The organism is Paraburkholderia phenoliruptrix (genome assembly GCF_902859825.1).
GTDB classification, from domain to species: Bacteria; Pseudomonadota; Gammaproteobacteria; order Burkholderiales; family Burkholderiaceae; genus Paraburkholderia; species Paraburkholderia phenoliruptrix.
The window spans coordinates 1-51390 of sequence record NZ_CADIKB010000040.1 but is presented as its reverse complement, the minus strand read 5'-3'; the positions used below and the strand labels follow the sequence as shown (position 1 = coordinate 51390).

71 protein-coding genes are annotated in these 51390 nt (G+C 60.4%); 40 read left to right on the top strand and 31 right to left on the bottom strand.

What is annotated here, in order from left to right; genetic code table 11:
- Window positions 1–91: 91 nt before the first annotated feature.
- The 18 genes from HV711_RS27430 to HV711_RS27345 form a co-directional block, all read right to left on the bottom strand.
- On the bottom strand, window positions 92–670 hold the full coding sequence (locus HV711_RS27430; RefSeq protein WP_063826571.1) for a recombination protein NinG: 579 nt from the start codon (window positions 668–670) through the stop codon (window positions 92–94).
- Window positions 670–1125 carry an HNH endonuclease gene (locus tag HV711_RS34005; protein ID WP_082201548.1) on the bottom strand — a complete coding sequence of 152 codons (456 nt, stop codon included), beginning with the start codon at window positions 1123–1125 and terminating at the stop codon, window positions 670–672. The genes HV711_RS27430 and HV711_RS34005 overlap by 1 nt, the downstream gene beginning before the upstream one ends.
- Window positions 1125–1568 carry a hypothetical protein gene (locus tag HV711_RS27420; RefSeq protein ID WP_051224594.1) on the bottom strand — a complete coding sequence of 148 codons (444 nt, stop codon included), beginning with the start codon at window positions 1566–1568 and terminating at the stop codon, window positions 1125–1127. Before HV711_RS27420 ends, HV711_RS34005 begins: the two co-directional genes overlap by 1 nt.
- Window positions 1565–1747 (bottom strand): hypothetical protein, encoded by a 183-nt coding sequence (locus tag HV711_RS27415; protein ID WP_035483272.1) that lies wholly within the window; start codon window positions 1745–1747, stop codon window positions 1565–1567. The genes HV711_RS27420 and HV711_RS27415 overlap by 4 nt, the downstream gene beginning before the upstream one ends.
- A gap of 223 nt (window positions 1748–1970) precedes the next feature.
- Entirely contained in the window at window positions 1971–2306 is a 336-nt protein-coding gene (locus HV711_RS27410) for a hypothetical protein (protein WP_051224591.1), read from the bottom strand.
- Window positions 2303–2485 carry a hypothetical protein gene (locus tag HV711_RS27405; RefSeq protein WP_035483269.1) on the bottom strand — a complete coding sequence of 61 codons (183 nt, stop codon included), beginning with the start codon at window positions 2483–2485 and terminating at the stop codon, window positions 2303–2305. Before HV711_RS27405 ends, HV711_RS27410 begins: the two co-directional genes overlap by 4 nt.
- Window positions 2486–2672: 187 nt before the next feature.
- Window positions 2673–3263, bottom strand: coding sequence for a hypothetical protein (locus tag HV711_RS27400; RefSeq protein ID WP_175145363.1), 591 nt, complete (start codon window positions 3261–3263; stop codon window positions 2673–2675).
- Window positions 3260–3751 (bottom strand): hypothetical protein, encoded by a 492-nt coding sequence (locus HV711_RS27395; RefSeq protein ID WP_175145361.1) that lies wholly within the window; start codon window positions 3749–3751, stop codon window positions 3260–3262. The genes HV711_RS27400 and HV711_RS27395 overlap by 4 nt, the downstream gene beginning before the upstream one ends.
- Window positions 3744–4061 (bottom strand): hypothetical protein, encoded by a 318-nt coding sequence (locus HV711_RS27390; RefSeq protein WP_035483262.1) that lies wholly within the window; start codon window positions 4059–4061, stop codon window positions 3744–3746. Before HV711_RS27390 ends, HV711_RS27395 begins: the two co-directional genes overlap by 8 nt.
- Window positions 4058–4279: a hypothetical protein gene (locus HV711_RS27385; RefSeq protein ID WP_035483261.1), complete on the bottom strand. Its 222-nt coding sequence runs from the start codon at window positions 4277–4279 to the stop codon at window positions 4058–4060. The genes HV711_RS27390 and HV711_RS27385 overlap by 4 nt, the downstream gene beginning before the upstream one ends.
- Complete coding sequence (locus HV711_RS27380) at window positions 4266–4631, bottom strand: HNH endonuclease signature motif containing protein (RefSeq protein WP_082201547.1); 366 nt, start codon at window positions 4629–4631, stop codon at window positions 4266–4268. The genes HV711_RS27385 and HV711_RS27380 overlap by 14 nt, the downstream gene beginning before the upstream one ends.
- 289 nt (window positions 4632–4920) lie before the next feature.
- Complete coding sequence (locus HV711_RS27375) at window positions 4921–5079, bottom strand: hypothetical protein (protein WP_175145359.1); 159 nt, start codon at window positions 5077–5079, stop codon at window positions 4921–4923.
- Window positions 5076–6464 carry a replicative DNA helicase gene (dnaB, locus tag HV711_RS27370; protein WP_035483259.1) on the bottom strand — a complete coding sequence of 463 codons (1389 nt, stop codon included), beginning with the start codon at window positions 6462–6464 and terminating at the stop codon, window positions 5076–5078. The genes HV711_RS27375 and dnaB overlap by 4 nt, the downstream gene beginning before the upstream one ends.
- Entirely contained in the window at window positions 6461–7516 is a 1056-nt protein-coding gene (locus HV711_RS27365) for a replication protein (RefSeq protein ID WP_051224588.1), read from the bottom strand. The genes dnaB and HV711_RS27365 overlap by 4 nt, the downstream gene beginning before the upstream one ends.
- Window positions 7517–7525: 9 nt before the next feature.
- Entirely contained in the window at window positions 7526–7966 is a 441-nt protein-coding gene (locus HV711_RS27360) for a GIY-YIG nuclease family protein (protein WP_051224585.1), read from the bottom strand.
- Window positions 7967–8128: a hypothetical protein gene (locus HV711_RS27355; RefSeq protein WP_175145358.1), complete on the bottom strand. Its 162-nt coding sequence runs from the start codon at window positions 8126–8128 to the stop codon at window positions 7967–7969.
- 160 nt (window positions 8129–8288) lie between these two features.
- Window positions 8289–8762 carry a hypothetical protein gene (locus tag HV711_RS27350; protein ID WP_035483257.1) on the bottom strand — a complete coding sequence of 158 codons (474 nt, stop codon included), beginning with the start codon at window positions 8760–8762 and terminating at the stop codon, window positions 8289–8291.
- A 51-nt stretch (window positions 8763–8813) separates the two neighbouring features.
- On the bottom strand, window positions 8814–9101 hold the full coding sequence (locus HV711_RS27345) for a helix-turn-helix domain-containing protein (RefSeq protein WP_175145356.1): 288 nt from the start codon (window positions 9099–9101) through the stop codon (window positions 8814–8816).
- A gap of 92 nt (window positions 9102–9193) precedes the next feature.
- On the opposite strand from HV711_RS27345, the gene HV711_RS27340 reads away from it, so the two are divergent.
- From HV711_RS27340 to HV711_RS27250, 20 genes are all read left to right on the top strand, one after another.
- Complete coding sequence (locus HV711_RS27340; protein ID WP_035483255.1) at window positions 9194–9925, top strand: XRE family transcriptional regulator; 732 nt, start codon at window positions 9194–9196, stop codon at window positions 9923–9925.
- Between the two features lie 287 nt (window positions 9926–10212).
- Window positions 10213–10827, top strand: a complete 615-nt coding sequence (locus HV711_RS27335; RefSeq protein ID WP_035483253.1) for a hypothetical protein — start codon at window positions 10213–10215, stop codon at window positions 10825–10827.
- A gap of 1377 nt (window positions 10828–12204) precedes the next feature.
- Window positions 12205–12603, top strand: coding sequence for a hypothetical protein (locus HV711_RS27330; RefSeq protein WP_035483251.1), 399 nt, complete (start codon window positions 12205–12207; stop codon window positions 12601–12603).
- Window positions 12604–12628: 25 nt separating this feature from the next.
- On the top strand, window positions 12629–12850 hold the full coding sequence (locus tag HV711_RS27325; protein ID WP_035483250.1) for a hypothetical protein: 222 nt from the start codon (window positions 12629–12631) through the stop codon (window positions 12848–12850).
- Window positions 12847–13035, top strand: coding sequence for a hypothetical protein (locus HV711_RS27320; protein ID WP_035483248.1), 189 nt, complete (start codon window positions 12847–12849; stop codon window positions 13033–13035). The genes HV711_RS27325 and HV711_RS27320 overlap by 4 nt, the downstream gene beginning before the upstream one ends.
- 2 nt (window positions 13036–13037) lie before the next feature.
- Window positions 13038–13178 (top strand): hypothetical protein, encoded by a 141-nt coding sequence (locus tag HV711_RS27315; RefSeq protein ID WP_175145354.1) that lies wholly within the window; start codon window positions 13038–13040, stop codon window positions 13176–13178.
- A 132-nt stretch (window positions 13179–13310) separates the two neighbouring features.
- Complete coding sequence (locus HV711_RS33840) at window positions 13311–13439, top strand: hypothetical protein (protein ID WP_279612668.1); 129 nt, start codon at window positions 13311–13313, stop codon at window positions 13437–13439.
- A 229-nt stretch (window positions 13440–13668) separates the two neighbouring features.
- The gene (locus HV711_RS27310) at window positions 13669–14271 is read left to right on the top strand and encodes an NUMOD3 domain-containing DNA-binding protein (protein WP_082201546.1); all 603 of its coding nucleotides are present in this window, start codon (window positions 13669–13671) and stop codon (window positions 14269–14271) included.
- Window position 14272: 1 nt separating this feature from the next.
- Entirely contained in the window at window positions 14273–14542 is a 270-nt protein-coding gene (locus tag HV711_RS27305; RefSeq protein ID WP_035483246.1) for a hypothetical protein, read from the top strand.
- On the top strand, window positions 14539–14712 hold the full coding sequence (locus HV711_RS27300; RefSeq protein WP_175145352.1) for a hypothetical protein: 174 nt from the start codon (window positions 14539–14541) through the stop codon (window positions 14710–14712). Before HV711_RS27305 ends, HV711_RS27300 begins: the two co-directional genes overlap by 4 nt.
- Before the next feature lies 1 nt (window position 14713).
- On the top strand, window positions 14714–14893 hold the full coding sequence (locus tag HV711_RS27295; protein ID WP_035483244.1) for a hypothetical protein: 180 nt from the start codon (window positions 14714–14716) through the stop codon (window positions 14891–14893).
- Window positions 14890–15090 carry a hypothetical protein gene (locus HV711_RS27290; protein ID WP_035483243.1) on the top strand — a complete coding sequence of 67 codons (201 nt, stop codon included), beginning with the start codon at window positions 14890–14892 and terminating at the stop codon, window positions 15088–15090. Before HV711_RS27295 ends, HV711_RS27290 begins: the two co-directional genes overlap by 4 nt.
- The gene (locus tag HV711_RS27285; RefSeq protein WP_035483241.1) at window positions 15087–15452 is read left to right on the top strand and encodes a hypothetical protein; all 366 of its coding nucleotides are present in this window, start codon (window positions 15087–15089) and stop codon (window positions 15450–15452) included. Before HV711_RS27290 ends, HV711_RS27285 begins: the two co-directional genes overlap by 4 nt.
- Entirely contained in the window at window positions 15449–16615 is a 1167-nt protein-coding gene (locus HV711_RS27280) for a hypothetical protein (RefSeq protein ID WP_051224576.1), read from the top strand. Before HV711_RS27285 ends, HV711_RS27280 begins: the two co-directional genes overlap by 4 nt.
- A gap of 11 nt (window positions 16616–16626) precedes the next feature.
- On the top strand, window positions 16627–17421 hold the full coding sequence (locus HV711_RS27275; RefSeq protein ID WP_082201545.1) for an ERF family protein: 795 nt from the start codon (window positions 16627–16629) through the stop codon (window positions 17419–17421).
- Entirely contained in the window at window positions 17418–18065 is a 648-nt protein-coding gene (locus tag HV711_RS27270) for a lambda exonuclease family protein (protein WP_035483239.1), read from the top strand. Before HV711_RS27275 ends, HV711_RS27270 begins: the two co-directional genes overlap by 4 nt.
- Before the next feature lie 22 nt (window positions 18066–18087).
- Entirely contained in the window at window positions 18088–18519 is a 432-nt protein-coding gene (locus tag HV711_RS27265; protein WP_035483237.1) for a single-stranded DNA-binding protein, read from the top strand.
- A 259-nt stretch (window positions 18520–18778) separates the two neighbouring features.
- A complete protein-coding gene (locus HV711_RS27260; protein WP_035483234.1) occupies window positions 18779–19402 on the top strand; it encodes a hypothetical protein in 624 nt (207 codons plus the stop codon).
- A gap of 11 nt (window positions 19403–19413) precedes the next feature.
- A complete protein-coding gene (locus HV711_RS27255; protein ID WP_082201544.1) occupies window positions 19414–20472 on the top strand; it encodes a hypothetical protein in 1059 nt (352 codons plus the stop codon).
- A 62-nt stretch (window positions 20473–20534) separates the two neighbouring features.
- Complete coding sequence (locus tag HV711_RS27250) at window positions 20535–22148, top strand: hypothetical protein (RefSeq protein ID WP_175145350.1); 1614 nt, start codon at window positions 20535–20537, stop codon at window positions 22146–22148.
- Between the two features lie 59 nt (window positions 22149–22207).
- On the opposite strand, the gene tnpB is transcribed toward HV711_RS27250, so the two are convergent.
- Window positions 22208–23341: an IS200/IS605 family element RNA-guided endonuclease TnpB gene (gene tnpB, locus HV711_RS27245; protein WP_035483223.1), complete on the bottom strand. Its 1134-nt coding sequence runs from the start codon at window positions 23339–23341 to the stop codon at window positions 22208–22210.
- Between the two features lie 44 nt (window positions 23342–23385).
- Here tnpB and HV711_RS27240 point away from each other — a divergent pair, with 44 nt between their 5' ends.
- The 8 genes from HV711_RS27240 (at window position 23386) to HV711_RS27205 (ending at window position 26397) form a co-directional block, all read left to right on the top strand.
- Window positions 23386–23967: a hypothetical protein gene (locus HV711_RS27240; RefSeq protein WP_035483220.1), complete on the top strand. Its 582-nt coding sequence runs from the start codon at window positions 23386–23388 to the stop codon at window positions 23965–23967.
- The gene (locus tag HV711_RS27235; RefSeq protein ID WP_035483217.1) at window positions 23960–24259 is read left to right on the top strand and encodes a DUF551 domain-containing protein; all 300 of its coding nucleotides are present in this window, start codon (window positions 23960–23962) and stop codon (window positions 24257–24259) included. Before HV711_RS27240 ends, HV711_RS27235 begins: the two co-directional genes overlap by 8 nt.
- The gene (locus HV711_RS27230) at window positions 24256–24447 is read left to right on the top strand and encodes a hypothetical protein (RefSeq protein ID WP_035483215.1); all 192 of its coding nucleotides are present in this window, start codon (window positions 24256–24258) and stop codon (window positions 24445–24447) included. The genes HV711_RS27235 and HV711_RS27230 overlap by 4 nt, the downstream gene beginning before the upstream one ends.
- Window positions 24444–24581, top strand: a complete 138-nt coding sequence (locus tag HV711_RS27225; protein WP_175145348.1) for a hypothetical protein — start codon at window positions 24444–24446, stop codon at window positions 24579–24581. The genes HV711_RS27230 and HV711_RS27225 overlap by 4 nt, the downstream gene beginning before the upstream one ends.
- On the top strand, window positions 24578–24781 hold the full coding sequence (locus tag HV711_RS27220; protein WP_035483211.1) for a hypothetical protein: 204 nt from the start codon (window positions 24578–24580) through the stop codon (window positions 24779–24781). The genes HV711_RS27225 and HV711_RS27220 overlap by 4 nt, the downstream gene beginning before the upstream one ends.
- Window positions 24778–25050, top strand: a complete 273-nt coding sequence (locus HV711_RS27215) for a hypothetical protein (RefSeq protein ID WP_035483208.1) — start codon at window positions 24778–24780, stop codon at window positions 25048–25050. Before HV711_RS27220 ends, HV711_RS27215 begins: the two co-directional genes overlap by 4 nt.
- A 61-nt stretch (window positions 25051–25111) precedes the next feature.
- Window positions 25112–25336, top strand: a complete 225-nt coding sequence (locus tag HV711_RS27210; RefSeq protein WP_035483206.1) for a DUF4224 domain-containing protein — start codon at window positions 25112–25114, stop codon at window positions 25334–25336.
- Window positions 25337–25344: 8 nt separating this feature from the next.
- The gene (locus HV711_RS27205; RefSeq protein ID WP_082201542.1) at window positions 25345–26397 is read left to right on the top strand and encodes a tyrosine-type recombinase/integrase; all 1053 of its coding nucleotides are present in this window, start codon (window positions 25345–25347) and stop codon (window positions 26395–26397) included.
- A gap of 293 nt (window positions 26398–26690) precedes the next feature.
- Here HV711_RS27205 and HV711_RS27200 read toward each other — a convergent pair whose 3' ends face one another.
- The gene (locus HV711_RS27200) at window positions 26691–27683 is read right to left on the bottom strand and encodes a hypothetical protein (RefSeq protein ID WP_175145346.1); all 993 of its coding nucleotides are present in this window, start codon (window positions 27681–27683) and stop codon (window positions 26691–26693) included.
- An 87-nt stretch (window positions 27684–27770) separates the two neighbouring features.
- Between HV711_RS27200 and HV711_RS27195 the strand changes: the two genes are divergently transcribed.
- The 3 genes from HV711_RS27195 (at window position 27771) to HV711_RS34000 (ending at window position 29366) form a co-directional block, all read left to right on the top strand.
- Window positions 27771–28187, top strand: coding sequence for a hypothetical protein (locus tag HV711_RS27195; protein ID WP_035483199.1), 417 nt, complete (start codon window positions 27771–27773; stop codon window positions 28185–28187).
- Window positions 28188–28220: 33 nt separating this feature from the next.
- Window positions 28221–28865: a glutathione S-transferase family protein gene (locus HV711_RS27190; RefSeq protein WP_035483196.1), complete on the top strand. Its 645-nt coding sequence runs from the start codon at window positions 28221–28223 to the stop codon at window positions 28863–28865.
- A gap of 120 nt (window positions 28866–28985) precedes the next feature.
- Entirely contained in the window at window positions 28986–29366 is a 381-nt protein-coding gene (locus tag HV711_RS34000) for a GFA family protein (RefSeq protein WP_341809904.1), read from the top strand.
- A 459-nt stretch (window positions 29367–29825) separates the two neighbouring features.
- Here the strand turns inward: HV711_RS34000 and HV711_RS27180 are convergent, their stop codons facing one another.
- Both HV711_RS27180 and HV711_RS27175 read right to left on the bottom strand, forming a co-directional pair.
- Window positions 29826–30290, bottom strand: a complete 465-nt coding sequence (locus HV711_RS27180) for a MarR family winged helix-turn-helix transcriptional regulator (RefSeq protein WP_035483193.1) — start codon at window positions 30288–30290, stop codon at window positions 29826–29828.
- Between the two features lie 45 nt (window positions 30291–30335).
- Complete coding sequence (locus HV711_RS27175; protein WP_035483190.1) at window positions 30336–31217, bottom strand: NmrA family NAD(P)-binding protein; 882 nt, start codon at window positions 31215–31217, stop codon at window positions 30336–30338.
- Between the two features lie 315 nt (window positions 31218–31532).
- Between HV711_RS27175 and HV711_RS27170 the strand changes: the two genes are divergently transcribed.
- From HV711_RS27170 to HV711_RS27145, 6 genes are read left to right on the top strand one after another with little or no spacing between them, the layout of a single operon-like run.
- On the top strand, window positions 31533–32465 hold the full coding sequence (locus HV711_RS27170; RefSeq protein WP_035483188.1) for a TauD/TfdA dioxygenase family protein: 933 nt from the start codon (window positions 31533–31535) through the stop codon (window positions 32463–32465).
- A 48-nt stretch (window positions 32466–32513) separates the two neighbouring features.
- Complete coding sequence (locus HV711_RS27165; RefSeq protein ID WP_035483186.1) at window positions 32514–33581, top strand: ABC transporter substrate-binding protein; 1068 nt, start codon at window positions 32514–32516, stop codon at window positions 33579–33581.
- A 13-nt stretch (window positions 33582–33594) separates the two neighbouring features.
- The gene (locus HV711_RS27160; RefSeq protein WP_035483184.1) at window positions 33595–34425 is read left to right on the top strand and encodes an ABC transporter permease; all 831 of its coding nucleotides are present in this window, start codon (window positions 33595–33597) and stop codon (window positions 34423–34425) included.
- Between the two features lie 21 nt (window positions 34426–34446).
- Window positions 34447–35304, top strand: a complete 858-nt coding sequence (locus HV711_RS27155; protein WP_035483182.1) for an ABC transporter permease — start codon at window positions 34447–34449, stop codon at window positions 35302–35304.
- Window positions 35304–36068 carry an ABC transporter ATP-binding protein gene (locus HV711_RS27150; protein ID WP_013587869.1) on the top strand — a complete coding sequence of 255 codons (765 nt, stop codon included), beginning with the start codon at window positions 35304–35306 and terminating at the stop codon, window positions 36066–36068. The genes HV711_RS27155 and HV711_RS27150 overlap by 1 nt, the downstream gene beginning before the upstream one ends.
- A gap of 5 nt (window positions 36069–36073) precedes the next feature.
- Window positions 36074–37441 carry an LLM class flavin-dependent oxidoreductase gene (locus tag HV711_RS27145; protein WP_035483179.1) on the top strand — a complete coding sequence of 456 codons (1368 nt, stop codon included), beginning with the start codon at window positions 36074–36076 and terminating at the stop codon, window positions 37439–37441.
- Between the two features lie 60 nt (window positions 37442–37501).
- On the opposite strand, the gene HV711_RS27140 is transcribed toward HV711_RS27145, so the two are convergent.
- The 9 genes from HV711_RS27140 to HV711_RS27100 form a co-directional block, all read right to left on the bottom strand.
- Complete coding sequence (locus tag HV711_RS27140) at window positions 37502–38182, bottom strand: SDR family NAD(P)-dependent oxidoreductase (RefSeq protein ID WP_035483176.1); 681 nt, start codon at window positions 38180–38182, stop codon at window positions 37502–37504.
- Window positions 38183–38217: 35 nt separating this feature from the next.
- Window positions 38218–39000 carry a DeoR/GlpR family DNA-binding transcription regulator gene (locus HV711_RS27135; RefSeq protein WP_035483173.1) on the bottom strand — a complete coding sequence of 261 codons (783 nt, stop codon included), beginning with the start codon at window positions 38998–39000 and terminating at the stop codon, window positions 38218–38220.
- Between the two features lie 144 nt (window positions 39001–39144).
- A complete protein-coding gene (locus tag HV711_RS27130; RefSeq protein WP_051224600.1) occupies window positions 39145–40332 on the bottom strand; it encodes a sialidase family protein in 1188 nt (395 codons plus the stop codon).
- A gap of 65 nt (window positions 40333–40397) precedes the next feature.
- A complete protein-coding gene (locus HV711_RS27125; RefSeq protein ID WP_013587874.1) occupies window positions 40398–41819 on the bottom strand; it encodes a sodium:solute symporter family protein in 1422 nt (473 codons plus the stop codon).
- 55 nt (window positions 41820–41874) lie between these two features.
- Window positions 41875–44229, bottom strand: a complete 2355-nt coding sequence (pdxA, locus tag HV711_RS27120) for a 4-hydroxythreonine-4-phosphate dehydrogenase PdxA (protein WP_082201541.1) — start codon at window positions 44227–44229, stop codon at window positions 41875–41877.
- Window positions 44226–45395: an iron-containing alcohol dehydrogenase gene (locus HV711_RS27115; protein ID WP_035483170.1), complete on the bottom strand. Its 1170-nt coding sequence runs from the start codon at window positions 45393–45395 to the stop codon at window positions 44226–44228. Before HV711_RS27115 ends, pdxA begins: the two co-directional genes overlap by 4 nt.
- Window positions 45396–45462: 67 nt before the next feature.
- Window positions 45463–46350 (bottom strand): 4-hydroxy-tetrahydrodipicolinate synthase, encoded by an 888-nt coding sequence (gene dapA, locus HV711_RS27110; RefSeq protein WP_035483168.1) that lies wholly within the window; start codon window positions 46348–46350, stop codon window positions 45463–45465.
- A gap of 80 nt (window positions 46351–46430) precedes the next feature.
- On the bottom strand, window positions 46431–47579 hold the full coding sequence (locus HV711_RS27105; protein WP_035483165.1) for a porin: 1149 nt from the start codon (window positions 47577–47579) through the stop codon (window positions 46431–46433).
- Between the two features lie 258 nt (window positions 47580–47837).
- Complete coding sequence (locus HV711_RS27100) at window positions 47838–48767, bottom strand: LysR family transcriptional regulator (RefSeq protein WP_035483163.1); 930 nt, start codon at window positions 48765–48767, stop codon at window positions 47838–47840.
- A 134-nt stretch (window positions 48768–48901) separates the two neighbouring features.
- Here HV711_RS27100 and HV711_RS27095 point away from each other — a divergent pair, with 134 nt between their 5' ends.
- From HV711_RS27095 to HV711_RS27085, 3 genes are all read left to right on the top strand, one after another.
- Complete coding sequence (locus HV711_RS27095; RefSeq protein WP_013587880.1) at window positions 48902–49666, top strand: SDR family oxidoreductase; 765 nt, start codon at window positions 48902–48904, stop codon at window positions 49664–49666.
- 71 nt (window positions 49667–49737) lie between these two features.
- Entirely contained in the window at window positions 49738–50529 is a 792-nt protein-coding gene (locus HV711_RS27090; RefSeq protein ID WP_013587881.1) for an SDR family NAD(P)-dependent oxidoreductase, read from the top strand.
- A 332-nt stretch (window positions 50530–50861) separates the two neighbouring features.
- Complete coding sequence (locus HV711_RS27085; protein WP_013587882.1) at window positions 50862–51110, top strand: hypothetical protein; 249 nt, start codon at window positions 50862–50864, stop codon at window positions 51108–51110.
- Window positions 51111–51390: the final 280 nt, after the last annotated feature.

Genomic DNA, 51390 nt, shown 5'->3' with positions numbered 1-51390 from the left:
GCGGTTCTCCTTGGTTCCCTGTTCGGGAGGTTGGTCCTGGAAACCCGATTCTCTCGGATTCCACTGGCGAACCGCCGCCTTCAACCTTCAACTACGCCTGGGACATTGCCTTCTTGAGCCGCTGCAAGTACTCCACGGACCATTTGGCCGTGCCTTGCATGGCTTCAATCTGCTCTACACGCTCCAAGCCACTCCGGTTTATGAGGCCCTTGCGGAAATCCGAATGCATCCCGCCTCTGTCGCGATTGCATTTTTTGCACTGCAGCGCCAGATTTGGAAGAAAAAATCTCAGATGTGGGGCACTCCCTACTGATCGAAAGTGACCCGCATCAAAGGCTCCGCCAAACCTCGGATTGAGCTTGATATCGCACGAGATGCAACCGTGACCAGCCAAGATGTCCCGCAACCGCGCCACCTTGTTGACGACTACCTGTGCCTCGGCAATCCACTCGCGGCGTGTCTTCAACTTCTCCTTCGCCACCCGAGTAGCCGCACGTTCCTCGCGCTTGGCTCTGGCTTCCTTGCGAGCGTTGGCCTGACGGACCAGATCAAGAGCGCAAGGTACGGAGCAAGCCTTGGACATGCTGCTGATCGGTTGAAAGGAGTTGCCGCAGGATTTGCAACGGCGCGGCTTCAGTGCCTTCTTTACGGGGAGGGCGGTTTTCTGCATCAAACGTCCCACCATGACTCCCCAGATTTAATGCGATGCACCGTCGCCTGAGCGACTCCAAACCGTTCTGCTATCGCTCGTTGAGGCCCAGTTGCCGCGCGAACGGCCCGAATTTCATCGTCCGTCAATTTCCGGCGAACGCGAGTACATCCTTGACGTCCTCTAGAAAATTTATCGTCCGAATTCTCTTTATGCGTCCCCGGAATAAGATGATCTGGATTTACGCATCCCGGCACATCGCAGGTATGTCGCAATAACTTACCTGGTGGGATCGGCCCCACATAAAGCTCGTAAGAGACGCAATGAGCGCCAACCTGCTTGCCATTCACAGTGAACTTTCCGTAACCCCCAGCGCCACCACTGCGCCCAGCAGTCCAAAGCCAACACCCAGGCGTCACGATGAATTTCCGCTCAAACCTTTCACGCAAGGGTTGTGCTTTTCTCCCTCTTGGCATTACACCCCCCTCCGCTCACGCCACTTGATCCACGGCCCGCGAATCTGCGCATGGAACCGATCGGCCGCATCCGTATGCCAATCCAGTTCAGAACGGCTCTCGATCTCGCAAACCTCGCGGATAACCTCGGCGGCGCCCTCATCGCTCTCGCACGCTTCCTCAAGTGAGAATTGATACGTCAGGAACTTCCAGAACTCGGAATCGGCGCAGAGCATGCCCGCCAGCTTTGCCAATGCGCCGCCCTTGGGCTTCTCCGGTTCCGGCTCGCGACGCTCGAAGTCAGCGACAAGCGGAGCGATTGCGACGGGCATGTCGATGCTCGGGAACAGCGACCAGAACGCGCTGCGGCATGTCGGATCGATGTCGATCTGGACGCGGATCGTCCCGTCAGCCATTTCTTTGATCGCTCTGCGGGTGCCGCTGATTACTTGAACGTCGCTCACGCCTTCACCTCACTAGCCAGATACTCCGCAGTGGCTGTCGACATCAGCGCATCCATTGCGGATTCGAGGGCGTAGAGCAGTTCCATGGATGGCTTCGTGCGGAATCCTTGCGCGCTCGCTTCCTCAACCTTGCGGGCGAGGGCTGCGACTTTCACTACGTATTCGGATGAGTTGGTCATGCTGTTTGCCCTCTCCAGGTGAGGTTTTGATCGATCAATGAACTTCCGCCTTCTCGGTCTAGCCACAGTTGGCGAACGTCGTCCCAATACACGGTCCAGTCGTACATCCAGCCGGCGTCGAAGAACTGAGCGCGGTAATTTCCGGGGCGGACCGGCTTTACGCTCGGCGGGTACCAATCGGTGAGGGCCACCCATTCCCCGTTGACAATGCAAACGTCTTCGATCACTTGATCTTCCCTCCCGCAGCGAGGATTGCCGAGCGCACCGCGTCTGCCTTATCCTTCGGCACCTCGACCGACAGGAACGCGGTCGATTGCTGCTTGCGCCACTTGCTAAAAAACGCGCTAAGGGAACTGGTCTTTTCGGACCCTTCTGCCTGGTCCCACACATAACCACCATCGACCTTCACTGCGTCTGTGTCGGCGAACGTGTCTTCATGCACGTCCATACCGAGCTCGTTACCGTTGACGATGTAGCAGTAGTCTTCGAACGCCCATTCACCCCAATAAGCGTCATCGTGGAGGAAGGCCTTCCATTCAGCCCCGGTCGTTTTGATCACGCTACCGTCTCCTTATTGTTTTCGTTATGTGCCGCAATCGCCCGGCGCTGTGCTTCCTGAAGCAGGCGAGTGAACTTGTCGGTTGAACAGAAGATCCCGTTATCTGCCATCCACGTGAGCATTTCCTTATGGGTGAGGCCGATAACTAGCTGTGAGGGTTCTTTGAGTTCGGTGCTCATACAGCCTCCCAAGGGCCTTTCGTTCCAGCCCAATCCTGAACGTCACTTGATGCGAGCATGCAGCGGCTGTAAGCGGGGTAGAGGACTGGCGCCAGACAATCAGCCCAATGCCACCAGATAAGGGGGCGAGACAGAACATGCCCAATCCAGAAGAGCGCCCATGCTATGGGCCATCCGATTACGCGCTTCATGCGACCTCCAGTTCTTCTTCAAAATCGCTCAGCTTCATGCTCTGCTGATAGACACGCCCGCGTTGGCCTTCTGGAATCGTCACGAATCCTGCCGCTGCTGCGAACGGATTGAATGCACCTTTCTTGACGCGCTTCTTGTGATATCGCATGCGCGCTTTTCGAAGTTCTTCTTCGTGCGCCTGAAGAGGTAGCCGCAGTGCGTCAGGCATAGTGCCTACCGACCATCTTGGAACCTGATTCACGCCGTGCTTTTCCCAATCAGAAATGTAGACGCAACGGTTATCGCTTTCATGGTTGGTCTTGAAAAGTTGCCATGCGTGGCGATAAGAACACCCGACGTGGCGACTGATTTCGTGCGCAGTAATGTTCGGATGACCCTTTAAATACGAGAGAATGGCGCTCCATACCCAAGCAAAACTCTCCGGGCGCTTCACATTTTCTTTTGGCAGTTTTCGCAGCATGTGATGAACGCTGTTTAGACTTCTTCCTGGAAGAAGATGAAGTTGTGTCTTCACAGCTTTGCCACTACTCCGAATGGCCAGAAGAGCGCGCTTTTCCTCTTCGCTCCAATGACGATAGTCAGTCATGCTGCCTCCCGCAATTGCGCACGCTCTTGTTGTGCTTCCAGTTCAAACTTAATCTGGATGTCTCGAATCAAGCGATAAGCGTAGTCGGCTTCCATGTCGCCGGATTGCTTCTTCAGTGCTGCGATAGACTCGCGTGCGCCAGCCAGATCGAACTGATCCAGCATTTGGCCCTTGTCGAGCTTCACGCAGACCGTTTTGAGCGCGTTCGTCACGATTGGCAGAGCATTGCGCTCGGCATGCAAGTCGAATGCATCGATGAGCCCGCAGAGAGACGGCACGAACTCATACACATCGTTGTGCGCCAGTTCGCTAAAGATTGGCTTCCCTTCCTCGGTCACGCTCACCATGCCGCTTAGCTCGATCTCATCAAGAATTGCCTCGACAGGCTCAAAGACGGCATGAATCTTCCAGGGCTGCGCCCGAAGTTTTACTTGGCCGGCGCGGGATTTTGGGCTGTAAGCCTTCCCACGCGATTTCGACTTAGGCATGCGCCACCTCCACAACCATGATTTGTCCCATCCGATGTCGCGCCACTTCCTGCATGGCCCACAGTGTTTCCATTGCCCTGAATACGGCCGGCGTCGTTCCTTCGCGCTCAGTCGGCAGGCGCCATAGCGATTCCGCGCGCGACTTGCCTTGCCACATCAACTTGATCCGGTTGCGAGTCTCGAGAAGCAGAAGCGTCTGGCCGATACTGGCGTCGGTTACTTCAAGGTGCGCGGCGATCTGCCATCCGTAGGCACCGTTCGGATAATCCCGTAGGAATTCGAGGACTCTGGGGATGCTGGAGATGGTCATGCTGAAATTCTCCGAGTAATGCCAGGGCGATCCATGAAGCCAGTCCCGGTGCCGCCAGCTACCTTCAAATGCTCGACCTCTACCTTGGCCGAATTGATGATGGTTTGCGCCACTTCGGAAATAGCCTTGGCCCGGTCGATGTCCATGGGTTTTTCCTTGTCGCCGAGTGCCTCGAGCGTCGCGAACAGGTGGCGGCGCAATTCGTCAATGTTGTTCATTGATCTTCCTCGCAAGCTTTGCGCTCAGGCGCATGACGTGTTTGAGTTCGGGCGGATAGCGATGGACGGAATTTGCTTCCATCAGCTCGGCTCGACTCTGCAAAAAAAGGTTCTCGAGAGCGCAGTTCTGCTTGTTGCCGTCGCGGAACCGTAGTGCGTAGCCGTCCGGAATCTCGTTACCGGCGTCGCGCCATACCTTGCGATGCAACAGTTCCCACGTCTTCGGCTCGGCGGTCTTGATCTCGACGTATCCGTCCTGCAGCGTGCGAATCGTTCCGACCGGCGACTTGTTAATCGACTGCCCTGGCTTGAACTGGGTCGCCTGAACGCCTTCGGCCTGCCAGCCCTTCATGCCCTTGTTCCACGTCTTGTGGCCGGGTTTGAACTGTGTGGCTGCGGCGCGCTCTGGCGTGATTCATCCCGCCGCTTCCGTCGCCAGATACTCGACGGTCTTCTTCAGGCCCCGCATGCCAGCCATCATGTAGATGGCTCGATCAGTGCGACCGAGACGAGACGCCAGCGTCGGCGTGTGAGTCGTCGGATATTCGCGGTCCAACGTAGCCAGATCATCCGTCGACCATGCACGACGCTTAGTCGTACTTACTTGATGCTTCGTAACTCTTCCCATGATTGCTTTCCCCTTAACCCTTTCTCTCAGCCCACAATTTAGTGAGCCCTTCCTTTACCTGCTGCGCTTCCTCGGGATTTGTCATCGAGAGGTTAGCTATGTAAGCTCGGCGCTCTTCAAGAGGCCAAGCGGCGATTTCTTCGAGTACTTCTGCCAGTTGGTCGGGAGTCATTCGAATCCCCTGCGCGCTCTTTGCCGCTCCGGCTGTTCGCTTCTGACGTACCCTGGCGCAAGGTCTGCAAACCGCTGATACTCGCCAGCGAAGGCGAGCCGAACCGGGCCTGTTTCCCCGTTGCGCTGCTTGCCGACGATGATTTCCGCCGTGCCGCGGTCAGGAGAATCCGGGTTGTACACCTCATCGCGGTAAAGCATGAGAATGATGTCGGCGTCCTGTTCGATGGCCCCGGAGTCGCGCAGATCACCCATGTTTGGCCGCTTGTTCGGTCGTTGCTCGACACCGCGGTTAAGCTGAGCAAGAGCGATCACGGGCACATCGAGTTGCTTGGCAAGGCCCTTCAGGCCAGCCGAATAGCTGCCTATCTTCAAGTCTTGTCGCTCTTCCGTACCTCCAGTCATCAAGCCGATGTAGTCGACCAGAATCAGGTCCAATCCCGAACGCCTCTTGACGTTCCGGCTACGACTCACTATTTCCGCGAGCGACAGGCCTGATTGATCGTCGACCAACATCTGCATTTCGGACATGACCTGGACTGCGTGAGTAAGCCGGGGCCAGTCTTCCTCGACGATCTTCTTCCCGTCTAGCACGTGATCCAGACGGATGCCGCCGACACGTGCGATATTTCGTTGATGCAGGGACTTGCCGGACATCTCGAGTGAGAACACCAGAACTGATCCGCCTTCCTGCGCAACGTTGCCGGCGATCGCCATCGAGAAGGCGGTCTTGCCCATCGAAGGTCGACCAGCTACGACGACCAGCTCGGAGCCGCGCAGGCCGCCGCCGAGTTTGGCATCCAGATCGCGAAACCCGGTCGACACAACGGGAAGCTCAGCGCCGTGATAGCGGGCGTCGATTTCCTCGACAATGCTCGTCAGGATTGGGCCGACTTCTTTCGGCTCAAAACTGCGCGCCTCGGCCAATGGCTCAAAACGAGCCTGCGCCTCGGCGATGATTTCGGCGGCTGTCTTGCCGGCGCGGTTATGGACCATTGCACCGATCTCGTCAACGGCGCACAGGACGCCACGGAGTTGAGCACGCTCGATTACAATCTCCGCGTATCGGCGGATGCCGGCGCTGCCAGGCACGTTCTGCGCCAGTGCGTTGAGGTAGGGCAGACCGCCAATCTGATCAACCTTGCCAGCGGTGCCCAACGCCTCGTAGACAGTAACGACATCGGCATTGCGGCCAGCCATGATCATCCGTGCGATGCACTCGAAGATGATCCGATGGTCATAGCGATAGAACTGGTCCGCGCGCAGCTCCGGGATGCGGTCAATCGCATCGTTGTCGATGAGAAGCGCGCCGAGGACGGATTGCTCGGCCTCCTGGCTGTGCGGAGGTACGGCTAGGTTTTCGGGAATTCTGTCTGGTGCGTTCATTGTTTTTCCTTCATGAATTGACCTCCAGAGACTTTCGAATAACCGTCTCTGCTAATCAGATAATCAAATCCACTTCTGGGCGGCATATCGACGTCCTTAGCCACCCACGGGAAGTAGCGCTGCCAGAATGTCGGGTCTTTGGGTCTAAAACCCAGAAAATCATCGATCGCGCCGGCGCGGTCTTCGGTGAACACACTTGCGTCGATTTCGCCGAGCATTTCGCCGAGGGCGGCGTTGTACGCATCAATGACAGCGATCTGCGCCGGGGTGAATTCGACCGTCAACTCGTCCGTCCAGCATTCGCCGCGCAACCAGACGGGCGGCTGCTTGATGAATCGACGCACCTTCCATTGCTGGCTCCTCTTCGCCGTCTCGACCGCCCTCAGGATTTGCGCGAGCAGATCGTCATCAGGATTGAGTTTTTCAAAAAGGGCGCGTGCTTCCTTCTTTTCCTCTTTTCTCGGGTATGCCTTCCAGAAAATATCAAAGCGTTCGCGAAGCGATCGCGGGAAGGTTTCTGTCTTTTGTTGGTTGTCTTTTGAAGGGTTGTCTTTTGTGGTTACTGATTCGGTAACCGGGGGGGTTACTTCTTCGGTAACAGGGGGGTTACTGATTTGGGAACCCTCGTCGAGGGTCTCAGGGGTTACTGATTCGGTAACCCCTGGCAATTGATGCGACGGAGCAGCGCCATCTGTGGAATCGCCCACCACGTCTTGTTTAGGGGTTACTGATTTGGTAACCTCTTTCCACGCGCGATGGTTTTTGTTGATGCCAAGGCGATGACCAAAATGTCCCGCCTCTCTGGTGATAATCCGACGCGACTCAAGTTCGCGGACTGCTACGCTGACATGCGCCTTGGCAATGCCGGTCATATTCGCGAGTTGGCTCAGGCCGATGTCATCAGCCTTTTTGTTGAAGCCATACGTTTTGCGAACAATTGCCATAAATACCGCCCATTGCCTCGATGTCAAACCTGCGTTGATGAGTGCGTCCAGAAGCTCGTTGGCGAGCCTCGTATACCCGTTTTCGAGTTGCGGAGACGCTTCTTGCACGTAGCCGCCTTATTCGAAGCCTCTGAATCCACGGCGGGAATCCCAATGGATCGGGTCGTGGCACTGATTGACGAAATGCTCTATCAGCGATCGACGGTGATCCGCCTTTTCTTGCTGCTCCTGCAGATACAGTTCATAGTTGTACATGTGGTCGTAGATAAGCCACGGCTCGACGATCCTGTCGATGTAGTCCCGCAACTCCCTGATCGGCGCCCGAAAGAATTCGCGACTATCGTTGACTCTGTAGTCTTCGAAATAGCGATGCATTTCCTGCTCGACCTTCAATGCGTTCTTCACCTGCGCGAAGAAAATCATGTTGAACGCCTCCGGAACAGACGTCGCTGACGAGAGCTGTTCAAGCCTCTCCTGCGGCGCCTTCTCCGTCATGCCAATTTTGTAAATGCCGGGCATTGAATCGTTGCCCAGCACATAGACGAACCCCCAAGCCATTCAATTCCCCTTCATCAAAAAGGCCCGCAGTCTTCTAATCGCCTCACCCGCCATGCGCGTAGCCGGCGTGTCTTCCTGACACACAGTCATGCGGTGCAGCAGCTCAGACAAGGCCGCAAGGTCAGGATCAGCAATCGGGAAGACGTCGGCGGGCAGTTTCATGGAACTGATCGCCCTTGCGATGCGAGATTCGGCCCTCGAGAGCCGCCGCGGTGAGTTCATCGCACAATCCCCATAGCCGAGTACCACTGGATGAAGTCGATAACAGTTACGCAGAGCAGGGTGGCAAGTAGGGCGACCATTGAGGCGAAGATGAAGGCCTTCATGATGCTTTCCTTGTCCCGTTCATCTTGACGGATTCCAGTTGAGCGGCAGCTGCGACCAGGCGCTCGTATTCATCTGCCGGCACAGGAACAAGTCCCAACTCAGCACATTCGAACTGAACCGGCGCGTACGTTCCGCACAGCCTCATCAGCGCGATTCGCTTCTGCATCAAGGCGCCTGCATTGCCTTGCAACAAACGCGTCATATATCCCTTGTCGATCGACAATCGCTTACCAATGAAATCCTGAGTGAACTTCGACAACTGAATGCAAAGACGCACAGCGTCCAACTCGTCGTCGCACATCTTCACCAACTCACTAGGGGCTGCCTTAACTTCCTGCACTGCACTCTGCACGGTCATTTCACTTTGCATGTCGTTCACCTTTCCTGTGGTTTGCGCCCCTTGCGAGGCGTTGACGGTCCATATCGGAGAAAATGGCGACAGTTCGAGCCGCCGTATCAGGCTCTGCAATCCATGAAATCCGCTCCATGCTTGGTGAATCCGCTTATGTTAGAAACGCTGCTATTGGCCGCCTTGACCATCTTCGCCCGAAGAATCGCGCTCGCCGGTCGGTGGCTGGGCGTCGTCGCTAGCAGCCTGAGAGTCAACAGACCCTCCGCTGAAAATTTCCTCATGAAGGCGCAGAATCGCCATAAGTGTCGTGCCCTTGCAGTCGACCTGTTTGTTCAGGATTCGATTGACCGTGGGTTGGGAGATGTCAAGTCGCTTAGCAAGCGCGATTTCGCCGAGCCCGGTGGCGGCCTTGATCTCTACGAGCATTTCGTGGCAGGTCTTCATCATGTTTTTCATTCTATTCCACAACGCATAGCTTATCAAGCAGAGAATAGCGCTATGTGCATAGACAGTTTTCTCGACCTATACGCACGTGTATATTCGCCGCCATGAAGATCGCAAACCAACTAGACCGCCTGATGCAGATTCGGGGAATCCCAAGCCAGAGCGCCTTAGCGCGGCTTTCGGGAGTAAGTCAGGCCGCCATCAACCGGATACTCCAAGGAGTCACCGAGAACCCCGACCTTGAAACTCTGCGCAAATTAGCCGTTGCTTTGGATGTGACAGTCGAGCACTTAACGAAGGGGATCGACCCTAATGGTGTAAGCGCTGAAAAGAAGCCAAAACATGCCCTTGATCCGCATAAAGGGAATGTCACAGTTTGGGAGAATGAAGACGACTTGGAGCCAGACGATGAGAGGGTCTGGATTGACAGGTTCGACTATCATTTCTCAGCGGGGACAGGCGTGATTCAGTGGGAAGTACGAGAAAAGAAGGCGCTTCCGTTCAACAAGTCATTCTTTCGTGAAATGGGAAGCAACCCAAAGGACTGCAAGCTCCTGGTTGTTCGCGGGCAGAGCATGGAGCCCTTTCTGTTTAATCGCGACGTTTTCATGATTGACACGAGCCGCACGCACATTCGAGACGGTAACGTGTATGCGATCTACCTCGAGGATGAGGCGCTCGTGAAGCAGGTATTCAAGAAGCCCGGCGGGACGCTCGTCCTGCATTCGTACAATCCGACTCACCCGGACGTCGAAGTGACGCCCGAACAGATGGAATCAGTTCACATCGTCGGCGAGTACATCTATCGATCTGGCGCCGGCCCAGCTGGCCGGTAACAATCCCCTCCGCATCGCAATGAGCCCCGCATAGTCGGGGCTTTTTTACGCCTGTAAGCATAGCTCCTATCGAAAATCTATAGCGATTAAAATAACTCAACGCATAGCTATGCACGCAAGCATTGCATTTGGCTATTCTCTGACGCATAATGAAATCACTTCGAAGCACATCACACGGTGCGGAACGGCCAGGCCCGGAACGGCTCGGCGCGGCAGAGCCCGGCGATGCGCGGATGGGCCAGGAATGGCGAAGCTAGGCGAGGGTTTTTCAAACATGGGGAATAGCAATGACCGTAACGACTTCATCGGACACGAGACTCGAGAAGATTTCTCGGACCGTCGTTCTGAAGGGCATCCGCGACATCATGTTCGACCGCTACGCGGGCGACAACAAGACAAAGCTGGAGTGGCACCAGAAGATTTACCAGATGCCAGGTACCGATATCCTAGCTCTGCCCAGCACCAATATTGTGTCGTTTCTAACGGCGCACAACACGAACTCGGCGCCGAAGCGGCTGAGGGACAAGCGGGCCTATAAGGACATCGCGAACGCATGTCTGAGCTTCACGACGATCAGCGGCCACGCGAGCAACCCGAACTACATTACGTTCGTGCGTGATGCAGCGCCGATCCGCGTGGGCAAGTTCGGCGACGAACGCGACGAACTGAGCGGCATCTACCTGCATCGCGCGGTGGCCCGACTCGACAAGGGCATTCCGAACCCCAAGGAGCGCCCGGTCCTACCGCTTCCGTGGTCGATCGAGTTCACGCTCGACATCTACCCGAACAAGGAGATCAAGGAGCAAGAGATTCGCAATCTGGTTGAGGAGGGCGGATTGGCTATCGGCCTTGGCACCTTCCGAGGCGTGTTCGGAAAGTTTGTGATCGATAGCTGGAAATAGATTTCGTTGCGCGGCGGGGCATGTTAGGGACAGGCCTGGCAAGGAGTGGCACGGCAAGGGCAGTACTCAGCGGTTTCAATGAGGCCGCTGACTAATGCGACTTACCGCAGTAGAAGCAAGTACGGCGACAGCATGGAGCTAGCCGGTAGTGCAAACGATCTTTAACCTGACTAGAAGGGATACCCGTAAGGGAGCGCCCAACGCCCTACCGCTGAAAAGATCGGGGCCTATCACTCTGCCGCCTGGCTCCCAGATGGCGCTATAGAACGGCAGGGTGATTGAGTAGGAAACCACGCGGCAGCTGGAGCCGGCAAGGCCGGGAGTAGTCAGCGCCGCGTGTCGCAGTTTTTCGTGAATGGCGTTGTGACGAGCGTAAATGCTGCCGCTCCGTAAGCGCTGCCGTAGTAGAGGCTCTGTGGGCTTGCAACCTCAACGCAGGGACGGGAATCGACTCCAACGCCCTCGATACCAGCTGGACCATAGCACCAGCCACAGCGCCATTCACGAAGCACTGCAGTTTTCAGATGAGCGCATTGCATTCCCTGCAAAGTAACTCGGCGTAAGGCCGGATGACTCGGTGAGACAGCGCCTGATAGCGCATAGATCATATCCCTGTACCCCGTTGCGGTATATCTGCGGCGCGGTTTAAAGATTCCGGAAACACCAGTAGAGAGCTTCCATGCATAGCGTAGTGCGTTCTTCTGAACACTGCACCGAAATTGCACCCAGGTAGACGGGCAACAAACCCTGTCGGTGTGTGCGACTCGCTGATCGACGAGTAATAAAGACATGATCTCCGCGCCTTGAGTTGGGGTAGCTGCCTGCGGATAAGGCCACGATCTTGGGTTGGTAGCGCGACTCAAGCGTTTGCCGGTACGAGAACCGGCACGAATTGCAGTACCGGGCAGAGGGAATCTATCGAAACCCAGCATGACTCGAGAATCTGTGACCTGCGCAGGCCTAGATGGAGGATCGGGAAGCAATAGTGCGAAATTGCGATGGTGACAGCCGGGAATAGACCGGCACTGAATACCCCCGTGAGAGCGGACTATGACCCCATGTACCTGGCTGCCGGCGCATGGGCGAGTCGATGACAGCCTACACCCGCGAGCTTTGGCCGGCTGGATAGCGGGGAAGTGGTGATAGCAAAACTGGCCCCTCAGCAGTTTTGAGGCGTGGCGATTGGATGGCGTGCTGACGATACTAAGGCCGCCCTAAGACGCGGAAAGAATATCGGTGGGATACACCGACGGTCCAGTCGCCACGACCTGAACACTGCAAATCGAGTCCCCTAGCCGCGTCCGATTCCCAGAGTCGGCGGCGGTTAGGTGATTCTCACATGATGGCGATTAGTACAACTATTTTTGTGGAGCAGCCATGACACCCGAGCAAAAGATCAAGCACATGATTCTCGCGCGCTATGCCGATCTGTACGATTGCGCGCCCCGCGTACCTGAGAGCGTGACGGCCGACAACATCGACGCGCTCTACACCGATGTCTACGGCAACGACGACGGCAGCATCTGGGATGCAATCAATGAGGTTCGTTGCGGCGAGGTAGAGACGAAATTGCCGTGTGAATGGTCACGCCACTATGAGTCAAAGGCCGTCGCGTCGCGATACTTCGATGGATCGTGGGTCGGCTGGACCTACTGGTACGGAGGCGGCAAGCATGGCGAGCCTGAGGCAGTCGATTGGATGGATGTTGCGTATGCCCTCAGCGTGACCGAGGAAGAAAAGACTGTCGTTGTGCGGACTTTTGCGAAAGCCGCCTGACCTCCCCGCAGCATAGGAGTTAATCATGAACGAAATCAAAGACGGTGGGCCAGCGTTTCCGTGCGACGAGCAGATCAGGGATTCGATGATTTATCAGCCCGAGCCCGGCATGACGCTGCGTGACTACTTTGCGGCGAAGCTGATGCCAGTCGTGTGGAACGATCACAAGCCACTGAACGACTATGACTGCGCATTGCTGGCCTACCGGATGGCCGACGCCATGCTTCGCGCCCGAGGCCAATCATGAACTGGCAACAAGACATGACGATCGTCGATGGCCGCCTCTATGCAGGCGACAGGTGGCTGGGCAATTTTTCGTCCCACTCCGCGGCAATGGCAGGGATTCAGATCATGCGCAACGGCGGCAGCGACTTCGAGCTTGCTGAGGATGACCGCGATCTTCTTGCGGCGATTGATGCGGACGAGGAATAGCCATGCTCTACAGCGACTACGAATTTCGGGCCTTTGCTCCGAGAATCTCAAACTACATCCTGCGCTTTGCCAATCACTACGACCAGTACGTCAACTCGATACTGGTCCGCAGTGTTGACTACAGCCAGATTTGCATTCAGTGAGGCGACTATGAATATCTACCACTGGATCGCACTGATCGCAGCCTTGGACATCGCGCTCATTCTTTTTGTGCGCGGGGCCGATGAGCGACGTAGCGAGCGTGAGCGCAAGTCTCGTCAATGGAGGACTCAGCCATGAAAACCGCACTTGACGAGTGGGTTGAATTCACCCGCGCATGGGTCGATGAGCAGATGCGGCAGCAGCGGGATAGGGATGAGGCGGCGTTCGCGAAGTTTCTCGAGCGTCTGTTGCCCGCTGACTGATTCAGGTTAAGCGACGGCCGCTCTGAGCAGCTATAAGCCGCTGCCCGTGAGAAGCGGGCAAGAACTCAACGCGACACCTGCCGGGCCTGTAGTGGGCGTAAGGAGCGGTGTGACAGCCGGAGAGACGGCGCCCTGACGAGTAGCGGATTCCCACTGCAAGAACGCCGGATAACCGGGGACCGGCCCGCTACTCGCCAGGGCAATCACCTTACAGATTAGGACAACGAATATGAGCCACGAACACATCGCAAGAAACGCAAGTGGCGTGTACAGAATCACCGCTGCCAGCGGCGATTGCTATATCGGAAGCAGCGAAAACATATGGAAGCGGTGGCTAGGTCATCAAACAATGCTCCGCTGCGGCAATCACCGGTCGAAGTCGATGCAGGACGAATCTAATCGGGCTGGCCTAGATGCCCTCCGGTTTGAAATTCTTCTGATATGCGACAAGAGTCAACTGTTGTTCTACGAACAGCGAGCAATTGACGCATACAAGCCTGCTTTCAACTCATCGCCAACGGCGGGCAGCACTAAAGGCATCGTGGCATCGGAAGAAACACGCGCGAAGCTGGCATCAGCCAAGTTGGGCAAGAAGCGAGGCCCAATGAGTCCCGAGACGCGGGCAAAGATTGCCGCAAGGGCGAAGGAGCGGTACTTGTCGCCTGAGTACCGAGAGAAATCGGCCGCCTCAATGCGCGGCATCCCCAAATCGGACGAACACCGGTCCAAGCTGTCCGCGTTCAATTCGGGCAAGACGTTGACGCCAGAACACCGAGCGAAGATTGGCGAAGCGAATCGTCGCAGGCAAACAAAAGCACAGCAGGGAGATTGAGATGGGCAAATTTCACAATGCCGAAATCTACCGGCAGTTTTCGCCCCTACGCGACTATGACGAATACAAGCCGGACTATGAGCCCGACACTAAGTATGGCTACTGCCCGGAATGCGCATGCAATGTCGAAGCAAAGCGCATGGATTTCGGCATAGGCGCTTATGAGTACTGGGGCAGCAAGGAAGTCCACAAAGACATTCGAGATGTCTGCCCGCGTTGCGAAACAGAAGTCTTGGACGAGCAGCCGGAAGAAGAGGAGGAGGAATCATGAGCGCCACCTACGAAGTGCACGACGGCTGCACAACACTGATTTCCGACGCTGCATACGCAAAGTACGACGAGGAGCAGCGCGAAAAGCAAGCCGAGATCCTCATGTGGGCCACGGCTGGCTCTGTAGTGGCGATCGCGGGACTTGTACTCAAACAGCTACTGGGAGCCTGACATGACCGACTACAACGAAACGCAGCGCAAGGAAATGCTTCGCCAGATGAGCGAGCAGGCCGACAACAGCCCCGAAGCCAAGCGCAAGCGGGCGATTGAGGCGCTGGGTACGAAGTATCTGCTGCACCCGGCCAATCGGGTTCAGCGACGCGCCGTGCCTTACGGGGAGTGGACGCGATGAAACCGCTCGCCGGCAAGCGCTGGTTCTATTCACTAGGGTGGCGCATGTTCGTCAACCACCACGGCTGCCGAATCGATTCGAACGTGCCGATTTGGGCTATACGCGAATTTGAGCGCGGTTATGAGGATGCTCGCTGGTCGAACGCTGTGCAGACCGTCAAGGCGTGGCCTGCAAGCAAGCTAGCGGAGGCGGCATGAGCGACTACTACGTGATCAGCCTGAAACACACGCGGCGCACTGACCGGTACGTCACCCTCTGGAAACCGAACGACAGGGGATATTGCTTCAGGACGCCGAACGCGGGGAGGTATCCGGAAGAGACGGTGCGCGCGCATCTTGGATATTACAACTCGGGATGCAGCATCGCCGTGCCGTGCGACGTGATTGACTCACGAACGGTCATGACGACTCCCCGCGATCAGTTCGACGGGCCGGATGGGCCAGCGTTTCTGAATACCGCCGCTAACTGGAAGTTGCTGCTCGCAAATGTGATCGAGCCGCCAGCGTACCCACCTAAGCCCCAATACAAGGGTGCACCAAAACAAGAGGAGTTCGCATGAGCGAGTCCAAAGATTTGACCGTGCCCGAGCGCGCATCGGTCGCGCTGGGCGCACCGAAGTACGAGCAGGAAATCCGCGACCTGGTTGCCAAGACCGTGACGATCACCGAGGTAAAGAACAAAGACGGGCGTGAGCAGTGCCACGGCGCAATGATGACCCTCAAGAACACCCGGGTCGCGATCGAGAAGGCAGCGAAGGCGGCACGCGAGGACGCAACGGCGTTTTCAAAGGCCGTGATCGCCGAAGAAAAGCGCCTTGTGGCACTCGCAGAGCCGGAAGAGGCGCGGTTGCAGGCTCTTCGCGACGCGTGGGATGCGGAGATCGAACGCGAGAAAGCTGCCAAAGCCGCTGCCGAGAAAGAACGAGTTGACGGCATTCGCAAGCGCATCGCTGAAATGCAGTCCATCCCCGCGATGCTGGTCGGCAAGCAGTCGGCAACCATCGCGACAGCGATTGAGGGGCTGGAGGCGGTTGAGATCACGCTGGAGAGTCATCAGGAGTTTTCCGGCGAAGCGGAAGTTGCGAAGCTCGCCGCGATCCACAAGCTGTGGGAGATGTTTAAGGCGCAGAAGGATCACGAAGCTGAGCAAGCCCGCATCGCGGAGGAACGCGCCCAGCTCGAACGCGAACGCGCCGAAGCCGCCGAGCGGGAGCGGATCGCTGCGGCAGCGAGGGCTGAGGAAGAGCGTAAAGCCCGCGAAGCGCGGCAGGCAGAGGAAGCCCGACTGCGGGCCGAGCGCGAGGCACACGAAACCGAGTTGCGCCGGCAGCGCGAAGCGGAAGAGGCGAAGTTGGCCGAGCAGCGTGCCGAGATCGCCCGCCAGCAGGCAGCAATCGATGCGGCAAGGGCAGAGCAGGAGCGCATCGAACGCGAGCGTCAGGCGGCCATTGAGGCGGAGGCGCGGGCCAAGCGTGAAGCCGAAGCCGCCGAGCAGACGCGCCGTGACCGCGAAGCACGCGAGGCCGCTGAGGCCGAAGCCCGCGAGAAGGCACGCCGCGAACGCGAACAGTTCGCTATCAACGGACCCGGCGACGTCGAGATTGTTGAAACGCTGGCGAATCACTACGCCGTCGAAATTGGCGACGTCATGGAATGGATGAAGAAATTCGACTACGCCGCAGCAGATGAGCATTTTGCCGCCGCGAACGTCGCCGCTAACTAACTGGAGCAAGTATGCAAACCGCAACCATGGCAGACATCACAGAGGTTGAACTGGCAGCGCCCGCGGCGAAGCCGCCAGCAGTACAGCAGACACGAGCCCTTGCAGCATCGGCTACGCCGGCCGATCTTCTGCGGATTGCCGTCGAGAGTGGCGCCGACCTGGACAAGCTTGAGCGCCTGATGGCACTGCAAACGCAATGGGAAGCGAAGGAGGCGAAACGCGCCTTCGATGCCGCATTTTCCGCTTTCAAGGCGGAGGCCGTCACGATCCTGAAGGGTCGCAAGGTGACGGATGGCCCGCTGAAGGGAAAGAGCTACGCCGAGTTGCATGACGTGGTGAATGCGGTAACGCCGGCACTCTCGAAACATGGTCTGTCGTCGTCGTGGAAGTTGACGATGGATGAGAAGGACTGGATGCAGGTGACATGCTACCTGCGCCACGTCAACGGCCACGAGGAAAGTGTGTCGATGGGTGGGCCGCCGGATGCGGGCGGGGCAAAGAACGCCATACAGGCGCGCGCCAGTACGAAGACCTACCTTGAGCGCTACACGCTTAAGGCAATTACCGGACTGTCCGAGCAGATGGACGATGACGACGGCAACGGGAAGGAGCAGAAGCCTAGCGGCGACGAAACTTTCATGAAGTACGAAAGCCAGTTGGTCGACGCAAAAACCGTCGATGAAGTGCGCCGTATTCGTGCATTGGCTGGCGCCGCATTTGAAGCAGTTGGCGACGTCAAGGGGTGGAACCAGTTCAAGTCGATGGCCGACAAGAAAAAGACCGAACTCGAAAGGAGCGCGCAATGAAGCGGAATTTCATCGTCTCGGAGCATCCGCAGAACACGCCCGAGTGGCTGGCCGATCGCGCCGGCCGGGCAACCGGCTCGAAAGCTGACTGCGTGACGGCCAAGGTCAAGTCTGGCGAGGCGGCCACGCGCGCCGACTACCGTGTCCAACTCGCGCTTGAACGACTTCTCTGCAAGCCGTGCGGTGACGAGTTTTCGACGGCAGACACCGAGCGAGGACAGGAACGCGAGCCTTTCGCCCGGATGCGGTACGAGATTCAGACGGGCATCACGGTTCAGGAAAGTCCGTTTGTCTATCGAGAAGACATGATGGCCGGATGCTCGGTTGACGGGTTTCTAGAAGACGCTGGCAAGTTCGGGATCTGGGAGGCGAAGTGCCCGAAGACAAAGACGCACTTCAAATACCTGACCGAACAGCGCGTACCGCCGACCTACGTCAAACAGGTTCTGCACAACATGCTGATAACCGGCGCTGAGTTTGTCGACTTCGTGTCGTTCGATCCAGAAATGCCGGAGAAACTCCAATTGTTCGTGTTCCGTTGGGAGCGCGACGAAGCGCTGATCAAAGAGTACGAGGCCGAACTGCGTCAGTTCCTTTTCGAAGTCGACGCCACCCACAAACAGATTGCGGCGATGGCCGCCTGATTCACTTACACAAGAGCGAAACATGATTCAAATTTTCGGATTGGCCCGCATTGGCCGCGATGTCGAAGTGCGCAACACAACGGGCGGCGATGCCGTCGCAAGCGTATCGCTGGCGTTCAACTACGGTCGCAAGGGAGACGACGGCAAGAAGCCTACGCAGTGGGTCGACGGGGCTTTGTGGGGCAAGCGCGCCGAAGTCCTCGCACCGTATCTCACCAAGGGATCGCTTGTGACTGTCGCACTGGAAGATGCGCACGTCGAGACCTTCAGGAAGGCTGACGGGACGGAAGGCGTAAAGCTCGCTGGGCGCATCACTGCGATCGACCTCGCGGGTGGCGGTCAGCCACAGCAGCAAGCCCCGGCGCCCACGCCTAAGCCGCAACAGCGACCGGCTCCGCAACGTGCGCCGGCTGGAGGCGGATTCGAAGACATGAACGACGACGTGCCGTTCTAGCAAGCCACGCACCACTCGCCCATGGGATGAAGCCGGAACATCCGGCGCGAATCTCCCGCCGATTGGCGGAGTGGTGCGCCCCTCTTGAGAACCACGAGCCTAACGGTCCCCGGCTCGTGGGGCGTTGTTGGCCCGGCTTCGGCAGGGTCTTTTTTACCTCATCCCCGAACCGCGCAGACAGCGCGGCGTGTTTAAGCCGGTCCGCATGACGGCTTCTTTTTAAAAGATACGCCTGACCCACTACGTTACCGGCATAGACATGCAAATCTTAATCGGATGCGAAGAATCAGGAACCGTGCGCGATGCTTTCGCCTCTCTCGGGCACAAGGTTCTCTCGTGCGACCTTCAGCCATCGCGCAAAGACGGACCACACTACCGCGGCGACATCTTCGACGTGATCGACTATCCGTGGGACCTAGCGATTTTCCATCCGCCCTGCACGCACACATCGGTAAGCGGCGCCCGGCACTTCGCAGAGAAATGGATGGACGGCAGGCAGGCAGCCGGCGTGGCGTTCTTCATGAACCTATGGCGACGTTCGAGTCACATAAAGCGCCGCTGCTTTGAACAACCAGTTTCCGTTATGTCGTCGCTGTTCAGAAAGCCTGACCAAATAATCCAGCCGTGGATGTTCGGACATTTCGAGACGAAAACGACATGTCTATGGCTGGAGGAGTTGCCTCCACTCACGCCGGCCTACTCGTCCATCGAAGAATGTCGCGAAGCGCTTGGACTGCCGATTGGCACGAAGCCCGCCGATCGCATCCACAAGATGGCGCCAGGACCCGATCGCGCCCGCGAAAGGTCGAAAACATTTGACGGTATCGCAACCGCAATGGGAACCCAATGGGGCGGCGACCTTCTTTCACAAGCTGCCGCATAGAGAGACCAATTATGACAATCACCATGAATACAGGCGCAGCGAGCGATGCGGCAACTCTGATTAATCGACACGCACTGGCAGCGCGTGCACTTGAGCGCGACTATTCTCTGCCGAACATCGAGCACTACAAGGCTTGCTCGGATGCATTACTTGCCGCTCTCGTCACTCCCACCCCGCAGGCAGACGCCGACTTCAAAAACTTTCACCGATTGCTGTGCGAGCGATTCGGATACGTACACGATGAACGCGACTGGAAGCGCGATCAGCTGTCTCTTATCGAGCATATAGCATCCCGCGCCGCGATAGCTGCTGGCGGAGCGCAAGAGGCGGGAGAGCTGATTGATTGCCCGCAATGCCATGCTGCGCTGCAATTTGCTGAGTGCTCTCACTGCGGCTTCGATACGACGCGAATTCAACCTGAATCTCTGGCGCTAGCAACAGAGATTGACAACGACGCGCTATCGGTAATGCGCAACGTAGTCAAGACATGGGATTTTTATTGCGACAACGGGAGAGCCGATCGCAATCTAGTCCCGTTCGTTCAGGAGCTGAATCGCCTTCGTCACGTAATTGCATGCGCCTCGCCGCTCCCTCGCGTAGCCGCGACTGTGGCGAATGACGACCTGTCGCTCGTGCGCGAGTTGCAGAAAGCGCTGTTCTACTGGATGCCAGCCATTGCGGGCGAAGATAGTCCGGCGGGTCAGAAGGCTGCTGAGCACGCCTACCTGCTTATTGGCTTCGACGGCAACTCGCTCGATTGCTACGGCGATCAAATGCGCTCTTCGCTCGGCATCGTAAATCGCGAATTGGAGCGAATCGGCATCGCATGCGCCGATGCAGGATGCCCGGACGAGATGGAAGTGGCCGATTTTATCGCCGACCTCCATGCGCGTGCGGTGGCGCCATCCACGGCCGATTTCAAATGGCCACCGCTTCCCGCATTTCCCGAGTCATTCGCGCATGTCGCCGGTCACGCGTACTTCACCGAACACCAGATGCAGGGATATGCGAACGCATACGGCGAGGCAGTCCGCGCCCTTCTCGCCGCATCTAACGGGGAAAAGAAATGATGCTGATGAACCGACACCACCGCGCAGTTTTGCTTCGTTTGCAGGTAGGTGGCTGTACTTGCATGACGAAAACCAATGAAGTCAAATACCACGCGTCCGATTGCCAGTACCGCCTTGCCTCTGAGATTGAGGACGCGCTGACGTTTGAAGATGACGCCCGCCAGCCTGCCGCTATCAACAAAGAGGCGGCTAAAGAAAAATGCCTGAACTGCAACGGAACGGGGTCGCATGGCGGCAGATTCCACACGGACGGCAAAGGAGCAGCCGAATATGAGCCGTACAAATGTGATATGTGCGACGGATTTGGAACGGTCGCCGCCCCTCTCGCCAGTGAAGCAAGCAAGCCTGCCTGCGCGCACCGCATTGTGGATGCACGGAATGAGATAGTGAAGTCCGGCTATCTATGCGTTGACTGCGGCGCAGTGTTTGCAGGCATTCACGCCCATGCCGCGCCATCGGTCGAGCAGGACGAGCGCGGGGCGTTCGAAGCGCTTATGCGTTCACGCGGCGAAGATTATATGTATCGCCGCGATGTTCCGGGATGCGAGAAGTTTGGCGAGTACTGCCGCCAGAACGTGCAAGACCAATGGGAAGTTTGGCAAGCCCGCGCCGCATCAACTTCCGCCAATGTGGCGCAAGACGATAGTGCGGCGCGCTACACGATGGATCAAATGCGGGACTATGCACTGGCGTTTCACGAGACGCGTAAGACCGGCGCACAGACGGGCGTGTGCACAAAATGCCCGAAATGGATGTTCGATGAGCGATGCTGCGGAGATCGAGCGCTCCCCGCCAATGTGGCGCAAGGTGCGGAGGCGGTAACCGAAGCAATGGCGCGCGCGATGGTCGCAAATTCAGTAGCGAGCATTAACGGTCCGCTTGAAACTCCGCATGCTTTCTCCAAGCTCGCAGAGAGCGCGGAGCGTCGTCGCTTTTCTTCGGCGGAAGAGTTTGATAAATGGGCCGCCGCAAGTGAGGAAGAGTCCGCAACCAAGGCTTCACACCGATTGGACTCTCTTAGATTCCTTGCACGTAGCGCATCGCGTAACCTTGCCGCACCATCGGATGCTCCGATCATCACCCGCGATTTTCTCGGCCAGATCGTGCGCGAAGCGTGGGTTAAATGGGCGAAGCAGCAGCCGAACCCGAAGCCGTCATGGCTCGCGCCTTACGACAAGTTGAGTGAAGCCGATAAAGAGGCAGACCGCCAGATTGGCGAGGCCGTCGCACAGTGGGCTCTATCCGTCAAAGGTGCCAAGTGGGAAGCTGCCAATGTGGCGCAGGGTGCGGAGGCTGTGCAGTTCGTTTTCCCGCCGATGCCTCAAGCCATCGTCATGCACGAGAAACTAGGCCCGTTGTTTGATCGGCTGTCGATGCACTTCTATGCCGACAAGTGCATGAGGATCGCCGCCCCGCCAGCACAGACAGCGCTTACGGATGATGCGCTTTCCTCGCTACTGCCGGGAACCTATTACATGGACCCGCCAGACGGCGGAAGCGTCACCGTGCAAGAGCAACTTCAAAGGATGGCGGCCGATGCGGCCCGGTATCGGTGGCTTCGTCAAGGCGGAGACAAACAGGCGCGGGTTTTCGATCGGGTCTACGGCAAAGCATTAGACGAAAAGATAGACCGCGCCCTGACCGCCGCTCAATCAGCAAGCGGAGACACGAATTGACTGCTCCCATTCCAAGAGGAATGGGATTCCCACTTCACAGACCGCAACCCAACTTCATCTCAAAGAGACATGGGACTTACGCTTTCTCCATGGGCTGACACCGCCAGTCCGGCGGCCAAAACATTGCGCGCAGCGTTGATGTCGCGATCATGGATCGACCCGCATTCTGGGCAGGTCCACGTGCGGATATTCAGCGGCATCTTGGCTGCCGTGTGTCCGCAATCGCTACATCGTTTGCTCGATGGATACCACTTGTCGATGCCGACCAGTGTGCGCCCGTACCACTGCGCTTTGTACTCTAGTTGCCGAGTAAATTCGGACCAGCTTGCATCGCTAATCGATTTCGCTAGGCAACGGTTTTTCTGCATACCCTTGACGGACAGGGTTTCGATGGCGATCACTTGGTTTTCGTTGATCAGCCGGGTCGAAAGTTTGTGCAGGAAGTCCCTGCGTGAATCTGCCGTCTTGGCATGCATGCGTGCAACCTTGAGGCTCGCCTTCCGGCGATTGGCGGAACCCTTTTGCTTCTTCGAGAGACGCCGCTGTAGCGTGGCGAGCCTAGCCTCGTTCTTTCGGAAGGCGTTCGGCGCGGCAATCTTCTCGCCCGTCGAAAGGATTGCGAAATGCGTCAATCCCAAATCGATGCCGACCTTAGCCGATGCGGCAGGTTTGGCGACCACCACGTCATCGCAAAGCATTGAAACATGGTATCGGCCCGCTGTGTCTTTTGACACGGTCACGGTCGTGACCTTCGCGCCCTTCGGGATTGCGCGCGACCAGCGGATGTCGAGCGGAGCATCCATCTTCGCCAGTTTGAGCGATACGCCATCCCATTTGAAAGCGCTTGTGGTGTATTCCGCTGACTGCTTGTCGTCCTTGCTTCGGAATGTCGGGTATTGCGCACGCTTAGCAAAGAAGTTCGCGAATGCCGTTTGCAAGTGGCGTAGCGCCTGTTGCACTGGAACGCTCGATACCTCGTTCAGCCAGGCGTGCTCTGGAGTTTTCTTGAGCGCTGTCAGCGCGGCGGAGGTCTCGTGATAACCAATACGTTCTTGCCGCTCATACCACGCATCCGTGCGCAATCTGAGCATGTGGTTATAGGCAAAACGCGCACACCCAAATGTCTTGGCAAGCGTCACTGCTTGCTCGGGCGTCGGGTAGAACCGAAATCGGTATGCGCGCTTGATGTCCATTCACACAGTATACCCGAGTTGTGTAAGGGTCCCGGAGACACGAAATGAGTGATGCAACGAAACTGGTTGAGTTGTTGCGCACCGCGTCCGTAAAAGGAGGAATGTGCGATGTCGCCGCCGACCTGATCGAGCAGCAAGCCGCGCTGATACTAAGCCTCGAATCCAGGACCGCCCAGCAAGCCCGTACCATCGCGGCGATGTGTCAACAGGTGGCGGACTTGGAGCGGCCTGTAGCGCCAGCCGTCGATGCGCAGCCGGTTGGCTGGGCGTGGAAGCCTCGTGGAGGATCGCTTGACTTTTCTGACGCTCAGGACCGCCCATCCGAAGTTGATCTTGAGTACGCCAAGGAGACCGGTGGCGAGTTTGTGCCTCTCTACGCATCCGCTCAATCAGAGGGATTGAGGAAGGATGCGATACGGCGCGAGTCGCTGGAAGAAGCGGCCAAGGTGTGCGACGAGATCGCCGCCGATTGCTGGAGCCTTTACAAAGGCCGCGCCCCATATACCGGCAGGGAAGCGGGGCGAGCCGATCCCGGCGTTCAGGGTGAATCGGATGGTGCCGACAAGTGCGCCGCCGCTATCCGCGCCCTGTCTCAAAAGACGGCACAAGGAGAGACGGATGGCTGAATGGCAAGCAATTGAGACGGCGCCGAAGGACGGCCGCATGTTCTTGGGATGGGTGGATGCTGTCCAGTACGGGGAGTCGGATGACGGGCGCCAATTCGAGACGAACGTCTCTGAGCATGACTTCTGCCGATGGAACGAACACCACGGCTATTTCGAAAACATGATGGGCACAGTCGGAGACGCCTCGCATATTACGCACTGGATGCCGCTGCCGGAACCACCACCACCCGCGGTCGACCCCGAGCCAGAGCGCGACACCAAGACCATCGACATGTTTGAGGCGAGCCAGTGAACCAGACCACCAACCGCCGCACCTTCATGGAACAGGCCTACGCCTACACCCGAGCCCGTCAGCCAACGCCGCAACTGATCGCCGGCCTGTGTACGGCGTTCGCCCAGATGCTGGCGGATGACTTCGAAGGGCAGGTAGCTGTGAGGCTGCCAGAGGGGATTAATGTGGTCAGGGAGCCGAGGAAATGACCGAACTGGAAACACTGCGAGCCGAGCTTCAATGGGCGATCGCCAATAACCAAGACCGTCCGCGCACGGAATTCGCCCTGAGGCTCGCGCTGGAGGCGATCGAGAAGATGGAAGAAGAGGAGGTGAAGGCGTGAAAGCACAATTCAAAGCCGATCGGCCGGCCGACATTCAGATGACGATGACGCTCACCATGACGCTAGCCGAATGGACCGAGATCGCTGAGCACTTGACCGACACGCGCCACTATCGGCCAGATGGGAAGTTGCTCGATGCGATTCGAACGATGACTCGCAAGGCGTCGCAACATTTCGATGAATCGACGGAGCAATCATGAGCACGAGTTACATCTTGTTCTGCGACGTCTATGACGATCCGGTCTGGGGCCCGCAATTCATCGAATATCCCAACTCCGGCTTGGTGAGGGTTTTCAGGAACCGTCTGCGCAAGGCCGTTTTCGAATACGTTGGCAACCCTGGGTTCCGGTTTGACCTCGAGGCGGTCCGCAAGCGATACCCAGTGTGCAAGTACGCCGATGCGAACGAAGGGCCGATTGCACACGGGTATAGGCGGGCACCGTTGCCCGACAGGAAGCAGGCGACATGATGAAAGAAGCACAGCGGGTGATTGAAACCACACGTAGGGACTGGTTTCGGAGGGAGGAAAGATGAGCGATCTGATATTGAGCGAGGACGAAATCGTCGACCTCACCGGAAAGCACCGATGGGGTTCACAATCAGCGGTATTGAACAGCTTGGGGATCCATCACAAGGTTCGTCCGGACGGCAGGATCATTGTCGCCCGCGCTCACTTCAATCACGTGATGGTCGACAAGGAAACGAAGCGACGGAAGCCGGTCGAGGCGGAGCCTGACTGGAGCGCCGCAGCATAGGAGCAATCATGCCAAGGCCACGAAGCAAAGAAAACAAAGGCCTGCCGAAGCGCTGGCGGAACATCAACGGCGTCTATTACTACGCGGTGCCGCCGGGCCTCGAAGAATCGTGGGACGGCAAACAGCTGTTCAGGCTCGGAACAACGTTGCCAGAAGCGTATCAGGTATGGGCGGACCGGGTAGGGGCGATCGACAACGCCAAGACGATACAGCAGTTGCTTGACCGGTATGCGATGGAGGTTGTGCCCAAAAAGGAAGTCACAACGCAGGCGCACAACGCCGTAGCAATCAAGAAGCTGAGCGCCATTTTAGGCAAGATGACTCTGCTAAGTATCAAACCGAAGCACATCTACCAGTACATCGATAAGCGATCCGCGAAAGTGGCCGCAAAACGAGAAATCGAAGTCTTGTCTCATGCCTTCACAAAAGCGGTGCAGTGGGGCTACCTCGACAAGCATCCCTTCAAGGGCGAAATCCGCCTGGAAGGCGAAAAGCCGCGCACGCGCTACGTCGAGGATTGGGAGATTGTCGAATGCTTGTCAATCGAAGCCCGACGAAAGAAAGGCAGTGTGTTGGCAGTCCAGTCCTACATCCGCATCAAGTTGCTGACCGGAATGCGCCGCGGCGACTTGCTTCGGCTCACCATGTCCAGCCTTCAGGAAGACGGCATCCATGTCCAGCCGGGCAAGACTGAAAACACGACCGGTAAGCGCCTTATATACGAGTGGTCAGACGAGCTAAAAGAAGCTGTTCAGACGGCTAAAAACGCGCGGCCAGTCCAGTTCTCGCCATTTCTATTCTGCAATCGCCAGGGGTCGTGCTACTTCAATGAGGAGTCGGGGCGGGCAGGAGGGTGGGATACGATGTGGCGGAACTTCATGCGCCGCGTCAGGACGGAGACCGAAGCAAAGGAGCATTTCACTGAGCATGACCTGCGGGCAAAATGTGCCAGCGACGCGGAATCTCTCGAGCGCGCCAAGCAGCTTCTTTCACACGCCGACAGCAAAACGACCGAGCGGATCTACCGCCGCAGGCCTGAGCGGGTGAAGCCACTGCGATAGGCTAGAACCATACTTTTGCAAGATGCCGCTAGTTTACGAATCAATGAGTTAGCGGCGTCGTTCTGATCGAAGAATGGTATAACCTGCAAATGCAAACCATTGATTCTGAAACGGAAAGAGGTCTCGGTATGATAGGTTAATAGCCTATCGGGGGTTCGAATCCCCCTCTCTCCGCCAGAATTGGCGGAAAACCCCGTAAAATCAATGATTTACGGGGTTTTTGTTTTTCGACTCACAAAGTGACTATCAAACGCCGGTAGCAGACTACCGCTGTCTCGCGCGTCGATAGAGATTCACCACACTGCGCCGAGCGCCGGTGTGTGTCGCAAGCCCAAGCCCCTTCGAAACAATTCGGGTACTTCGTAAGGAGGTGACTCTCCAAAGACGATGCCATGCCTAATCAGAGCTTGGACCTCTGAATTGTCGAGTCCAATCTCAGCTATCTCCTCATTGCCGAGCGGCGCTGCAACATGGTCGGCCCGCGATCTGAATTTTGCAAACGTTGGTGCGAGCTCGGATATTTCCTCTTCAGTTTCTTTAACCTTGGCATTGCTGGTAGGTTCTATCGCACCTCTCAGCGAGCGAGGTACCAGTAATCGCCCGGGAGACATCCCCACTTCGTCGCCTTGCGGTGAAATGATTGCGGCGTTGGCCAACAAACGGACAAGGTCTCTAGGAACCAGTCGACCACGAAGATCAGAGAGCACCGCGATGATCCACGTCGCGGTGTACGCCTCTCGCGTGCGCTTGCGAGGCATATCGTCTGGGCCCAACTTTCGCCCCCACAGGCGTTCCAGTCGTGCCGTCTTGTCGGACAAGCTCAGCGTTCCAAACTCAGACGACCACAAATCAGGAAGAGCCTTCGATTGCGTAGCCAACCACGCTGCGAGTTCAAGTACGTCGTCCTCAGTCCATGTAAGCGCGAATGCCGAATACTCTCGGCGATACTGGTCGAGGTTCTGCTTGACCGCCGCCTCGACCGTATCCCTTCGCGAAAAGACCACTGCACCGAGTGGCCGACACGCTTCGGAACGAAGCTTTTGCGGGAGTGACACCAAAACTGCCCGCATCGCCGTATCCACACCGGGATCACTAGGTGTTGTGTACAGTTCCTCTAGGCCTTCAACAATTGCGACGGCAGTTCGTCCCGAGGCACGAAGATGCTCAATGAACTCGTTCCCTGCGCCCGCTACCCCCGGCTTAAACCCCGCGCTCCAAGCTGCGACGTCCAGCCAAATCCCAACCCACGCTTGCTCGCTATGACCAGCGCCGAACTGCTCCTTCACCCGCCGCATCCCAAGAAGAAATACTACGCAACGCAACACACCATCACGTCGTCCCTTGAATTGCAAAAACCCTGAACTTGAACGCTTATGAAATCCATCTTTGCGGCTGCGCTCTTCGCTCTACCTCTTGTCGCGCATGCAGAAATAACGAGCGAGACATTTTGTTTCAGCTCCGGCAACGGGAAGCCTATCAACTTTGAGATGCGTACGTATTACGACTCAGCTAGCAAATTCTCGTCAGGCTTCGTGAGATACCAGAACTCAAAACAACCGATCCCGCTGGTCCTCGCCAACTCAGCGGAGGAAACTCTGAACAAGGATGCGCCCGATCAGGAAACCGCAACGTGGATCGAGATATACAACGGACAGGCGACCGGTGAGTACGAAATGATCACGCAGGGAACGGAAGTTTCATCCATGGTCTACACCAATAAGAAAAAAAATCAGAAAACGGGATTCATGCTGAATACAGGCGCAAGTGGTCAAGGAGGCTGCAAGTGGTGATGCCGGTACCTTGACGGGCGCAGGAGCTATGCCTTGACAACAACCGAAGAAGCGCCAGTGCTCTACGGAGCCGCATGGAGCGTGTATGTGCGAATCGCCCGGCTTGCACTCGAAGAAAAGCAGGTCACGTATGACTTGGTCGAGGTCGACGTTTTCGCAGAAACCGGCGTTCCGCCGGAGCATCTCAATCGTCACCCGTTCGGTCGCATCCCGGCCTTTGAACATGGCAATTTCCATCTTTACGAAACGGGAGCGATTGTTCGGTATATCGACGACGCTTTCCCTGGATGCAAGCTGCAGCCGATAGAGCCGAAAGCTCGCGCCAAGGTAAACCAGATCGTCGGGATACTGGACGCTTATGCATACCGAACCCTCGTTTGGGACATCTATGTTGAGCGCGTCGTTTCGGCTCGCGAAGGCCGGTTAGCAAATGAGCAGAAAATCGCCGCTGCGATCCCGCGGGCCGCCGTGTGCTTGTCCGAGCTGACTCGGCTGTCGGACGACCGCGGATTTCTAATCGGCGATAGCGTGACATTGGCCGATCTGTACGCCGCGCCTATCTTCGCGTGCTTCATGCAAGCGGGCGAATCTACGTTATTGATGAGTGGGCACAAAAAATTGACCGACTGGTGGCAGCGATTCGCCGCCCGGGGCAGCATGTGCCGGACACAGGCGTGAGGCGCGTAGCGCCTAAGATCGGCCATTCGACAGCTCTCAAGATCGTCGACAATTCGACGTGGCTCACACGTCTATCCGTCCATCGAGCTGATCAAACTCATTTAGCTTGTCTCCCCGCATATGGAGGTTGGTATGCCTGTACCCTACAGCGGCAATTGCCTCTGCGGGAAAATCAAATTTGAGCTCAGGCAAGAGCCGCTCACTTTTTACGTTTGCCATTGCACCGTATGTCAGCGCAGGACAGGCGGCGCCGCGCTACCTGTGATGTGGGTCCGTCGAGCGGATATGCATATCTTGGAAGGCGAGCCAACGCTGCTGACATTTGACTTTGGTCACGGGCAGCGGCGGAGCAAGGCATGTCCGCGCTGTGACACTCGGCTTTGGGCAGAACCACACGATCAACCCGACTTGTCCATACTCAGGCCGGGGACATTGCAGAACCAAAGCGAATTTGTCCCGATAGCGCACATATTTACCTGCAGCAAGCAGCCATGGTTTTGATTCCCGAGGGAGTTCCGACTTTCGAAGGTCCGGTGAGCGATAAAGGGGAACTGCTTCGGTTATGGCGAGAAAGGAGTATAAGCGAACGCACTGAACGCCCTACTGATGCGGTGCGCCCGTGACTCGATCGCACACGTGAAAGGTCTGGGCTCCTCCGCCCATCGCATCGGGCGCCGTTCGGCTAACAAGGGACCGTGGGGTGATAAACCGCTCAGCCGTTCAAGCGACCGCAGCGCTCCCCAAACGGCCATACAATCGCCGCGCACGTGTGTTGCATCTCGATGTCATGCGAATTTTCATGAACGCCGATGAATTCAACGCAGACGGACCCTCGCTCCGCCAGGACACCACAAGCCCTTGACTCCACAAGGGCTTTTCCGTTTGGCTCACGCAAAAGCGTTCCAGACCAGTGTCCCACGGCTTCTTCCCGTCACGGACCACACCGCAAACACCCAGCCGTCACTCGTCGCCGCCAACGGGTCCAAAATCGCCGCCAACCTTCATCCCCAACAGGCTGCGACGCAGTACCTCCACGTTTCGTGCTCCATTCCGAACACTGAACGCGCGCTGCGCCTCACGCCATAGCGGCGCCGCTCGCTCGAAAAGCCTGGTTCCTTCCGGCGTGAGCTCCACAATGCGAATGCGACCGTCCTCCGGCGACGGCCGCACCGCGACCAGACCGTCGCGTTCGAGCACCCCGATCATTTTCCCCATCGCCGTGCGCTCGATGTCGAGGCGCTCGGACAGCACATTGACCGATGCGCTTTCCCGCTCGTTCAACGTGGCGAGGATGAGGAACTGCGTGATGCGAAGGCCGCAAGGCTGGAGATAGCTGTCGTAAAGACGCGAGATCTGACGGGCGGCCTTCCTCACCGTGAAGCAGTTGCATTGGTCCACACCGATGGGTTGGTCTTTCGCCCGCATTTCCTTTCTCCTTAAGGTCGGCACATTGCCGGGTTCACGCCCACGTCACGCAAAAGCGCCGCGGTACTTCTGGATGAAAGCCGGGACCGCCAGCGCGGGTGTACCGGTGATCCTCTCGACGACGTCGTTGGTACCCTGGAAAACACCCTCGCGATAGTGCTGCGCGACTTCCACGAGGTGCTGCACCAGAAACGGAGGGAACATGTACACCTGTTCCATCTTCTGCTTGAACGCCTCGATCGAAGTGGGAGCATAGTCGATCTTGACGCCGAGCACCTCGCTGACCAGCGCGGCGATCTCCGTGTGGTTCAGTTCCACCGGACCGTGCAGCGTGTAGGTCTGGCCGCCGTGGCCAGCGGGATTCGCCAGAAGGTGAGCAATGACTCTCCCTTGGTCGTCCGCGCTGATCGGTGCGTGGCGGCCGTTCTCGAACGGGAACGTGATCTTCTTCGTGGCCCAGATTTCCTTTGCGAAGTGCGGGTAGACGAGCCAGTCCGCAAAAAATGTGGGGCGCAAATGTGTCGTCGGTACTCCTGACCAATCGAAAACCCGCTCGGATACCCAATGATCCTGCGCCGCATGACTCGTCGATTCACGCCGCGCTGAAATCTGCGACATGTTGACGATCGCACCGACGCCAGCTTCCTTCGCGGCCTGCGCGAAATAGGCCGCCGCGCTCAGAATGCCCGGCGCGATCGGGTACAGGAAGTAGGCGGAGCTGACGCCTTCCAGCGCGGCACGGATCGCGTCGATGTCCGTGAAATCGCCGACCGCAATGTCGACCCCGCGTGCGCGCAGCGCGGCCGCACGGTCGTCGTCCGCTCGCACGTAGGCGCGCACGCGCTTGCCCATTTGCAACAGTTCGTCGATGGCGGCGCCTCCGGTGCGGCCCGTCGCACCGCTTACAAGAATGGATGATTCGTTCATGGCTGTAGTCCCTCAGAGATTAAGAGCATATGCTCCTGTCGACCAATATAGGAGCATATGCACCTATGTGCAAGTTTTTTTTGCATAGGGCGTGTTGGCAGAAATCGAGGTGCCTCCGGCATTGCTGCCAGAGGCGGGTGGTCCTATCGTGCCCCTGACAAGACGTTGCGCCGACTGCCGCATCCTCAAAAACCACTGCGCAAATCGGCTTCTTAGCTTATTCCACGCGCTTCACTTAACGACGCACAAATCGTCAGTTCAGCTTTTCGCGCCGCGCTGCTTGAATAGGACCTCAGCCATCTTCGGAGAGAGTCCATGTCAGAAGTCCAGTCCGCGCGTCGTGAGGCGTCCGTCAGCGCCGAAAATGCAGCTAAAGCGTCGTTGAACATTCGCCGGGTGGCGGGCCGCATCGGCGCGCAGATCGAGGGCGTCAGGCTCTCGCCGGAACTCGATCAGGCGACGTTCGAGGCGATCGAGGCGGCGCTCCATACCCACAAGGTGTTGTTCTTTCGGGGCCAGCAGCATCTCGACGACGCGAGCCAGGAAGGCTTCGCGCGGCGTTTCGGCGATACGGTCGCGCATCCGACCGTTCCGTCTCACGCCGGCGGCTCCCGTCTGCTCGACCTCGACTCGGCGCACGGGGCGCGCGCCAACTCATGGCACACCGACGTCACATTCGTCGACGCCTATCCGAAAGTCTCCGTCCTGCGCGCGATCACCATTCCGCCGGTCGGCGGCGACACCGTCTGGGCCAACACGGCCGCCGCATACGAGCGCTTGCCCGAGCCGCTGCGCGCGTTCGCCGACCATGCCCGCGCGATTCACAGCAACGCTTACGACTACGCCTCGGCGCACGCGGATGCAGACGATACGCAGTTAAAGCGCTATCGCGAGCTCTTCATCTCCAAGGTGTACGAGACCGAGCATCCGGTGGTGCGCGTGCATCCGGTGACCGGCGAACGCACGCTCGTGCTCGGCCATTTCGTGCAGCGTTTCATCGGGCTGTCGACTCAGGAATCCACCGCTTTGCTGCAGGTCCTGCATGAGCACATCACGCGCCTCGAGAACACAGTGCGCTGGCAATGGGCGGAAGGCGACGTCGCGATCTGGGACAACCGCGCGACGCAACACTACGCGATCAACGATTACGGCGACTCACGCCGCGTCGTGCGCCGCGCGACAGTGCAAGGCGACGTGCCGGTCGGTATCGACGGCAGGCGCAGCGTGGCGCTTAAAACGCCCTTTTAACCGCGAGCGCCGCAGCCGCGGCTCCGTAACTACTTCGATCCTCTTTCGATGAATCTCTCGCGTCTAATCAAAAGCGTAGTAATCGCCTGCGCCTGCGGCCTCGCCGCCGGTGCAGCATACGCCGACAAACCCGCGGCGATCCGCATCGGCATCGCGCAGCAAGGCAGCGGCGATCCACCGACGTTCGGCGGATCGGCGGCGGCGACAGTGCAGCAGCAACAGCTGCTCGAAAAGGAATTTGCCGCCGACGGCATCAAGGTCGAGTGGCTGTTCTTCAAGGGCGCGGGGCCGGCGGTCAACGAAGCGATCGCCGACCGTTCCGTCGACTTCGCGTTTCAGGGTGATCTGCCGTCCGTTCTCGGCCGCGCAAATGGCCTGAAAACGCGCATCCTGCTGGAATCCGGCGTGCGTGTCGGCGTGAAGATCGGCGTGCCGCCCGACTCGGACGTCCGTTCGATCAAGGACCTGAAAGGCAAACGCGTCGGGCTCTTTCGCGGCACGAATCTGCAGACGGTTGCGGACAACGCGCTCGCGAAGAACGGTCTCGATGAACGTGAATTGCGCGTCATCAACCTCGATACGGCGAGCGCGCTCGCCGCGCTGGCATCGAAAGGGATCGACGCGAGCTTCAACGACTACCACCTGTACAAGCTGCGCGACCAGGGCCTCGCGCGGATCATCTACGAATCGCAGGACGACGGCCCGCAGTTCACGCGTCAGGCGCACCTGCTCGTCACCGACGATTTCGAGCGCGCGCATCCGGACGTCGTGCAGCGTGTAGTGACCACGTTCGTGAAGGGCGCGCAATGGTCCTCGGATGAAGCGAACCGGCAGGCGCTCTTCAAAGCGTGGGCGCGCAGCGGCGTCAGCGAATCGTCCTGGAACGCGGAGTTTCCGCCCGGCACGCTGAAGTCGCGAAATTCGCCGCTGATCGATCCGTTCATCGTCGCACGCTACAAGGCAGTCGCGCAGGACGCGCTGAAACTCAAACTGATCCGTCAGCCGGTGCAGGTCGACGGCTGGTTCGAGACGCGCTATCTGGACAACGCGCTGCGCACGCTGAAACTCGAACGCGAATGGACACAGTACGACGCGGCCGGCAAGCCGCTCGGCTAACCGGAGAGCGCCGATGAGCAACACCATCACCCTCGATCTCGATGCGGCCCTCGGCCACAGGTCGACGCCGACGCGGCGCTGGCGCGCGCTCGGCTGGGCGCTCGCGCCATGGGCGCTGCCCGCCGTACTATTCGCGCTGTGGTGGGTCGGCTGCGAGCGCGGCTGGATCGCGCCGCAGATCTTGCCGCCGCCCGCGCGCGTATACGCGACCTTCGTCGATCTCGTGCAGAGCGGCGATCTCTTGCACAACACGCTCGTCAGCCTGCAACGCGTGGTGTGCGGCTTCGTCGCGGGCACGCTGGGCGGCGTCGTGCTCGGCTCGGCGCTCGGCCTCTCGCGCAGCTTCGAGGCCTACGTGTTGCCGGCTTTCAACGCGGTCGTGCAGATTCCGGTGCTCGGCTGGCTGCCGCTTCTGCTGTTGCTCGTGGGCGTCGGCGAGCCGTTGAAGTACATCCTGATCGCGCACGCCGCGCTCGTGCCGGTCACGCTCAGCACGCTGCAGAGCTTTCGCGGCGCCCCCGTTACGCTCGACGAAGCGGCGCGCGTGTTCGGCTACACGCGCTGGCAACGCATCGTGCATGTGGTACTGCCGTCCGCGGTGCCGACGCTCGCCACCGGCGTGCGGCTCGCGTTCACCAAGGCGTGGCTCGCACTCGTGGTGGTCGAACTGGTGGCGTCGTCGGAAGGGCTCGGCTATCTGATCGTGTACGGGCGCCAGCTATTCCAGCTCGATCTCGTGATGGCGGCCGTCGTCGTGGTCGGCGCGATCGGGTTCGCGATCAACCGCGCGCTCGACGCGCTCGAACGGCAACTGCGCCGCGGCTTGCCGTCGGCATTCCGCTAACAGAACGGAGATTCGTCGGTCATGATCAGCTTCAGCGACGGGTTCAAAGCTCGCAACGCGCCGCCGCGATGCGATTGCGAGGTCGATCGCGCTGTCCCGCGAAAACGGAGTCTGCCCGACTTGCGCGGCCTCGTGCTGCCGGCGGCAGCTCTCGCGATCTGGTGGGCTGTCAGCGCATTGCATGCAGGCAAGGGCGGTCTGCTCGTCACGCCCGCGCAGGTCTGGCAAACGACGTGGCAGCAGGTGACGAGCGGCGCGCTTGCCAAGGCGCTCGGCGCATCGCTTGCGCGCGAGGCGAGCGGCTTCGCAATCGGCACCGTGCTCGGGCTTGCACTCGGCGTCGCGCTCGGTTTGTCGCGCATCGCGGCCCGCGTGATTGGTCCGAGCTTCGACACGTTCAAGCAGATTTCGCTGTTCGCGTGGATCCCGCTGATTTCCGTGTGGTTCGGCCTCGGCGATGCGGCGAAGGTCGTGTTTCTCTCGCTCGCCGCTTTGCTGCCGGTTGCCGCGCATACCTGCGACGGCATTCATGCCATACCGCGCGTCTACGTCGAAGCCGCGCGCGTCTTTCGCTACACGCAACGGCAACTGGTTTGGCACGTCATCCTGCCGGCCGCGTTGCCGTCGATTTTCACGGGCCTTTATCTCGCGCTGATCTATTCGTGGCTCGCGACGCTCGGCGCGGAATATCTGCTCGTCGCGGGAAGCGGCATCGGCAACACGCTGATCGACGGCAGCGAGAACTTCCGTATGGATCTGGTGCTGTTCGGCATCGTGGTAGTCGGCGCGGTGGGCTCGTTGCTGAGTGCACTGGCGCGTGCGGCCGAGCGCGCGGTGCTCAAACGCCGCGGTGCCGCCTTGATCAAGGAGAACGTCTGATGACAGCGGTTGTATCCGAAGGCGTGGAGATCGACCACGTCAGCAAGCATTACGCGGCGCTGCCGGTGCTCGACGATATTTCGCTGCGCATACGCGCGGGCGAGTTCGTCAGCGTGCTGGGTGCGAGCGGCTGCGGCAAGTCGACACTGCTGCGGCTGATCGCGGGGCTAGACACCGACTATACCGGCGAGATTCGCGTCGCCGGCGATCGCGTGCGCGACACGTCGCTGCAACGCGGCATCGTGTTTCAGGATCATCGGCTGTTTCCGTGGCTCACGGCCGCGCAGAACGTGCTCGCAGCACTGCGCAACGCGCCGTTGTCGCTCTACGAAAAGCGCCAGGCGGTGGCGGAGCACATCGCGCTAGTCGGACTCGAAGGCTTTGAGAACGCGTATCCGCATCAGCTCTCGGGCGGCATGGCGCAGCGTGTCGCAATCGCGCGCGGGCTCGTCAACCGGCCGCGTGTGTTGCTCCTCGACGAGCCGTTCGGCGCACTGGATGCGTTGACGCGCGCGCGCCTGCAGAACGAGCTGCAGCGCATCTGGGAACATGAGCGGATCACGATGGTGCTCGTCACGCACGATGTGGACGAAGCGCTTTATCTCGGCGACCGCGTGGTCACCATGGCGCCGCGGCCCGGCCGCATCAAGCGCATTGCCGAGGTGAATCTGCCGCGGCCGCGCGACCGGGCCGATCCGCGCTACGTCGCCTTGCGCGATCAGCTCCTTGCTGGTTTCGGCCAGCCGCACACTACGCATGCCTAAATATAATGAGCCAACGTCAGATCAAGCTCGGCGCGTTCCTCATGGAGACGGGCCACCACATCGCCGCGTGGCGTCATCCGCATGCGCATGCCGCCGCGGGCCTCGACTTCGCGCACTACGCGGAACTCGCGCAGATCGCCGAGCGCGCGAAGTTCGACACGATCTTTTTCGCCGACAGCGTCGGCGTGCGCGACACGGACCTCGCCTCGCTGTCGCGCACCGCGCGCGCGGATCACTTCGAGCCGCTCACGCTGTTATCGGCGCTGTCCGCCGTGACCCGGCACATCGGTTTAACCGCGACGGTATCGACGAGCTTCAATGAGCCGTACAACGTCGCGCGCAAATTCGCGTCGCTCGATCATCTGAGCGGCGGGCGCGCGGGCTGGAACCTCGTCACGTCGAGCAGCGAAACGGAAGCGCATAATTTCAGCCTGGATCGCCATTTCGACCACGCGCTGCGCTACGAGCGCGCGCGCGAGTTCTACGACATCGTCACAGGCCTGTGGGACAGTTGGGAAGACGACGCGTTCGTGCGCGACAAGGAGAGCGGCCTCTACTTCGATCCGGCGAAGCTTCACACGCTGAATCATCGCGGCAAGCACTTCAAGGTGAAAGGGCCGCTGAACGTCGCGCGTGCGCCGCAAGGCTGGCCGGTGGTGGTGCAGGCGGGCGCGTCGGAAGCCGGGCGCGAACTGGCCGCGCAAACCGCCGAGGCCATCTTCGTCGCGCATCAGACGCTCGACGAGGCGCAATCGTTCTATCGCGATGTGAAGGGACGGCTCGCGCGATATGGCCGTCACCCGGAAGATCTGAAGATCATGCCAGGCATCTTTCCGGTGATCGGCCGCACGCAGGAGGAGGCGGACGAGAAGTTCGAAGCGTTGCAGGCGCTGATTCATCCGGTTGTCGGCGTGTCGCTGTTGTCGAAGATGGCAGGCGGAGTCGATCTCTCGTCCTATCCGGTCGATGGCCCGGTGCCGGACTTGCCGGAGACCAACGGCGGCAAGAGCCGCCAGCGTCTGCTGCTCGACCTTGCCCGCCGCGAAAATCTGACGATTCGAGATCTGTATCTGCGCATCGCGGGCGCACGCGGGCATCAGCAGGTCGTCGGCACGCCGCAGAGCATCGCCGATCAGTTGCAGCAGTGGTTCGAGGAAGGCGCGGCCGACGGCTTCAACATCATGTCGCCATGGCTGCCGGGCGGGCTTGTCGAATTCGCCGCGCACGTGGTGCCGGAACTGCAACGCCGTGGCCTGTTCCGCACCGAATACGAAGGGACGACGCTGCGCGAGAATCTGGGTTTGCGGCGGCCTCCCAATCGTCACGCGATCGAGCGGTCAGCCAACGCGCATGCACTCGCCGATGCCGGCTGATGAGCCGATGGCGCCCGATCGTCGCCGCCGACCGGGGCCGACGCCGCCCATCCGCATGCTTCACCCGAGCGAACTGCCGCCGCACACCATGATCTGCTGACCGGTGATCGCGCCGGCGTCGTCACCGAGCAGGAAGGCGACCAGCGAGGCGACTTCCTCCGTCTTCACATACCGGCCGATGGGCGGCATGACGGGCGCACTGGAACTGCGCTGCGGATCGCGCAGCATCGGCGTTTCGGTGGCGGCCGGCGAGACCACGTTCACCGTGATGCCGCGCGGCGCCAGTTCAATGGCCCACGAGCGCGCCATCGCCACCATCGCGGCTTTCGCTGCCGCGTACTGGCTGCGTCCTGCCGCGCCCGCCGACACGCGGCTGCCGATCAGGACGATGCGCCCGCCGGCGGGCAGGGAAGGCGCGAGCGCATCGGCGAGCGCCGCTGCCGCCGCGACGTGGAGCCGCCACATGGCCTCGCCGCTCGCCAGGTCGAGTTCGCCGACGCGCGCCGTCTTCATGAAGCCTGCCGCGTGAACGAGACCGTCGACCGGTCCGAGCTCGCGGGCGAGCAGCGCAATCGCGTCGACATCCGCGAGATCCGCCGGGACATGGCGAAAGCGCGCGTCCGTGAAATTCGGCGCGCTGCGGCTCAGTCCGATCACCTCATCACCGTCTTTCAGCAGGCGATCCGCCACGGCGCGCCCAATGCCCGAGCTCGCGCCCGTCACCACGATTCGTTTTGCCATATCCGGTTTGCCTGCCGCGTCCGTCAAGCGGCTCTTCAGTTGCGGGTCTCGCCAGGTAGCGGTACCGATTCGACCGTGACACCGTTGAGATTCTGAAACGCCTGCCATGACGCGTCGGCTGAGTTCGCGTTGGTAATGAGCGTCCACGGCTTTTCGATCGGTGCCCAGTGTTGCTGACTGTCGCGCTCCAGTTTGTCCGAGGTCGCCAGCACATACACGGCCGCTGCCTGCCGCATCACGCATTCCTTCAGATACGCCTGATCCGCCGTCGCTTCGCACAGTCCGCGGCCTGCCACCACGCCGTCCGCGCCGAGAAACGCCTTGTCGACGGTCAGGCGCGTGAGCGCGAGCAGTGCAATCGCGCCGAGCGTGCTCATGCTCGACTCGCGCACGTCGCCGCCGATCAGCGTCAGATGCACCTTGCTCGCGGCGAGTATCTGCACGGCCAGCAGGTTGTTCGTGACCACCTGAATGTCCTCGCGATTCGCGAGCGCACGCGCGAGCGCGGCAGTGGTCGTGCCGCTGTCCAGAAAGATGGTGTCGCCCGGCGCGACGTGCGCGGCGGCCGCGAGGCCGATCGCGTCCTTCTCTGCCTGGAAGCTGTGGCTGCGCTGCTCGAGCGGTTCCTCGGGCGCGTGAGTGCTGACGGACGCCGCGCCGCCGTAGGTGCGCAGAATCAGCCGCTCGTCGGCGAGCGCGCGCAGATCGCGGCGCACAGTGGCCTCGGACATGCCGAAGTGTTCGCAGAGTTCGGCGACTTCCGTCATTCCTGACAGAACGGCCTTGAGCATGGCCTCCCGGCGGCGGGCTACTTTCATGTGGTGATCGGTATCGGGTTCAAGACGCCGCCTGCAGGCACGGCGGGCGGCGGCGCGGACGGTCCGGCGCGAGGGTAGTTTATCCATTTCCCGATTGCGTTGTCGCGGCTATGCGCCGACGCGTGCCCGCTGCCCGTTGCCCGATCACGCCGCCTGACGCTCCCCGGCCGATGCCCAGTCTTCGCTGACGCTCACGTATTTGATGCGCTGGCGGAAGTACGTGTAGGCGATATGCAGGCGTCCGTCCGCAGATTGCACAATGGACGGATACGAAAACTCGCGGTTCAGCTTGTCCGTGGAGTTATTCGTCATGCAATAGCCGTCGCCGGTTTCCAGATTGCGCATGACCGGCCACGTGCGGCCGCCGTCCATGGAAACGGCGAGCGTCATCGGCGCACGCGGCGCGCCCCAGAATGCCGTGCCGCGCGCGGAGGCGGCTTGTGTGGCGAGCGTGCCGCTGTCTTCCGCATCTTCAATGTCGTCGTAGAGCGAGGCGCGGCGGCCCGTGCTCTGCGCGGCGCTGCTGTTGTTGAAGACAAGCGCAAGGTGACCGTTGGCCAGCGTCACGAACTGGATCGACGAATTGTTGTTCGGCAGCGCGAGCGGTTCGGGCTCGCTCCATGCGATGCCGTCGGCGGAACGGCTCATGTGAATGTGGTCGGCCCAGCGGCTGCGAAAGAGCGCGACGAGCGAGCCGTCGCGAAGCGGCTGGATGTTCATGTGCACGCAGCCGACGCTGCCCGGCACATCGTGCGCGGTCCATGTCGCGCCGTTGTCGGTGGAGCGCATGACGGCGCTGACGTCGTCGTTGCCCGACCAACGCTCGCCGGGCGCGACCCGGCACAGGAACACGGGGCATAGCCACGCGCCGTCGCGCGCGACGACAATCGGTTGCCGCACGAACGTGCCCGGCAAGTCGAACAGCGTGTCGATCGGCCCCCACGTATGGCCGTTGTCGCCGGATACGCGGCGCCGCACGATCGACGTGTTCTGATGCCCTGACAACTGCGCCGTGTAAATCAGCCATAGCTTGCCGTCCGGCGCGGCGAAGAGAACCGGGTTCTGCTCGGAGCGCGTCGGGTCGTCGGAAAGGCGCACGGGCTCGCTCCACGTCGAGCTGCCTTGCGCGAGCCGCGACAGATAGATCGAGATGTCGGGCACGCCTTCCTGCGTGCCGCCGAACCATGCGCACAGCAGGTCGCCGTTGGCAAGCGCAAGCAGGTTTGCCGCGTGGTTCTGCACCGTCGCGGCGGGCAGATAGGCGTCGATGCGCGCGGCGTCGCCGCGAGCCTCGTGCAGTTGGCCCGGCATGGTCGTCGCTTCGTCGGGCATGAGGGAATGGCTGGTCATGATGAAATCCTGATGCGTTGAATCGTGGTAACGGGACAGCATGCGGCTCACGAGTCCGTATGCGCGACGCGGCGTTCGATCCGCGAGCCGTTGCCGCTTGCCGGATGAAACAGCAGCTTGTCGATGACCATCACGACGGCGGGCGTGAGCAGCGCGATATACATGTTGTCGATACCGAGCGGATTGCCGAGCAGATACCAGGCCGTCGTGGCGAGCGTGGCCAGCACGAGCGCCCAGATCGCGCCGCGGTTGCTGTTGAAGAAGGGCAGGTAGATGCCCATCAGCGCCACGACCGTCACGGTCAGACGCAGCGCGCGGGTGAAGAACGAGAGCGCGAGAATCTGCGGCACGAACAGCACGAAGATGAGCGGCAGAAAGCCGACCACGAAAGAGATCATGCGCGTTGCACGCAGCTCGCGCTCCGGCGACGGACGATAGCGCGGCACATAGAAGTCCTTAACGATGAGCGAAGCGATGGCGAGCGCAACCGTGCTCACGCTCACGAAGATCGACGCGACGAGCGACACGGTCACCACGCCGGACAGGAGCGGATGCATGTGCTGAAGGAAAATCGGCAGCGCGTAAAGGCTCTTGATGTTGGGAAACAGGAACTTCGCCGCCACGCCGAGAAAGCCCAGCGCGATCGCGATGGGCACGCACAGCGCGCCGGCAATCAGCGTGGCGTTGCGCGCCTCGTTGGCCGACTTCGCGCCCGAAATCGCCTGAATGATGAACTGCGTCGAGAAAATCGCGCCCGCCGTGCCGATGATCCACGCGCCGATCGTTCCGCCGCCGAGCGCGCCTTTCCACGTGAAGTATTGCGCGGGCATCTGCTGCATCATCGGCGCAATGCCGCCTGTCATGGACAGCGCGACCCACACCAGAATGCCGATGCCGAGCAGTTTGACGGCGCTATGCAGGATCGTCACATACGCGACGCTCTTCAAGCCGCCCCACGCGAAGTAGATCGTGCTGACGATCGCGGTGATGAACGCGGCCGTCGGCAGATTCACGCGCATGACCGTCGAAATCGCCGCGGCGCCGCTCACGTAGTTGCCGACGTTGACGATAAAGAGCGCGTAAATCATGATCGCCGAGACGACGAGCTTCGCGCCCTTGCCGTACTTCTGCGCGATGAAGCCCGAGATGGTGAACTCGCCCGAGCGATACAGCCGGCGCGCCATGAAAAGACCGAAAAACACGAAGCCGATCGAGGCCGAGATGACCGACCACGAAGCGGCAATCCCCACATTGAAGGCTTCCTGCGAAGTGCCGATGGTCGACTTCGCGCCGATGTACTCCGACATCAACAGGATCGCGATGACGACGGCGGGCGTCGAGCGGCCCGCCACCATGAACTGTTCGGTGGTCTTGCTGCGCAGCCGGATGCTGATCCAAGCCGTGACCACGATATACACGACGACCATCGCAATGATGATGGCGGTGTCCCACACGGTGAAGTGATTCATCAATGTCTCCGATTTGTTGTGTGTGCGGCGCGCGGCCGGACAGGGCGTCGGGGCGTCAGGCCGTCTGCACGGCGCGGCGCGTGGCCAGGTCTTCTGCCTGTTTCAACGCTTCAAGCATGCTGCGTTCGTCCGCGATGCCCTTGCCTGCAATGTCGAATGCGGTGCCGTGATCGACCGAGGTGCGGATCACCGGCAGGCCCACCGTGACGTTCACGCCGGCTTCGAGGCCCATCACCTTGACTGGACCGTGGCCCTGATCGTGATACATGGCGACGACCACGTCGAAGTCGCCGCGTCCCGCGCGAAAGAACAGCGTGTCGGCGGGCAGCGGTCCTTCGACGTCCCAGCCGCGCTCGCGCAGCACGGCGACGGCGGGTACGATCTTCTCTTCCTCTTCGCCGTAGCCGAACAGGCCGTTTTCTCCGGCGTGCGGATTGATGCCGCACACGCCGATGCGCGGCTCGTCGATGCCCGCGCGCGCCAGGGTTTCGTGCGCGCGTTCGATCGTGCGCTGCACGAGTCCCGGTTCGATGCGGCGAATCGCGTCGAGCAGGCCGATGTGGGTGGTGACGTGAATCACGCGCAGCTTCGGCGCGACGAGCATCATCGACACTTCGGGGATGCCCGTGAGATGCGCGAGCATTTCGGTGTGACCCGGGAAGATATGTCCGCCCGCATGCAGCGCTTCCTTGTTCAGCGGCGCGGTGCAGATGGCGTCGAGTTCGCCGGCTGACGTGAGCTCCACCGTGCGCGCGATGTACTGATACGCAGCATCGCCGGCGACAGCCGAGAGCTTGCCGTAGGGCAGATCCGCCGGGATCAGTCCGAGGTCGATGCAGTCGACTTCGCCGTACTGGAAGCGCGCCTCGGCGGGCGACGCGATCGGCCGCACGCTCAGCGTGACGCCGGTGCGCTGGCCTGCATCGACGAGGCGCTTCGAGTCGCCGATCACGAGCGGACGGCAGCCGTCGTACACGGACGCGTGCGCGAGGCTCTTCATGATGATTTCCGGGCCCACGCCGGCGGCATCGCCCATCGTGATGCCGATTACGGGACGGTAAGTCATAGCTTCCTCTTCGCTGGATTGACGCGGTGCTTGCGCGACCGCTTGCTGCATGGCGGCGAGCCGTTGCCATGCGCGATACAGGGTGTCGGGCTGGCCGAAGCCGCCCGCCTTGGTGACGACGGGTAATGTGCGGCCCGCATGCGCGGCGGCAAGCAGGGGCACGCCGGTTTCGATTTCTTCGATCACGCGCAACGCATTCACCTTCATGGCCGACAGCAAGGCACGCGCGGTCTCGCCGCCGGTCGCGATCAGCGCTCCCGCATGAGCGGCGGCCGGCGCGAGGCGTTCGGCGAGCTGCCGTGCGATGTGCGCGCCGTCATCGACAGCCGCGCGTCGCGACTGGCTTACCGCGACGATTACGTGACGGCCGCGCATCAGCGAGTGCGTGACACGCGTGGTCAGCGTAAGTGCGGCCGGGCTCACAGGATCGAGCAGGTCGGCGGCGTCGACGTCGAAGAGATCGAGCGAATCGCCGGCCTCGCCGCGCAACAGCGCCACCTGTCGATGCGAGACGCTCGACATGCTGCCGACCACGGTCATCACGCCGCGCGGATGAGCCGTGCCGCCGCAGCGCGCAAACGCGCGCGCCGGCGGCGTGGGTCGGTGCGTCGATCCGTTTGTCGTTTCCGGTTCTGACTGGCGAGCCGCGAGCACCTCGATCAGCGGCGCGGCGAGCCCTGCCGAGCCGACCCAGAACACGCCGTCGAGCGGCGCGGACGCTGCGGCGATGCAGGCAAGGTCGGCATCCGTTTCGCTGTCGCACACCACGGCTTGCCATTGCTCGACGAGGCAGGCAGAAAGACGCGCCTGCAGCGATGCCGCGCCTTCGCGCACTGCGGCGAGATCGATGGTCGCGACCCGCAGACGAGCCGCGCCGAGCATCGCCTGAAGGTCGGCCGTGCCCGCGATGCCTTCGTTGCGCCATACCTCGGACTCCTCCACTGGCGTGCCGAACACGAATTGCCGCGCGCCGCGCGTCGTGCGTCCGGCTTGCGCAAAAGCGGGCGCTACCACGGCCATGCCCGCGACGCTCGCGAGCGCCGCCACTTCGGCGGCCACGTTGCCGCGCAGTGTCGAGTCGATCTTCTTGTAGATGCGCCGGCCCGCGGAATGCGCATGCCATGCTTCCCGATTGGCGCGCGCGGCGTCGGCGGGCAGCTGGCGGCGCGTGTCCGTGTCGATGGCGAGCACGTCGATCTGCGTGGCATCCATGGCGGGCGCCGGTCCGAAACTCACGACGCTCGTCAGGTCATGACGCGCGCAGGTCACGGCGCAGTCGGCCGTGCCCGACAGATCGTCGCCGATGATGAGAAGCCGCGCGCTTCCCGTGTCAGGCGAGCTCATGGCAGCAGGCGGCGATAGATCGCCTTGATGTCGTCGAGATTCAGCGGCTTCGGGTTGTTGCCGAGCAGCCGCTTCACTTTCGACGCCGCCACGGCGAGCGCATCCAGGTGCGCTTCGGCCACACCGAATTTGCGCAGGTCTTGCGGAATCGCGAGCGCGGCGGTCCATTCGCGAAGACGCGCGAGCAGCGCGTTCGCGGCGGCGTCGTCGCTGTCGTCGTGTCGCACGAGACCGAGCGCGTGCGCGACACGGGCAAGACGCCCGACGATGGCGTCGAGGTTGAATTCCATCACATGCGGCAGCAGCATCGAATTCGCCACGCCATGCGTGATGTTGAACATGCCGCCAAGCGGATAGGCGAGGGCGTGCACGGCGGCGGTGCCGGCTGCCGTCAGCGCGAGGCCGCCGTACATGGAGCCGAGCAGCATGGCTTCGCGCGCCTTCAGCGAATGGCCGTTCTCGTACGCTTCGATCAGGTTCGCGCCGATCAGCCGCATCGATTCCATCGCGTACATGTCGCTGACCGGATTGGCCTTGGTCGAGATATACGATTCCAGCGCGTGGATGAACGCGTCCATGCCGGTTGCGGCGGTGATCGGCTTGGGCAGATCGAGCGTGAGCGTCGCGTCCAGAATGACGAGCTGCGGCAGCAAATGGCGGCTCACAATGCCGACTTTCAGTTCTTCGTCGGGCAACGTGACGATCGCATTCGGCGTGACTTCCGAACCGGTGCCGGACGTGGTGGGCACGAGAATCAACGGCTTGCCGGGCGACGCAATCAGATCGATGCCGAGCCAATCGCGCAGCGGCGCGTGATTCGTCAGGCGCACGGCAAAGAGCTTGGCCGCGTCGAGCACGCTGCCGCCGCCGACGGCCAGCACGGCGTCGGGCGCAAACGGCGCAATCTGGTCGCGGTACACCGTCTCCACGTTTTCGATGGTCGGCTCCGGCTGCACGTCGCGCACCGTCAGCACCTCGATGTCCTTCTTCGCCAGGGTTTCGACGACGCGCGCGGCCACGCCGTTGGCTTCCATCGCCGGCTGGGTGATGAAGGCGATGCGGCGAACCGGCCGGTCAAGCAGCGCGAGTTTTTCGGGCAACTGATCAAGGCTGTTCGGCCCATGCACGATATGGTTGACGGTCTGGAAGTGATAAACGGAAGACATAGTGCAAATCCTTGTGCTGTCGGTGCTGTCAGTGCTGTCGAGCGGTGCTGGTCTGTCCGGCTCGCGGTTAGACGGCTCGCGGATACTGCGCGAGCGCTTTCGCAAGACGCCCGCGCGCGGCGTCGTCGAGGGGTTGGGCGGGCGCGCGCGCGGGGCCCGCCGGCATGCCGAGCATCGTCGCGGCGGTTTTCAGCACGACGGGCAGGGTGCCGAGCGCGAACGCGTCGCGCAGTGCGCGCAGCGATTCCTGAGCGCGACGCGCGGCATCGATCTCGCCCGCGTGGAAGTTGTTCCAGATCGACATGACGACGCCCGGCACCGCATTGGTCGTGGCCGCGACGGCGCCGTCGCCGCCCGCGATCAGGGTCCACAGAATCATCGAGTCGGTGCCGGTGAACACGGCGAAGTCGTCGCGGCGCAAGTTGATCAGCTGTAGCAGGCGGTCGAAATCGCCGCCGCTGTCCTTGATGCCGCGAATATTCGGAATCTCGGCGAGACGCCGCACGGTGTCGACATTCAACGTGATGCCGGCCTTGGCCGGGATCGTGTAAAGCATGACGGGCAGCGAGGTGCCTGTCGCAATGCGCTCGTAATGCGTGAAGAGCTCCTGCTGCGTCGCGCCGTTAAAGTAGGGCGTGATGACCGAGACCGCATCCACCCCGACATCCTGCATCTTGTGATTGAGCGCGATCACCTCGCGCGTGGCGTAGGCGCCCGTGCCGGCGATGACCGGGACGCGCCCGCGAGCCTGATCGACCGCAATGCGCGCGACGCGCAGTTTTTCGGCCTCGTTCAGCGCGATGAATTCGCCGTTGGTGCCGAGCACGAAGAGGCCGTGCACGCCCGCGTCGATCAGACGGTCGACAAGCGTGCGCAGACCGGCTTCGTCGATTTCTTCGTCGGCGGTCATCGGGGTGATCAGCGCGGGAACGATGCCCTTGAATGTAACTGACATGCCAGAACTCTCCACGGTGCTCGCCGGCCGGCTCTTTGCGTCGGCGAAACTCAGGTTGATACGGTCCTTCTGCCGCTGCTTCAGAACTTGTGGCGCAAGCCGAGGGCCGCGACGATCTGATGCGAATTGCTCGACGCGCTGACCGGCCACAACGCGGCCACGGCGGTCTTGCCGGTCGAGTCGGTGCCGCTCGCGCGCTGATAGCCGGTGGTCAGATAGACGTCGGTGCGCTTGGACAGAAAATAGTCGGCGCCGGCATTCACCTGGTTGTAGTGTGCGTCGCCGGCGCCATGGCTGCGCGTGTAGTTGTACGCGAGCCCCACGAGCAGCGCCGGCGTGAACTGGTAGCTGAAGTTTGCTTCGGCGTTGTCGAAGACGGCCGTCGCGCCGTTGTAGCGGGCAATGGGCGCGGACGCCGCGCCGGAGCCCAGATCCTCGAAGCGCGAATTCGAGTAGACAAGGCCGAACTTCGCCGCGCCGAACGTGTAGTTGCCGCCCACGGACGCGACGCGCTGCGTGCGCGCCGACGTGTAGCCCGAATAGATCGGCGTGTTGTTCGGCGAAATGGCGGCGGCGCCGGCCGTGCCGTCCCACAGTGCGGTGTTCGGGCGCGAGGTGTCGATATAGGACACGCCGAGCGCGAGCGGTCCGCGGTTATAGCCGGCGGCGATGCTCCAGATGCGGTTGTTGTTGAAGTTGCCTGCCGTACCGCCGAAGCTGAACAGCGCGCCGGCGCGGAATCCGCCATAGTCCTGCGAGATGTACTTGACGCTGTTGCTGATGCGCGCGTTGACATAGAGGTTGTCGGTGTCGCCCGGATGTGCGCCGATGCCGCCTGCCCACTGGTTCGCGGCAATCAGCGGGCCGACGAAATCCGCGGACGGCTCGTTCTGCCGGCCGAGCGTCACTGTGCCGTAGGGCGTGTTCATGCCGACCCAGGCGGCGCGGCCGAACATCCGGCCGTTCTGGCCGAGCGTGCCGGTCGTACCGCTGAAGCCGTTTTCCAATGTAAAGATCGCTTTCAGGCCGCCGCCCAGATCCTCGACGCCCTTCAGCCCCCAACGGCTGCCGGATTCCACGCCGCTCGACATCTGCCAGGCCGTGCCGCCTTTCTGGTTGTTCGTGTACATGAGCGATGTGTCGATCAGACCGTACAGCGTGACGCTGCTCTGTGCATGAGCCGATACGGCGAAACCGAGCGTGCTGAGCAGCGCGAGGGACCTTCTCATTCGTTTTGTCTCCAGTCGTTTGCGGGTTTGAGCGAATCAATCATTTGGCGCGGGGCCGCTGTGCAACAGGCCTCGTGTGTTTGATCGTTGTAGTCATTCTATGTCGCTTATTTGATCGAACCAAGCAGGAGTTAACCCTGATTTTGATCGAGTCAATCGTTTTTTTGGCGAGGAAGGGCGGCGAGAGGGGACGAGCGCCGTTCCTGACTGATGAGTCAGGCGTCAGCGGTGTTGCTGGACGGGTTCTGTCGATGAGGTCTATGCCGGGACGGCGTTTGTCTCGGCGCGATCCCATGGAGGAATTCCGCCAAGCGCATCGACCAGGAAGTCGATCATCACGCGCACGCGGGCGCTCAGGTGTCGACGGCTTGGATACAGGGCGAGTATGTCGATCTCAGGCAAGCGATAGTCGGGCAACACGTGCACGAGCGTGCCGGCACGCAGATCGTTGCCGATCAGGAAGGTGGGCTGCCAGAGCAGCCCGTGCCCGGCGAGCGCCGCTGCGCGCGCCGTATCGCCGTTATTCGTATGCATGTGGCAGTCCACCTTGATCGCGTGCGTCTTGCCGCCGCGGTCGATCAGTTGCCACTCGTCGCCCGTAGCCGCATAGGTATAGCCGATACAGCGATGCCCGAGCAGATCCGCGGGCGCTGCCGGTATGCCGGCGCGAGCCAGATAGGCCGGCGACGCGCACAGGATGTTTTGCGAAGTCGCGAGCTTGCGCGCTGCATGGTTGGTCGAGCCGGCGCGCGAAATGCGAATGGCGAGATCGTAGCCTTCGTCGACGATATCGACAACGCGGTCGATCAGCCCCACGTCCAATTCAATGCCGGGATATTTGCGCATGAACTCGGGCCAGAGCGGCGCCAGATGCAGGATGCCGAAGCTCACGGGCGCATTGATGCGCAGGCGTCCGCGCGGCTCGACCGAGGCGGACGACACGAGCCCTTCGGTTTCGGCGACATCGTCGAGAATGGATTTGCAGCGCGCGTAAAGCGTCTCGCCGCCTTCGGTTAGAGACAGCGTGCGCGACGTGCGATTCAGAAGGCGCGTGCCGAGATGCGCTTCCAGTTCGTTCACATAGCGGGTCACATTGGCGGGCGAGGTGCCGAGCATCTCCGCCGCGCGGGCGAAGCCACCACGGCTGACCACCGTCACGAAGACCTCATAAGCGCGCAAGCGGTCCATTCACGTCTCCATCATTCACAAAAACTGACTGATAGGACCATGTTTTAGGCCTTTCTGCCATGGGGAGTGAAGCCTATAGTGCTTCCACGGGCCGACGCATCGGGCAGCGGCCGACATGCATCAGGAGAGAGGACATGCAACGCTTGACGGGAAAAGTCGCCATCGTGACGGGCGCCAGTTCAGGAATTGGCCGCGCGACTGCAAAGCTGTTCGCGAAGGAAGGCGCCAAAGTGGTGATGGCGGCGCGCCGCGCGGCCGAACTCGAAGCGCTCGCGGCAGAGATCGCCGCGGAAGACGGCGAAGCGGCGTATCTCGCCGGCGACGTGCAATCGGAAGACTTTGCAAAGGCGCTCGTCGCGCTCGCCGTGAGCCGCTTCGGCCGTCTGGACATCGCCTACAACAACGCCGGCACGCTCGGCGAAATGGGGCCGAGCACCGGCATTTCCGAAGCGGGCTGGAACACCGCGCTGGCCACCAATCTCACGAGTGCCTTTCTTGGCGCGAAGCACCAGATTCCCGAAATGCTGAAGCAGGGCGGCGGGTCGATCATCTTCACGTCGACCTTCGTTGGCTACTCGTTCGCGTTTCCGGGCACGGCGGCCTACGCGGCGAGCAAGGCCGGACTGATCGGTTTGACGCAGGCGCTCGCCGCCGAGTACGGCGCGCAAGGCGTGCGCGTGAACGCGGTGCTTCCGGGCGCGGTCGACACGGAGATGTATCGCGGCATGAACGACAGCCACGAGTCGCAGGCCTTCGTGACCGGGCTGCATGCGCTCAAGCGCGTCGCCAGGCCGGAAGAGCTGGCGCGGTCGGTGCTGTACCTCGCATCGGACGATTCGTCGTTCGTGACCGGCACCGCGTCGCTCGTCGACGGTGGTGCATCCATTACGCGTACGTGAACCGTTGCGGCATCCGGCGTGCATGCGCCGATGCCGCTACTTTGACTTCACTCAATGAAAGGACATGACCCATGGACCTGAATCTGACGGGCAAACTCGCGCTGGTGAGCGGCAGCACAGCCGGCATCGGTCTCGCAATCGCCAGCACGTTGGCGCAGGAGGGCGCGCGCGTGATCGTGAACGGCCGCGCACAGTCATCCGTGGATGACGTCGTTGCGCAGCTGAAAGCGCAAACGGGCGGCGATGTGGTGGGATTCGCGGGCGACCTCAGCACGGCCGCTTCGGCCGAAGAACTCGCGCGACGCTATCCGGACGTGGAGATTCTCGTCAACAATCTCGGCATCTTCGAGCCGAAGCCGTTTGAAGACATCCCCGACGCGGACTGGCAGCGTTTTTTCGACGTGAATGTCCTGAGCGGCGTACGTCTCGCCCGGCTCTTTTTGCCCGCGATGAAGCGCGCCAACTGGGGGCGCATCATTTTCATCTCCAGCGAAAGCGCGGTGCAGATTCCGGCTGAAATGATCCACTACGGGATGACGAAAACCGCGCAGCTGGCGGTCGCCCGCGGACTGGCGGAAGCCGTTGCCGGCACGGGCATCACGGTCAATAGCGTGCTGCCGGGCCCAACGAAATCGCGCGGCGTGGGTGAGTTCGTGGAGACGCTCGCGAAGGCCGACGGCAAATCGTTTGAAGCGTTCGAGAAGGAGTTCTTTGAAAAGGTCCGTCCCACCTCGCTCATCAAGCGATTCGGTTCGCCGCAGGAAGTGGCGTCGCTCGTGGCCTATATTGCCAGTCCGCTCGCGTCGGCCACCACCGGAGCCGCGTTGCGCGCGGACGGGGGCGTGATCAAGAGCGCTTTCTAGCGCCGCGCCGGCATTGGGCCGGCTTCGGTGCACCTTTGTGCGCAGCTTTTGGGGCGCGGGTACGTTGAAACTGCTACCGCTTCGGCGTTGCCCGCCCTATAACTCTCACTAGCAGGGCGATTATGTGTGTCGAGGGTCCACGAAACCCGCTGATACCTGCCACTTCGCACGCCAACTCGCACCGTTCCATGCGGTGCACTGCTCGCCTCATCTGTCAAATCACCCACCACCGGAGTCTTTCGCTCGTCCAGTCATGGCCGATGACGCGCCATGCGTGCGCGGGCGAGTGACGCGTCCCACCCATGCAGGTTGAACGTAATGAAGGAGCCAACGTGAAAACACGATTGATCGTCGCCTGTGCGACAGGCCTGTTCGTGACGAGCGGTCTCGCGTATTCGCAAGCAATGCCGGAAACGTCGCCGCCGGTCCAGCAGGAAAACGCCGCGACTCAAAGCGCCGCGCCCGATACGACGTCGCAGTCATACGGCGGCATGCCCGGCACACAGATGCAAAGCGGCATGAAGCGCGCCGAGCGCTGCACTGCCGGGCCGCAATGCAATATCTTTTTCGGCGGGAGCTGAAACGAAGTGAGATCCGACAGGCCACCGCGTGATCCGCGATGGCCGGGGCGGCCGACAGCTGATGTGTCTTTCTCAAGGCACTATGTTTGGGCGTTGAATCGCGAATGTGACAGTGACCTGAAAGGAGAGAACCGCTGTATGTCAGATGGTGACCAGATGAAGGTTGATTGTATGCGGTCCATCAGCGACGCCCCTCAATTCAGGTGACGGAGCGTGTGACATGTGGTGGGAACGCGGATCAGCGTAGGTTGGCCGGCAGCTTCCAGGGAAGCAGCGCGTC

Coding starts and splice junctions, on each gene's coding strand:
- HV711_RS27135 (WP_035483173.1), bottom strand. CDS start 39,000: ATGAAAGTAGCCCGCCGCCGGGAGGCCATGCTCAAGGCCGTTCTGTCA.
- HV711_RS27235 (WP_035483217.1), top strand. CDS start 23,960: ATGGCTGAATGGCAAGCAATTGAGACGGCGCCGAAGGACGGCCGCATG.
- HV711_RS27415 (WP_035483272.1), bottom strand. CDS start 1,747: ATGACCAACTCATCCGAATACGTAGTGAAAGTCGCAGCCCTCGCCCGC.
- HV711_RS27340 (WP_035483255.1), top strand. CDS start 9,194: ATGAAGATCGCAAACCAACTAGACCGCCTGATGCAGATTCGGGGAATC.
- HV711_RS27405 (WP_035483269.1), bottom strand. CDS start 2,485: ATGAGCACCGAACTCAAAGAACCCTCACAGCTAGTTATCGGCCTCACC.
- HV711_RS27360 (WP_051224585.1), bottom strand. CDS start 7,966: ATGGCTTGGGGGTTCGTCTATGTGCTGGGCAACGATTCAATGCCCGGC.
- HV711_RS27300 (WP_175145352.1), top strand. CDS start 14,539: ATGAGCGCCACCTACGAAGTGCACGACGGCTGCACAACACTGATTTCC.
- HV711_RS27270 (WP_035483239.1), top strand. CDS start 17,418: ATGAAGCGGAATTTCATCGTCTCGGAGCATCCGCAGAACACGCCCGAG.
- tnpB (WP_035483223.1), bottom strand. CDS start 23,341: ATGGACATCAAGCGCGCATACCGATTTCGGTTCTACCCGACGCCCGAG.
- HV711_RS27225 (WP_175145348.1), top strand. CDS start 24,444: ATGACCGAACTGGAAACACTGCGAGCCGAGCTTCAATGGGCGATCGCC.
- HV711_RS27205 (WP_082201542.1), top strand. CDS start 25,345: ATGCCAAGGCCACGAAGCAAAGAAAACAAAGGCCTGCCGAAGCGCTGG.
- HV711_RS27375 (WP_175145359.1), bottom strand. CDS start 5,079: ATGACTCCCGACCAACTGGCAGAAGTACTCGAAGAAATCGCCGCTTGG.
- HV711_RS27125 (WP_013587874.1), bottom strand. CDS start 41,819: ATGAATCACTTCACCGTGTGGGACACCGCCATCATCATTGCGATGGTC.
- HV711_RS27090 (WP_013587881.1), top strand. CDS start 49,738: ATGGACCTGAATCTGACGGGCAAACTCGCGCTGGTGAGCGGCAGCACA.
- HV711_RS27240 (WP_035483220.1), top strand. CDS start 23,386: ATGAGTGATGCAACGAAACTGGTTGAGTTGTTGCGCACCGCGTCCGTA.
- HV711_RS27430 (WP_063826571.1), bottom strand. CDS start 670: ATGCAGAAAACCGCCCTCCCCGTAAAGAAGGCACTGAAGCCGCGCCGT.
- HV711_RS33840 (WP_279612668.1), top strand. CDS start 13,311: ATGAAAACCGCACTTGACGAGTGGGTTGAATTCACCCGCGCATGGGTC.
- HV711_RS27285 (WP_035483241.1), top strand. CDS start 15,087: ATGAGCGACTACTACGTGATCAGCCTGAAACACACGCGGCGCACTGAC.
- HV711_RS27315 (WP_175145354.1), top strand. CDS start 13,038: ATGCTCTACAGCGACTACGAATTTCGGGCCTTTGCTCCGAGAATCTCA.
- dapA (WP_035483168.1), bottom strand. CDS start 46,350: ATGTCAGTTACATTCAAGGGCATCGTTCCCGCGCTGATCACCCCGATG.
- HV711_RS27325 (WP_035483250.1), top strand. CDS start 12,629: ATGAACGAAATCAAAGACGGTGGGCCAGCGTTTCCGTGCGACGAGCAG.
- HV711_RS27290 (WP_035483243.1), top strand. CDS start 14,890: ATGAAACCGCTCGCCGGCAAGCGCTGGTTCTATTCACTAGGGTGGCGC.
- HV711_RS27145 (WP_035483179.1), top strand. CDS start 36,074: ATGAGCCAACGTCAGATCAAGCTCGGCGCGTTCCTCATGGAGACGGGC.
- HV711_RS27400 (WP_175145363.1), bottom strand. CDS start 3,263: ATGACTGACTATCGTCATTGGAGCGAAGAGGAAAAGCGCGCTCTTCTG.
- HV711_RS27380 (WP_082201547.1), bottom strand. CDS start 4,631: ATGAAGGGCTGGCAGGCCGAAGGCGTTCAGGCGACCCAGTTCAAGCCA.
- HV711_RS27265 (WP_035483237.1), top strand. CDS start 18,088: ATGATTCAAATTTTCGGATTGGCCCGCATTGGCCGCGATGTCGAAGTG.
- HV711_RS27250 (WP_175145350.1), top strand. CDS start 20,535: ATGACGAAAACCAATGAAGTCAAATACCACGCGTCCGATTGCCAGTAC.
- HV711_RS27115 (WP_035483170.1), bottom strand. CDS start 45,395: ATGTCTTCCGTTTATCACTTCCAGACCGTCAACCATATCGTGCATGGG.
- HV711_RS27345 (WP_175145356.1), bottom strand. CDS start 9,101: ATGAAAAACATGATGAAGACCTGCCACGAAATGCTCGTAGAGATCAAG.
- HV711_RS27335 (WP_035483253.1), top strand. CDS start 10,213: ATGACCGTAACGACTTCATCGGACACGAGACTCGAGAAGATTTCTCGG.
- HV711_RS27275 (WP_082201545.1), top strand. CDS start 16,627: ATGCAAACCGCAACCATGGCAGACATCACAGAGGTTGAACTGGCAGCG.
- HV711_RS27330 (WP_035483251.1), top strand. CDS start 12,205: ATGACACCCGAGCAAAAGATCAAGCACATGATTCTCGCGCGCTATGCC.
- HV711_RS27160 (WP_035483184.1), top strand. CDS start 33,595: ATGAGCAACACCATCACCCTCGATCTCGATGCGGCCCTCGGCCACAGG.
- HV711_RS27305 (WP_035483246.1), top strand. CDS start 14,273: ATGGGCAAATTTCACAATGCCGAAATCTACCGGCAGTTTTCGCCCCTA.
- HV711_RS27195 (WP_035483199.1), top strand. CDS start 27,771: ATGAAATCCATCTTTGCGGCTGCGCTCTTCGCTCTACCTCTTGTCGCG.
- HV711_RS27130 (WP_051224600.1), bottom strand. CDS start 40,332: ATGCCCGACGAAGCGACGACCATGCCGGGCCAACTGCACGAGGCTCGC.
- HV711_RS27140 (WP_035483176.1), bottom strand. CDS start 38,182: ATGGCAAAACGAATCGTGGTGACGGGCGCGAGCTCGGGCATTGGGCGC.
- HV711_RS27310 (WP_082201546.1), top strand. CDS start 13,669: ATGAGCCACGAACACATCGCAAGAAACGCAAGTGGCGTGTACAGAATC.
- HV711_RS27395 (WP_175145361.1), bottom strand. CDS start 3,751: ATGCCTAAGTCGAAATCGCGTGGGAAGGCTTACAGCCCAAAATCCCGC.
- HV711_RS27180 (WP_035483193.1), bottom strand. CDS start 30,290: ATGCGGGCGAAAGACCAACCCATCGGTGTGGACCAATGCAACTGCTTC.
- HV711_RS27155 (WP_035483182.1), top strand. CDS start 34,447: ATGATCAGCTTCAGCGACGGGTTCAAAGCTCGCAACGCGCCGCCGCGA.
- HV711_RS27210 (WP_035483206.1), top strand. CDS start 25,112: ATGAGCGATCTGATATTGAGCGAGGACGAAATCGTCGACCTCACCGGA.
- HV711_RS27255 (WP_082201544.1), top strand. CDS start 19,414: ATGACAATCACCATGAATACAGGCGCAGCGAGCGATGCGGCAACTCTG.
- HV711_RS34005 (WP_082201548.1), bottom strand. CDS start 1,125: ATGCCAAGAGGGAGAAAAGCACAACCCTTGCGTGAAAGGTTTGAGCGG.
- pdxA (WP_082201541.1), bottom strand. CDS start 44,229: ATGAGCTCGCCTGACACGGGAAGCGCGCGGCTTCTCATCATCGGCGAC.
- HV711_RS27390 (WP_035483262.1), bottom strand. CDS start 4,061: ATGACCATCTCCAGCATCCCCAGAGTCCTCGAATTCCTACGGGATTAT.
- HV711_RS27095 (WP_013587880.1), top strand. CDS start 48,902: ATGCAACGCTTGACGGGAAAAGTCGCCATCGTGACGGGCGCCAGTTCA.
- HV711_RS27260 (WP_035483234.1), top strand. CDS start 18,779: ATGCAAATCTTAATCGGATGCGAAGAATCAGGAACCGTGCGCGATGCT.
- HV711_RS27150 (WP_013587869.1), top strand. CDS start 35,304: ATGACAGCGGTTGTATCCGAAGGCGTGGAGATCGACCACGTCAGCAAG.
- HV711_RS27295 (WP_035483244.1), top strand. CDS start 14,714: ATGACCGACTACAACGAAACGCAGCGCAAGGAAATGCTTCGCCAGATG.
- HV711_RS27105 (WP_035483165.1), bottom strand. CDS start 47,579: ATGAGAAGGTCCCTCGCGCTGCTCAGCACGCTCGGTTTCGCCGTATCG.
- HV711_RS27320 (WP_035483248.1), top strand. CDS start 12,847: ATGAACTGGCAACAAGACATGACGATCGTCGATGGCCGCCTCTATGCA.
- HV711_RS27100 (WP_035483163.1), bottom strand. CDS start 48,767: ATGGACCGCTTGCGCGCTTATGAGGTCTTCGTGACGGTGGTCAGCCGT.
- HV711_RS27280 (WP_051224576.1), top strand. CDS start 15,449: ATGAGCGAGTCCAAAGATTTGACCGTGCCCGAGCGCGCATCGGTCGCG.
- HV711_RS27165 (WP_035483186.1), top strand. CDS start 32,514: ATGAATCTCTCGCGTCTAATCAAAAGCGTAGTAATCGCCTGCGCCTGC.
- HV711_RS27385 (WP_035483261.1), bottom strand. CDS start 4,279: ATGAACAACATTGACGAATTGCGCCGCCACCTGTTCGCGACGCTCGAG.
- HV711_RS34000 (WP_341809904.1), top strand. CDS start 28,986: ATGGAGGTTGGTATGCCTGTACCCTACAGCGGCAATTGCCTCTGCGGG.
- HV711_RS27175 (WP_035483190.1), bottom strand. CDS start 31,217: ATGAACGAATCATCCATTCTTGTAAGCGGTGCGACGGGCCGCACCGGA.
- HV711_RS27355 (WP_175145358.1), bottom strand. CDS start 8,128: ATGAAACTGCCCGCCGACGTCTTCCCGATTGCTGATCCTGACCTTGCG.
- HV711_RS27215 (WP_035483208.1), top strand. CDS start 24,778: ATGAGCACGAGTTACATCTTGTTCTGCGACGTCTATGACGATCCGGTC.
- HV711_RS27170 (WP_035483188.1), top strand. CDS start 31,533: ATGTCAGAAGTCCAGTCCGCGCGTCGTGAGGCGTCCGTCAGCGCCGAA.
- dnaB (WP_035483259.1), bottom strand. CDS start 6,464: ATGAACGCACCAGACAGAATTCCCGAAAACCTAGCCGTACCTCCGCAC.